This is a genomic window from Nocardioides sp. IC4_145 (genome assembly GCF_011250565.1).
In the GTDB taxonomy this organism is placed as follows: domain Bacteria; phylum Actinomycetota; class Actinomycetes; order Propionibacteriales; family Nocardioidaceae; genus Nocardioides.
Genome location: NZ_JAANMS010000001.1, coordinates 1 through 57,671 on the forward strand (window position 1 = coordinate 1; position 57,671 = coordinate 57,671).

A 57,671-nucleotide genomic window follows, 5' to 3' on the forward strand; every position below is an offset into this window, starting at 1 on the left:
ACCACCCCGGCCCCCACTACGCCGGCACCCACTACGCCGGCCCCGACCACGCCGCCGGCCACCGCCCCCGGCGTGCAGGCGTTCCCGCCGGCGTCGCCGATCCGCACGAAGCTCATCGGCATGAGCGCCCCCGCCAGCCTGTGGAGCCAGCGCATCTCCGAGGTCGGCAAGAACGGCGTGACCGCTCGCCGTGTCTTCGCGAACCTGACCTCCTCCGGTGGCGGCCAGATGAACCTCATCCGCACCGCGATCGCGGACGGGATGATGCCGGTCATCTCCTACAAGGTGCCGAACGTCCAGACGATGATCGACGGCGGGTACGACTCCTGGCTCGCCGAGCTGCGTCGCCAGCTCACGTCCCTGGACGCGGACGTGACCGCCACCTTCTGGCACGAGCCGCACGGTGACATGGACCCCGCCCAGTTCCGCGCCGCCAGCATGAAGTTCTTCGACGCGGTCGACGCGCCGAGCGTCGCGGTGGGTCCGATCCTCAACGGCTGGCTGCTCGACCGCCGCGTGGCCGACTTCGCGTCGTACACCGACGCCCGCCTGCTGGACAAGTGGGAGTTCGTCGCTGTCGACTCCTACCAGTCCGGCGAGCCGAGCGCCCCGGGCAGCTCGATGCCGGCCCGTGCGATCCCGCTCCTGGCGACGTGGATGGACTCCGTGGGCCACCCGGACAAGCCGCTCGGCCTCGGTGAGTACAACGGCTTCTCCGCCGCCGCGATGGCCGAGGCGGGCGAGACCATCCTCTCCACGCCCGAGATGTGGTTCGGGCTGGCGTGGAACTCGCAGGGTGACTCCTACGCGCCGCTGACCGGCGACCGGATCACCGCGTTCCAGCGGACGAAGGCGGACGCGCGCGCCCAGCGCTGATCCGTCCCGGACGACCGACGGCCACCCCGGGATCCGGGGTGGCCGTCGCCGTCGGTGGGGTCGGCACTCCCGGCTCGGCCGCCCGAGCGACCGTCCCGTCCACCCCATAGGCTGGGCGGGTGACCCAGGAACCCCGTCTCGTGCACATCGTCGACGAGGTGCCGGAGCTCGACGACGCCATCGACCTCACGCTGGTGATCGTGCTCGACGGGTTCCTCGACGCGGGGAACGCCGCAGCGCGCGCCGCCCAGCACCTCGTCGACCTCTCCGACGCGCCCGTGCCCGGCGGCAAGGTGGTGGCGACCTTCGACGTCGACTCCTTCCACGACTACCGCGCGCGACGCCCGGCGATCTCCTTCGTCCGCGACCACTACGAGGCGTACGACGCGCCGCGGCTGGTCGTCCGCCTGCTGCGCGACACCGGCGGGACGCCGTACCTGCTCCTCCACGGCCCGGAGCCCGACAACCGCTGGGAGGCGTTCGCGCGCTCGGTGCGCGAGGTCGTCGAGCGGCTCGGCGTGTCCCGCGTGGTCGCGATGGGCTCGGTGCCGATGGCGGTGCCGCACACCCGGCCGATCGCGATCACCCACCACGCCAACGACCACGCCGAGCCGGTCGGGCAGAGCCCGTGGCGCGGCGAGCTGCGGGTCCCGAGCAGCGCCCAGGCGCTGCTCGAGGTGCGGCTGGGGGAGTGGGGCCACGCCGCGCTCGGCTTCGTCGCGCACATCCCGCACTACCTGGCGCAGCTGGACTACCCGAAGGCGTCCGCCGTGCTGCTCGAGCAGCTCGAGCGCGGCGGCCGGCTGACCATCGACCTCTCGGGGCTGCGCGCCGAGGCGGAGGACCGCGAGGTCGAGATCGCCCGCTACCTCGCCGCCAACGAGGAGGTCGCCGAGGTCGTCGCCGCGCTGGAGCGGCAGTACGACGCGTTCGAGCGCTCCGAGGAGTCCGGCAGCAACCTGCTCGCCGAGGACCAGCCGCTGCCCAGCGGCGAGGAGCTCGGCCAGCAGTTCGAGCAGTTCCTCGCCGCGCTCGACGACGACCCGAAGACCGGGACCGAGCCGGGCGCGGAGCCCGGCACCGACGAGGACGGGGAGGGCTGAGTGCCGCGCGACGCCGCCGACCTGGTCGAGCTGCTCGACCTGGAGACGATCGACACCAACCTGTTCCGCGGGCACCAGCAGGTCTCCTCGCTGCCGCGGGTCTTCGGCGGACAGGTCGCCGCGCAGGCGGTGGTGGCCGCCGGCCGCACCGTCGACCCGGCGTACGTCCTGCACTCGCTGCACTCCTACTTCCTGCAGCCCGGTGACACCTCGGCGCCGATCATCTTCGACGTCGAGACGATCAGGGAGGGCCGCTCGTTCGCGACCCGCCGGGTGCTGGCGCGGCAGCACGGACGCCCCATCTACGCGCTGACCGCGGACTTCCAGCGGCCCGAGGAGGGCTGGGAGCACCAGCAGGTCGCGCCCGTCGTGCCGCCGCCCGAGCAGTGCCTCAACCCCAAGGAGCTGCTCGGCCACCCCGAGGACGACCCGGAGTGGGGCGTCATGGAGCTGCGGTACGCCGGCAGCTCGCTCGACGGCGGCCTCGAGCCGGACGAGGCGCGGCCCGGGCGCCAGCGGGTGTGGCTGCGTGCGAAGGGGACGCTGCCCGACGACCCGTTCGTGCACGTCGCGGCGTTCACGTTCTTCTCCGACATGACGCTCATGGGCGCGGCCCTCGCCCCGCACGGCATCCGCAGCGGGAGCCCCGAGGCGATGATCGCGTCGCTGGACCACTCGATCTGGTTCCACCGCCCCTTCCGCGTGGACGACTGGTGGCTCTACGACCAGGACTCGCCGTTCGCCGGCGGCGGCCGCGGGCTGGTGCACTCCCGGGTGCACACCGCGGACGGCACGCTCGTCGCCTCGGTCTCCCAGGAGGCGCTGCTGCGCAAGCCGCGGCCGCCCCGGCAGGAGGCGGGCGCGTGAGCTCACCCGTGGACAAGCCCGTCGAGGAGCTGGTGGCCCTGCTCGACCTCGAGGACATCGACGTCGACCTGTTCCGCGGCGCGCAGCCGCCGTCGGGGCGCGCACGCGTCTACGGCGGGCAGGTCGCGGCGCAGGCGCTGATCGCGGCGATCCGCACGGCCGGCGACGACTTCGCCGTCCACTCGCTGCACTCCTACTTCCTGCTGCCCGGCGACTACTCGGTCCCGATCGTGTACGACGTGGAGCGGATCCGGGACGGCCGGTCCTTCCTGACCCGCCGGGTCGTGGCCCGGCAGCACGGGCGCGCGATCTACTTCCAGACCGTCAACTTCCAGCGGCCCGAGGAGGGCTGGGAGCACCAGGACGCCATGCCCGAGGTCGGCCGCCCCGAGGACGGCGCCGACATGGCCGACCTGATGCGCCGCTCCGGCACCGCGGACGCCGACGCGCTGGCCGCGGAGTGGGGCGCGCTGGACATCCGCCACCTCGGCACGACGCGCCGCGGCCTGGCCCCGCACCCCGAGCACCCGGCCCGCGCACAGCTGTGGATGCGGGTCCGCGACCGGCTCGGCGACGACCCGGTCACCCATCTGGGGTTGTTCACCTACGCCAGCGACGTCAGCCTGCTCGGTGCCGCGCTGGCCGCGCACGACACCAGCCCGGCGCGGACGATGATGGCGTCGCTGGACCACACGATCTGGTTCCACCGTCCGTTCCGCGCCGACGAGTGGTGGCTCTACGACCAGTGGTCGCCCTCGGCGTCGGGTGGGCGCGGCCTGGCGCTCGGCCGGGTCTACACCGAGGACGGCACGCTGGTCGCCACGGTTGCCCAGGAGGGCCTGATCCGCCCGATGCGTTGAGGGGGCCTGGTTCTCGCTGCAGGGGTCCCCGGTCAACCGGTGACCCCCTCGCTCACCACGGGAGATCTTCCGTGGTGAGCGAGGGACTCGCCTGAGAAGTGCTGCTCAGAGGTCGGTCGTGCGGCCCGCCAGGTGCGGGGCGCCGGAGCGCGGGCTGCTCAGCGAGAAGGCGTAGCCGTCGTCGAGCGGCCGCGACCCGAAGGCGACCTTGCCGGGCAGCAGCACCGGCTTCTTGAACGCCACGTCGACGCGCACGGCGTCGGCGAGCCGGTTCTCCAGCGCTGCGGTGCAGCGGGCCAGGGTCCACATGCCGTGCGCGATCTGCCGCGGGAAGCCCAGCGCCTTCGCGGTCAGCGGGTAGAGGTGGATGGGGTTGTGGTCGCCGGAGACCGCCGCGTAGGTCCGGCCGAGGTCACCGGGCAGCGACCAGACCGTGCCGCCCGCGGGCGCGTCGGGGAACGTCGTCCCGGCCGGGGCCGACTCGTCACCCCTGCCGCGGCGCAGGTAGGCCGAGCTCTCCTCCCAGACCGTCTCGCCGTCGGCGGTCACGGTGGTGCGGAAGTCGAACACCCTGCCCTTGGCGTGGAGCCGGGCCGGCCCGACGGACACGCCCACCGCGAGCGACTCGCCGACCCGCACCGGGCGGTGCTGGGTGATGGAGTTCTCCAGGTGCACGGTGCCGATGGCCGGCGCCGGGAACGCCGGGTCGCTCATCAGCGCCATGTGCAGCGGGAACGCAAGCATGTGGGGGTACGGCAGCGGGACGGTGTCCTTGACCGGGAACCCGCACACCGCGGCGTACCGCTCGACGTGCGCGCGCTCGACGGTGACCGGCGGCCGGCTGAACGACAGGCCGGTGAACCCGTCGGCCGGCGCCTTGCGGACCCCCGGCAGCTGGCCGACGACGGGCAGCGACGGCAGGGCCGCCTTGAGCAGGGTGGTCAGGCCGCCGGCGTCCCCGGAGACCTCGCGGGTGGGGATGTCCTGCTGCTTCGACGAGCCGGCCATCAGGCGCCCAGCATCATCTGGCCGCAGACGCGGACGACGTTGCCGTTGACCGCGCTGGAGGCGGGGTTGGCGTACCACGCGATCGTCTCGGCGACGTCGACCGGCAGGCCGCCCTGGGACATCGCGTTGAGCCGCTGGCCCACCTCGCGGGTCGCGAACGGCACGGCCGCGGTCATCTGCGTGATGATGAAGCCGGGCGCGACGGCGTTGATCGTGATGCCGTTGTCGAGCTCGTCGGCGAGCGAGTCCACCAGGCCGATGACGCCGGCCTTGGAGGCGGCGTAGTTGGTCTGGCCGACGTTGCCCGCGATGCCGGCGATCGAGGCGACGCCGATGATCGAGCCGTGGGCGTTGACGACGCCCTGGTCGAGCAGCTCGCGGGTGATCCGCTCCGGGGCGGTGAGGTTGACGCCGATCACCGACTCCCAGCGGTCCTCGGCCATGTTGGCGAGCTTCTTGTCGCGGGTGATGCCGGCGTTGTGCACGACGACGTCGACGCCGCCGTGCTTCTCCTTGAGGTGGTGCGCGATCCGCTGGGGCGCGTCCTTGCCGGTGATGTCGAGGGTCAGCCAGTCGCCGTCGAGCTCCTTCATGAGCTGCTGAAGCGGGTCGGCGGCCTGCGGCACGTCGACGCCGACGACGGTCGCGCCGTCGCGGTGGAGCACGCGGGCGATCGACTCGCCGATGCCGCGGCTGGCGCCGGTCACGAGCGCGACCTTGCCGGCGAGCGGCTGCTGCCAGTCGGCGACCTCGCCGGCGACCGTCGCGCCCCGGGCGCCGATCCGGACGACCTGGCCGGAGACGTAGGCGGACTTGGGGGAGAGGAGGAAGGCGAGCGTGCTGGTGACCGCGGCCTCGGAGCCCTCGGCGACGTACACGAGCTGGACGGTGCCGCCGCGGCCGATCTCCTTGCCGAGGCTGCGGGTGAAGCCCTCGAGGGCGCGCTGGGCGACCCGCTCGGCGCCGCTGACCTGCTCCGGCGGCGTACCGAGCACGACGACCCGGGGGTTGGTCTCCAGGCTGCGCAGCAGCGGGGTGAAGAAGTCACGGAGCGCGACGAGGTCGGCGGAGGTCGTCAGGCCGGTGGCGTCGAAGACCAGGCCCTTGAACCGCTGGCCCTCCTCCGGCGCGTCGGTGACCTCGGTCGAGGCGATGCCGACCACGTCGAGGATGCCGGAGAGGGACTCCGCGAGCCGGCCGCGACCGCCGAGGCCGACGGTGCCGGTGACGAGCGGCGCCCCCGCCTCGTACCGCTCGAGCTTCGCAGGGTTCGGCAGGCCGAGGTTCTTGACCAGGAGCTTGCCGATGGAGGAGGAGGTGAAGTCGCGGTAACGGTCGCTCATGCTGCTCCATGTAACTAGAGGTGTAACTCGGAGTCCACATTTCGTGACGTGGCCCTCATGTCCTTCTGAACGCAGGACTTCGGGGCAAGGATAGGAACATGGAGACCACCACTCGCCGCGTCGCCGTCCTCGGCGGCAACCGCATCCCCTTCGCCCGGTCGAACGGTGCCTACTCGACCGCTTCGAACCAGGACATGCTCACCGCAGCGATCGACGGGCTCGTGGCCCGCTACGGCCTCGAGGGCGAGCGTGTCGGCGAGGTCGTCGCCGGTGCCGTCCTCAAGCACGCCCGCGACTTCAACCTCGCCCGGGAGTCCGTGCTCGGCTCCAAGCTCGCGCCGACGACGCCGGCCACCGACATCCAGGAGGCCTGCGGCACCGGCCTCCAGGCCGCCATCCAGGTCGCGAACAAGATCGCGCTCGGCCAGATCGACTCCGGCATCGCCGGCGGCACCGACACCACCTCCGACGCGCCGGTCGCGATCAGCGACAAGCTGCGCAAGAAGCTGATGAAGGTCAACGCCGCCAAGGACACCAAGGGCCGGCTGACCGCCCTCGGCCAGATCCGCCCCGGCGACATCGGCCTGGAGATCCCGAAGAACGGCGAGCCGCGCACCGGCCTGTCGATGGGCGACCACGCCGCGCTCACCGCGCTGGAGTGGCAGATCACCCGCGAGGACCAGGACGAGCTCGCCGCCGCCTCGCACCAGAACCTCGCCGCGGCGTACGACAAGGGCTGGAACGACGACCTCGTGACGCCGTTCCGCGGCCTCGAGCGCGACAACAACCTGCGTCCCGACTCCACCGTCGAGAAGCTCGCCAAGCTCAAGCCGGTCTTCGGCAAGGGCGAGTCCGCCACGATGACCGCCGCCAACTCCACCCCGCTCACCGACGGCGCCTCCGCGGTGCTGCTCGGCTCCGAGGAGTTCGCGAGCGAGCACGGCCTCGAGCCGCTCGCGTGGTTCGTCGACTCCGAGACCGCGGCCGTCGACTACGTCCACGGCGGCGAGGGCCTGCTGATGGCGCCGGCGTACGCCGTGCCGCGGATGCTGGCGCGCAACGGCCTGACGCTGCAGGACTTCGACTTCTACGAGATCCACGAGGCGTTCGCCTCGCAGGTGCTCTCGACGCTCAAGGCGTGGGAGGACCCGGTGTTCTGCAAGGAGCGCCTCGGCCTCGACGCCCCGCTCGGGTCGATCGACCGCGCGAAGCTGAACGTCAACGGCTCCTCGCTGGCGGCCGGCCACCCGTTCGCCGCCACCGGCGGCCGGATCATCGCCAACCTGGCCAAGCTGCTGGCGGAGAAGGGTTCGGGCCGCGGCCTGATCTCGATCTGCGCCGCCGGCGGCCAGGGCGTCGTCGCGATCCTGGAGCGCTGACCCGCAGCCTTACCCCTTGTACGGCTCCGGACGTCATGCGGGGCGAGCACCCGCCTGCTCGCTCCGCATGACGTCCTTCGCGCGTCAGGGGCGGCTCAGGCCGGGGGATGGGTGGCCAGCGCCAGCGCGGAGGTCACCAGGTAGTGCCGCACCTGGTCGGGGCTGATCTGCCCGACCGTCGGCACGCCGGGCGCGGCCTCGTCGACGAGGATGCCGAGGCGCGCCAGCTGGAGGGCGCCCAGCCCGCTGGCGTACAGCGTGTTGGCCAGCAGCGCCGGCTCGGCCACGTGGAAGTCCCCGGTCGCCACGCCGTGCTCCAGCGCGGTGCTCAGCTGCCGCAGGCACGAGGAGATGCCGCGACCCAGTCGGAAGAGCGCGCTCTCGCTGATCTCGTCGAGCAGCTCGGTGCCGGTGCGGCGCATCAGCGCCTGTGCGCAGTCGACGAACGCCGGGTGCGCCACGCCGTAGTCGACGAACGCCGTCACGATCGCCGCCAGCCGCTCCGGCGCCGCCTCGACACCCTCGGCAGCCGCCTCCAGCTCGCCGCGCAGCTCGTCGAGGTAGGAGACCAGCGTCAGCGCGAAGATCTCCTCCTTGCCGGAGAAGTGCCGGTAGACGATCGCCCGGTTGATCCCGACCGCCGTCGCGATGTCGTCGATCTGGGCGTCCCGCACGCCGCGCTCGTCGAAGAGCCGGCGCGTCGCCGCGATGATCTCCTGCTCCCGCGCCCGGCGCCGGGCCGCGGCGGCGGAGCGGCGCCCGTCGGGGCGCTTGCCGCTCGTCGTCCCCGGCTCCGCCTGGTCGGTCGTCATGCGGCCGATCGTAGCGATGGTGCAACTCCGAGTTGCACGTCTGTGACGGATCCGTGCGACGTCTCGTGCTGCTCAGCGTGCGCCGGAGGGCTCGCTGAGCAGCACGAGGCGGTCGGATCCGGGGGTCGTGTGCCTGTCGTCGCGGTCCAGTGCGTCCGGAGGCACACGACCCGCCTCGGGCCCGGGGGAGCGGTTGCGCCTGGAGCCGGGTGCGCTCAGGTGTCGACGAGCGAGGGGTCGACCTCCTGCCAACGGCCCATCGACTCGTCCCAGAAGACGAGGACGGCTGCGCCGTCCTCGGTGTTGGTGCCGCGGAAGAGGTGGCCCGGCGGGAGCGGGGTGTCCTCGATGTCGGCGTTGGCCTCGTAGCCCGAGACCTGCCAGAACTGCACGTTCCTCACGCGTCCTCCTCCTGTCGGGCCGGTGGCGCCGGGCGGGGGTATCCCGCCCGCCGTGCCGGGGACCGGCGTCCCCATGAGTTCACGTACCCCACGGGACATGGATGCCACGGGTCTGCGCCGCACCCTCGCCGCGGCAGCCCTCCTGCCGCTCGGCTTCGCTGTCGTGGCGTGCGGCGGCGACGGGGACGACGGGGACGGCGCCGACCGGCCCGCGACCGCGCCGAGCTCGTCGGCTCCGGTCGACGGCGGCGACACCACGAGCAGCCCAGCCCCGAGCACCTCCGCGCCGACGAGTGCACCGACGGACCAGGGCGGCGCGGACGACGTCACCGCAGCAGGACTGGCGGCGATCAGGACGGCCGAGCAGCGCGCGGGCGGGACCGCGTACGCGATCGACGACTCCGGCGACGCCGACGGCTGGGAGGTCGAGGTCGCGGTCGGCCGGCGCAGCGTGGAGGTCCAGGTCAGCCGGGACGGCCGCCAGGTTCGTGGCACCGACCAGGAGGACCTCGACGGCGACGACCGCCGCGCGCTCGGCCGCGCACGCACCGACCTGTCCCGCGCCATCACGGTCACGATCGACCAGCACGGCGGGGTCCTCGACGAGGCCGGGCTCGATGACGACGACGACCGCTACCACTGGTCGGTCACCCTCCGGAACGGCGACGAGTACGACGTGGACCTGACGGGCGGCACCGCCCGGCGATCGGACCGCGACGACGACTGAGCGCCTGCCTCACGCCTGGCCGGCCGGGCGTCCCGTGAGGAGGGCGCGGATTGCGTCGATGGTGTCGACCTCGTCGGGCCGCTTGTCGTCGCGGTAGCGGACGACCCGGGCGAAGCGGAGGGCCACGCCGCCGGGGTAGCGGGTGGAGCGCTGGGCGCCGTCGAGGGCGATCTCGACGACCTGCTCGGGGCGGACGTGGACCACGTGCTGCTCGCGGGAGGTCTCGAGCTCGAGGAAGCGCTCGGTCTGCCAGGCGAGCACCTCGTCGGTCATCCCCTTGAACGTCTTGCCGAGCATCACGAAGGAACCCGTGGCGGGGTCAAGCGCGCCGAGGTGGATGTTGGAGAGCTGGCCCTGCCGCCGCCCCGAGCCCCACTCCACGGCCAGCACGACCAGGTCGAGGGTGAGGACCGGCTTGACCTTGACCCAGGCGGCGCCGCGGCGGCCGGCGTCGTACGCCGCGGCGAGGTCCTTGACGACCACGCCCTCGTGACCGGCAGCGAGGACCTGCGCGACGAACGCGTCGGCCTCGGCGATGTCGGCGGTGACCAGCCGGGCGACGCGGTGCGCCTCGGGCACGAGCGACTCGAGCGCGGCGAGCCGGTCGGTGCCGGGGGAGTCGAGGAGGTCGCGGCCGTCGAGGTGCAGCAGGTCGAAGAAGTACGGCGTCACCGCGACGCGACCGTCCGACGCCTGGGCGGTGCGGGACGCGGTCTCCTGGAAGGGTCGCGGTCGCCCCTCGGCGTCCAGCGCGATCGCCTCTCCGTCCAGCACGAACCGCCGCGCCGGCAGCGCCCGCGCCACCTCGACCACCTCGGGCAGTCGCGCGGTGATGTCGTCGAGCGAGCGGGTGGCGACGAGCACGTCGTCGCCGTCGCGGTGGACCTGGATCCGGATGCCGTCGAGCTTGGTGTCGATCGCGACCTCCCCGCCCGGTCCGCCGACCTTGGTCATCGCCTCGGCGGTCGAGGTCGCCGACGAGGCGAGCATGGGCAGCACCGGTCGGCCGACCTGCAGACCGAAGCCGGCGAGCGCCTCCTCACCTCCGGTGAGCGCGGCGACGGCGACGGCCACCGTCGACCCGGCGAGCATCGCGGCGCGGCGCACCGCGGCGAGCGGCACGTCCCCGGCGGCGGCCACGCCCTCCTGCACGAGCGCGTCGAGCGCGCCCTGGCGGACCTCGCCGGTCACCAGCCCGCGCAGCCAGGTCTGCTCGTCGGCGGTGGCGCGGCCGAAGAGGTCCGTGACCGCAGCGGCCCGCGCGGCCTGCGAGCCCGGGCCGGCCAGGGCGGCGATCGCGTCGAACGCCTCGTGCACACCGACCACGGTCAGCGACGGCTCGGCCGCCGGCGGGGGCAGCGAGCCGAGCGAGCGCCACCCGAGCCCGGTGCGGCGCTGGCGCAGCGACCCGGCGACGTACGACACGACGGTCGCGACCTCGTCGGGATCGGGCGCGGCCTCGGGCGCGGACTCGAGGAGGCGCCGGAGCAGCTCGGCGACGGCGGCGACCTTGGCCTTGCGGGACCGGGTCGCGGCGACGGCCCGGGAGGTGGCGACGACGTCGGCGAGGAGCACGGAGCCATCCAAGCGCGGTGTGACCGGGATTTCACCCGGACGGTGGCGGGTCGGCGCGTATCCCTCCCGCCGGGCCGTCGTTTCCCAGGCAACCGAACACCGCACGGCCCCGGCCGAGCACGAACGTCAGGAAGTCCGTGACCCGCTCCCGCACGTCCCTCGCCGCCGTCGTCGGCCTGGCCGCGATCGCCGCCCCCACCCTCTCCGTCACCGGCCCGGCGGACGCCAGCCCGGCGGCAGCAGCGGCAGCGCCTGCGCCCGCCGCCCGCACCAGCGGCACCGTCGCCGGGCTGGTCGGCGACCTCCACACCCTGGCGTACGACGCCCGCCGCGCGGTCCCCGCGCTCGGCCCGTCCTCGGCCCAGCGGACGGCGGCCCGCTCGCTGGGCGCCTCGGTCGCGTGGAACCCGGCCGGCACCCCGCGCTCGGTGTGGAAGGACGGCGGCACGCTCACCGGCCCGCGCTCCGGCGACCCGGTCGACATCGCCCGTGACTGGTTGCGCTCGAGCACCCGGCTGCTCGGCATCGACGCCGCCGACGTCGACCGGCTGGGCGTCGTCCGCGACCACCGGCTGCCCGGGATCGACGCGACGGTGGTCAGCTTCGAGCAGACCTTCGGCGGCCTGGCGGCCGGCTACGGCGGCGTGCTGACCGTCGTGGTGGACAAGGCCGGCCGGGTGGTCAGCTACGCCGGCAACCCGATCCGCCCGAGCCGGCTGACCGGCTCCTTCGAGCTGTCCGCGACCGACGCGATCCGGTCGGCCCTCGACGCGGTCGCGCCCGCGGTCGACCTGGTGCTGAAGGCGCTGGGCCGCAAGCAGGCCGGCTACGACCTCTTCGACGGCGGGCCGCTGCTCGACGTCCTGCGGGTGCGCCGGATCGCCTTCCCGATGGCCGACGGCGCTCGCGCGGCGTACGCGGTCCTGGTCGTGAAGAGCGTCGACGAGGCCTACCTGCAGGTCGTCGACGGCGCGACCGGGGCGACGCTGCTGCGCAAGTCGCTGGTGCAGCACGCCGAGGGCACGATCTACGAGAACTACCCGGGCGCGCCGAAGGGCGGCAAGCCGGTCCGGAAGTCGTTCGGCCGGACGCCGCAGTCGCCGAAGGGCTGGATCGACCCGGTCGGCCTGCTCGGCACCGGCATCACCACGCTCGGCAACAACGCCGACACGGCCAACGCCTGGACCGTCCCGCTCGTCCCGGTGGACCAGGCGGTCCGGCCGATCTCGCCGACCGGGAGCTTCCACTACGACTTCCCCGACGCGTGGCGCAAGACCCAGGGCGCGACCGGCTCGTGGGTGCGGGACGCCAACGCCGCGGCGGTCAACCTCTTCTACCACCACAACCGGATCCACGACGAGCTCTACGAGTTCGGCTTCACCGAGACCGGCGGCAACTTCCAGCTCGACAACTTCGGCAAGGGTGGCCTGGGCGGCGACCTCATCGTCGGCGGCGCGCAGTCGGGGGCCACCGGCCTGACCGACCCGATCCTCGGGCTGGGCCGCAACAACGCCAACATGCTCACGCTGCCCGACGGCATCCCCGGCATCACCAACATGTACCTCTGGGAGCCGGTCGACGACGCCTTCGAGGGCCCGCACCGCGACGGCGACTTCGACGCCTCGATCATCCAGCACGAGTACGCCCACGGCCTGACCAACCGGTACGTCGGCGGCGGCGGCCTCGGCGCGCTCGGCGTCGTGCAGGGCGGCTCGATGGGCGAGGGCTGGAGCGACTGGTTCGCGATGAACCACCTCTTCCGCGAGGGCCTGTCGCGCACCGCCGTCACCGCGGCGTACGTCGGGGACGAGCACCGCGGCATCCGCAACTGGAACTACGACGAGCACCCGACGACCTTCGGCGACATCGGCTACGACACCTCCGGCCCCGAGGTCCACTCCGACGGCGAGATCTGGACCGCGACGCTGTGGGACCTGCGCAAGGCGATCCTGCGGACCGTCGGCGGCGACCACCGCCGGGCCGGCGACATCACCGAGCACATCGTCATGGACGCCATGCCGATCTCCGCGCCGGAGCCGTCGTTCCTCGACATGCGCGACGCGATCCTCAAGGCCGGCCAGCTGCGCTACGGCAAGCGGTACGACGACCTCATCTGGGCCGTCTTCGCCAAGCGCGGGATGGGCGCCTCCGCGAGGACCAAGGGTGAGGCGGACACCGACCCGAAGCCCGGCTTCGACGTGAAGAGGTCCTCGCAGAACGGCCGGCTGCGGCTGGAGGTCGTCAACGCCTCCGCCGGCGGCCCGGTGAAGGGCGTGCGCGTGCTGCTCGGCCTCTTCGAGGCGCGCACGACGCCGGTCGACACCACCGACAAGGCGGGCCGGGCGAGCGCGACGATGACGCCGGGGCGCTACACCCTGACCCTGCAGGCACCCGGCTTCGGCATCCAGCGGTTCCCGGTCACCATCCAGCGCGGCCGGACCCTGGACAAGACGATCCGGCTGCGGCCGAACCTCGTCTCGGGGCTCTCCGGAGCGAAGGTCGTGAAGGTCGGCAGCCAGAACCCCGCGCTGCCCGCGACGGCGATGTTCGACGACACCGAGGCCAGCGCCTGGCAGACCGGCGCGCAGGACGTCGCCTACAACCGGGGCGCAAAGGCGTCGGTCGTCGTCCGGATGAAGAAGAAGGCGACGGTCGAGACGGTCGCCGTCAGCGTCATGAAGCCGCCGACCCTGCCCCGGTTCGCCGCGGCCGACAAGGTCCGCGTGCAGACCTCGACCGACGGCAAGCGGTGGCGCACGGTCACCACGGCGCGGTACTCCTTCCGGCAGCCGCGCCCGACGGTCGGCGACCAGATGCTCAAGACCTACCGGCTCGAGCGGCCGGTGCGGGCGCGGTTCGTCCGGGTCACGCCGCTGTCGACCTTCGGCGACACCGCCGAGACCTCCTCGACCGCGATCGTCGGCGAGGTCCAGGTCTTCGGCCGGGCGCCCGGCATCCGACCCACCGAGCCCAAGCCGGACAAGCCGGTCCGCAGCCGCGGCTCGGTCGGCGTCGGCAACCCGCTGCAGGGCTCGCTGCTCGGGCTCGACCCGTACCGGCCCGGCGTCACCGAGCTGACCTGGGCGGCGTCCTGCCCGGCGCTCCCGCCGGCCAACGGCTCCGACGCGTGGTTCACCAAGCTGCCGAAGGGCTCCGCCGACGGCGAGCACACCATCACCTACTCCGGCTCGGTGCCGATCGGGGAGTGGCAGCTGTGGTGGTACGGCCCCGACTGCGCGCCGATCACCGGCGGCTTCCAGTACTTCGACGAGGCGGTCACGATCCCGCCGGGCGCGGCGTACGCCGGGTTCCTGCTGATCTACGGCGCCGGCGCGTCGTTCGACGTGGTCGTGCGCGAGCCGCGCTAGCCGCTACATCCCGGTGAAGTCGGCCTCGCGGCCCTCGGCGAACGCGCTGAGGGCCTCGAGGTTGGCCGGGCCGCCCATCAGCTCGGCGAAGGCGGCGTTCTCCCGCTCCCGCGCCGCGTCGATCCCGGCGCGCAGCGGGGCCGTCATCGCCTGCTTGACCGCCACCAGCGACGCGATCGGACGGGCGGCGAGCACCTCGGCGTGACGCCGCGCCTCGGGCAGCAGGTCCTCGGGCTCGCAGACCCGCCACACCAGCCCCATCTCCTTGGCCTCGGCAGCCGAGACCCACTCGGCCGAGAGCAGCACCCAGGCGGCGTCCTGGCGGCCGACCAGGCGGGGGAGGAGGTACGACGACGCGGCCTCCGGTGCGACGCCGAGCGAGGTGAACGGGCACTTCAGCCGCGCGGTGGAGCTCATGAACGCCAGGTCGGCGAAGCCGAGGATCGTCGCGCCGATGCCGAGCCCGACCCCGTTGACGGCCACGACGAGCGGCTTGGGGAAGTCCACGAGCGCGTCGACCAGCCCGGGGAAGCCGTGGCGGCCGCGCTCGAAGGTCGGGTCGGTGGCGATCCGGTGCATCTCGAGCAGGTCGGTCCCGGCGCTGAACCCGCGGCCGCTGCCGGTGAGGAGCACGACGGCTACGCCGGGGTCCTCGGCGGCTTCGAGCAGGGCGTCGGCGAGCGCGTCGTACAACGCCTCGTTGAACGCGTTGAGCGCCTCCGGCCGGTCGAGGGTCAGGGTGCGCACGCGGCGCTCGTCGGAGACCTGCAGCATGCGCGCACCCTAGCGATGGGCTGGAACACGTTCTCGTTGACCGCGGTGTCGGCGGCGCGGGTTAGCGTCGTGCCGTGACGTCGTCGACCCGGGTGTGGCGTCCCGACTGGCCGTGCGGCCTCGGGACGATGCGAGCGCACAAGCGCGGCGGCGGGGACCCGACGTACCGCATCGACGACGCCGGCCGGCACTGGCGCGGCATCCGCACGCCCGAGGGCCCGGCGACGCTCGTGCTGCACGTCGCGCCCCGCGATGGGGCGGTCCACGCCGAGGCGTGGGGACCGGGCGCTGCCTGGGTGCTCGAGGGCGTGCCCGACCTGCTCGGCGCCGGCGACGACTGGAGCGGGTTCGACCCCCTCGAGCACCCGGTGCTCGTCGACGCCCGGCGCCGCCACCCGCACGTGCGGGCCGGCCGCACCGGCCTGGTGATGGAGGCGCTGGTCCCCGCGATCCTCGAGCAGAAGGTGACCGGCCAGGAGGCGTTCGCCGGCTACCGGATGCTGGTGCGCCGCTACGGCGAGCGCGCGCCCGGCCCCGGACCGGCGATGGACCTGTGGGTCCAGCCGACGGCCGAGGACCTGCGCCGGGTGCCGTCGTGGGAGTGGCTGCGGATGCACGTCGACCACGCCCGCTCGCGCGCGGTCGTCACCGTCGCCCGGGTCGCCGACGCGATGGAGCGCCTCGCCGACCTGCCCGGCGACGAGGTCGAGCGACGGCTCTGCACGATCCCTGGCATCGGCCGGTGGACCGCCGCGGAGGTGCGCCAGCGGGCCCTCGGCGACCCGGACGCGGTGTCGTTCGGCGACTACCACGTCGCCAAGGACGTCGGCTGGGCGCTGACCGGCACGCCGTTCGACGACGCCGAGATGGAGGCCTACCTCGAGCCGTGGCGGCCGCACCGCGGACGGGTCGTCCGCCTGCTGTACGCCGCCGGGCACCGCCGGCCCCGCCACGGCGCGCGGATGGCGCCGCGCACGCACCTGCCGGCGCGCGTCACACGTACCTGATCGGGCCTCCGACCGTTGGGTCGGGCATGACCCGCCGGACACCCGCCCTCCTGCTGGCCCTCCTGCTGACGCTCGCGACGCTCGCCGGCCTGCCCGCGACGTCCCCGGCCGCCGCCCAGCCCCAGCTCCAGTCCCAGCTTCAGTCCCAGATCCAGGCCCGGGCCGAGCGGGTGACCGGCCCCTTCCGCGACGGACGGGGGATCACGGTGGTCTCGGCCGAGCAGGTCGGTGGCCGGCAGTGGCGACTGGTCGTGCGGACCGCGGCGCTGGCCCGGCCGGTCCGGGTCGCCGTGCTGCTCCCGCGCGGGTACGCCGCCTCCGACCGCCGCTACCCGGTGCTGCACCTGCTGCACGGCACGAGCGGCGGCGCGACCGACTGGATCGAGCAGGGCGGCGTGGTGGCCGCGACCCGGACGCTGCCGCTGGTGGTCGTGATGCCCGACGGCGGGTACGACGGCAACGGCGGCTCCTGGTGGACCGACTGGGTCGACCAGGACACGCCGCTGGGGACCGCCCGGTGGGAGACGTTCCACGTCGAGCAGCTCGTGCCGTGGATCGACGACAACCTGCGCACCGTCCGCGCGCGGCACGGCCGGGCGATCGCCGGGCTCTCTCAGGGCGGGTTCGGTGCGTTCAGCTACGCGGCGCGGCACCCCGACCGGTTCGTGTCCGCGGCGTCGTTCTCCGGCGCGCCGGACATCGCCCGCAACCCGCTGGCGCGCACCGCCGGTGCCGCCGTGGTGGGCGCGATCATGGGCGGCCTCAACGGGGTCCAGCCGTTTGCGGCCTTCGGCGACCCGGTGACGAACGCGGTCGTCTGGCAGGGCCACAACCCCGCCGACCTGGTCACCAACCTGCGCCACACCGACCTGCACCTGTGGACGGCCAACGGGCTGCCCGGCGAGCACGAGGAGCAGGTGCCGGACCCGGGCGCAGTCGCGATCGAGACGATCACCCACCTCTCGACGCTGTTCTTCGCCCAGGCCGCCGACGCCGCCGGCGTGCGCTACCGGCTGACGAACCAGGGCCCCGGCACGCACACCTGGCCGTACTGGTCGCGCTACCTGCGCGCCTACCTGCCGCGGATGCTGCGCGCCATGGCCGAGCGGCGATCGCGGCCCGCGACGGTGCAGCACCGCGCGATCGAGCGCACCTGGAGCCAGTGGGGCTGGCGGGTCGCCACGCGGCGTACCGCCGAGCACGCCTTCACCGCCCTGCGCGGCGCCGACCGCGGCGGCTTCACCCTCGTCGGCGGGGCGGCCGTCGTCCGCACGCCGCGGGTGCACCGCCCGCGCGCGGCGTACGCCGTCCGCTACCGCGGCGGGTCCGGCCCGGCGCGCGTGCGTGCGGACGCGCAGGGGCGGGTGGAGGTGCACGTCCGTCCCGACCGCAGCCGCACCGCTCGTAACTCCGAGGTACATGTGGCGTTACAGCCGATGTGACTGCCATCACGACCGCGCCGGGCCGGACGGGTGCCCGTCCGCGGGCCGGGCTCGCCTCGCGGGTCCGGGCCGGGGTGCGGACCACCGGGGCGATGACGCTCCTCGCCGCCTCGGCCACCAAGGGCGCGGTCACCGACATCGTCACCCGGCGCTTCTCCTGGGAGGAGTGCCTGCTGCAGGCGTGGTTCATGGTCCGGGTCTCGCTGCTGCCGACGATCCTGGTCGCGATCCCGTTCGGCGTGATCGTGTCCGTGCAGGTCGGTGGCGTGGCCCAGCAGATCGGCGCCGCGTCGTTCAGCGGCGCGGTCAACGGCATCGGCGTGCTGCGCCAGGGCGCACCGCTGGTGACCAGCCTGATGATCGCCGGCGCGGTGGGATCGGCGATGTGCTCGGACCTCGGCGCGCGCACCATCCGCGAGGAGGTCGACGCGCTGCGGGTGATGGGCATCGACCCGGTACGCCGCCTGGTCGCCCCGCGGCTGGTCGCCGCGGTCGGGGTCGCGCTGCTGCTCAACGTGGTGGTGGCCGTGACCGCGATCGGCACCGGCTACGCGCTCAACGTGGGCGGCGGCGACGTCAGCTCCGGCACCTACCTCGGCTCGTTCGTGTCCTTCGCGGCCCCGAGCGACCTGGTGCTGGCCGAGCTGAAGGCAGCCGTCTTCGGGTTCATTGCGACCGTCGTGGCCGCGCACAAGGGGCTCGGCGCGACCGGCGGTCCGCGGGGCGTGGCCGAGGCGGTCAACCAGGCCGTGGTGCTGAGCTTCATCCTGCTCGCGCTCGTCAACGTCGCCCTCACGCAGGCCTACGTCCTGCTCGTCCCGCAGCGGATCGCCTGACGTGGCCGGCTCCTCGCGCCGGTCCCGTCCCGGCACCGCCCTCCTGGCCACCGCCGGCGACGCCGCGACGTTCTCGCTGCGCGCGCTGGCCGCGACCGGCTCGACGCTGCGCCTCTACCGCACCGAGGTGCTGCGCCAGCTGGCCGACATCAGCTGGGGCTCCGGCGCGATCGTCGTCGGCGGCGGCACCATCGGCGTGATGGTCCTGCTGGCCTTCTCCGCCGGCACCTCGCTGGGCATCGAGGGCTTCGCGGGCCTGGAGCTGGTCGGGCTCGCGCCGCTGACCGGCTTCGTCTCGGCGTCGGTCAACACCCGTGAGCTCGCCCCGCTGGTCGCGGCCCTGGCGCTGGCCGCGCAGGTCGGCTGCCGGTTCACCGCCCAGATCGGCTCGATGCGCATCCACGAGGAGATCGACGCGCTCGAGGTGATGGCGGTCCACCCGATGCGCTACCTCGTCTCGACCCGCGTGATCGCTGCGATGACGGCGATCCTGCCGCTCTACCTGATCGGCCTGATCGGCTCGTGGATCGCCTCCGAGGTGGCGGTCACCGTCCTCTTCGGGCAGTCACCGGGCACCTACCAGCACTACTTCGACACCTTCATCTCCGCGCGTGACGTCGGCTTCTCGATCGTCAAGATCCTGGTCTTCGCGCTGCTCGTCTCGCTCATCCACTGCTGGTACGGCTTCCGCGCCGCCGGCGGCCCCCAGGGCGTCGGCGAGGCGACCGGCCGGGCGATCCGCGCGTCGATCGTGGTCGTCGTGCTGGTCGACATGCTGCTGACCCTCGTCTTCTGGGGCAACGACCCCGGCTTTCGGATCTCGGGCTGACGGAGGTGGCCATGGGACTCCTCGACGCGCTCCGCGGTCGCGAGCGCGACCCCTCCCACACCACCCTCGTCGTCCGCGGCGCGGTCGCGCTCGTCGTGGTGGCGCTCGCGGTCTCGGGGCTGGTCCTGGTGGGAAACGGCTCGTTCGCCGACCGCGTCGCCGCCACGATCGTCCTCGACGACGCGGGCGGCTCGTTGGTGCCCGGCGCGGACGTCAAGCACCGCGGCGTCGTGGTCGGCCGCGTCACTGCGCTCACCGGCCTCGCCGGCGGTGGCGACGACGAGCGGGTGGAGGTCGCCGTCGACCTCGACCCCGCCCTCGCCGGGGACGTCCCCGAGGAGGTCACCGCCCGCGTGCTGCCGGCCAGCGTCTTCGGCACCTCCTTCGTCGACCTGGTCGCGCCGCCGGGCGGCCCGCGCGGGCTCGCGGCCGGCGCCCGGATCTCCCAGGACCGCCGCGGCCAGACGCTGGAGATCCAGGCCGTCCTCGACGGCCTCGACCGGGTCGTCGGCGACCTCGGACCGGCCCGGCTCGCGACCGCGCTCGACGGCCTGGCCACCGCGCTGGACGGCAACGGCGAGCGGCTCGGGCGCACCATCGAGACGCTGCACCGCTACCTGCAGCGGCTCAACCCGAGCATGCCGCGGGTGCGTCGCAACCTGACCCTGCTGGCGACCAACCTCGAGTCGTTCGCGGCGTACGCCCCCGACCTGCTCGACGCCACCGACGACGCCCTCGTCGCGGCCCGCACCGTGGTGGAGCAGGAGGGCCGCTTCGGCGCCTTGGTGCGCAGCGGCGGCCGGTCCTTCGCACGGACCGCGGGCCTGCTGGAGGCCAACGAGCGCGGGCTGGTGGACATGATCGTGCGGACCGCGGTGGTCATCGACGCCTTGTACGACGGGCGCCGCGACCTGGTGGACGGCCTGGTGTCCACCCTCGACTTCGCCGACGTCTTCGGGGAGGCGCTTTCCCACGGGCGCTACCTGCAGATCGAGGGGGACCTGCAGCTGTTCGAGGAGCCGGCGTACGGACGCGGCGCCTGCCCGTCGTACGGCGCCCACCGCGGACGGGGGTGCTGACGTGGCCGGCGCACGCGGGACCCGGTCGGCAGCCGTCGGGCTGGCGATCTTCACGACGATCTCCCTGGTGCTGCTCGTCGGGCTGCACCGGATGATGACCAACGCGCCCGGCGACGGCGCTCGCACCTGGACCGCGCGGTTCGAGTCGGTCAGCGGGCTCCGGGCCGGCGACGACGTCCGGGTGGCCGGGGTCGAGGTCGGCCGGGTCGACGCGATCGAGGTGGTCGACGGCCAGCTCGCGCGGGTGCGCTTCTCGATGGACCCCGACCAGGAGGTGCACGAGGGCACCCGGGTCACGCTGCGCTACCAGAACCTGCTCGGCCAGCGGTACCTCGCGCTCAGCGCCCCCACCGACCCCGGCCGTCGCGGCGCGGAGCTGCCCGACGGCGCCGAGATCGCCCTCTCGCGGACCAGCCCCGGCTTCGACCTGACCGCGCTGCTCAACGGCTTCGAGCCACTCTTCTCGGTGCTCGAGCCGGCCGAGGTCAACGAGCTGGCGAGCTCCCTCGTGTCGGTGCTCCAGGGGGAGTCCGGGACGGTCGAGTCGCTGCTCCAGGGCACGGCCGAGGCCACGGCGTACCTCGCCGACCGCGACGAGGTCCTCGGTGAGGTCCTCGCCAACCTCACCCCGGTCCTGCAGAACCTCGACGAGCAGTCCGAGGACGTCGACGCCACCGTCGTCGCGCTGCGCGACCTGATGCAGGGGCTCGCGGCGGAGCGGCGCACCTTCGGCCGCTCGATCGACAACCTGGCCTCGCTGGTCGACAGCACCTCCGGCCTGCTGCGCGAGCTGCGCCCCGGCCTGAAGCGCGACGTCGCCGCGCTGCGGGACGTCAGCGGCCTGCTCGTCGAGGAGAGCCCGCGGGTCAGCCGGGCCGTCGAGCGGCTGCCCGACCTGCTCGGCGCCTTCGCGCGGACCATGTCGTACGGCGGCTTCCTCAACGTCTACCTCTGCAACCTCGGCGTCGACCTGGCCGACCAGACGGTCTGGGTCCCCTACCGCGGGGGCCCCTACTCAGGAGCGTGCCGGTGAAGCCCCTCTCCGAGCGCGACCCGGCGAAGGTCGGGCTCGTGACCCTCCTCGTCGTGGCGCTGCTGGGCGCCGGGGTGTCCGCCGCCGCGCGGATCTCGCCCGGAACGGAGCGGTACACCGCCGTGCTCGAGCACACCGGCGGTCTGCGCGTCGGCGAGGAGGTGCAGGTGGCCGGCGTCGGCGTCGGCGAGGTCACCGACATAACGCTGGGCGACGAGGTCGTCGAGGTCGACTTCACCCTCGACGACGGCGTCCGGCTCGGCGCCGGGACGAGCGCGGAGGTCAAGGTTGCGACGCTGCTCGGCACGCACTACCTGCTCGTCTCCCCGTCGGGCGAGGGCGAGCTGGCCGACGCCACCATCCCGGCCGACCGCACGCGCGTGCCGTTCAACCTCCAGGACGTCATCGACGAGGCGGTCCCGGAGATCGACGCCTTCGACACCGCCGCCATCGAGCGGTCGCTCGCGACCGTCGCCGACACGATGGAGGCCGCCGGCGGCGAGCTGGGCCCGGCCCTGGACGGCGTACGCCGCCTCTCCGCCGTCGTCGTGGAGCGCTCCGAGGACCTCGGGGAGCTGCTCGGCGCCACGCGCGACGTCACGCGCCGGCTCAGCGACAGCGGGGCGGACCTCGTGGCGCTCATGCGGCACGCCGACGCGATCCTCGACACGCTGCGCGTGCGCCGCGAGACCATCCACGTGCTGCTGCGCGACCTGGCCGAGCTCGGCGACCAGCTCGCCGGCGTCGTCGAGGACACCCGGGCCGACCTGGCGCCGACCCTGCGCGACCTCGTGACGGTCACCGACCTGCTCACCGAGCACGCGGGCGACCTGCGCAGGGCGGTGCGCACCCTCTCGCTGGCGTCGCGCTACTTCGCGAACGCGAGCGGCACCGGGCCGTGGCTCGACCAGTACGTCCCCGGCGCCACCCCGGACAACCTCGAGTGCATCCGGGAGCGGGCATGCGGATGACCCGGATGACCCGGACCCGACCTCGCCGCCGCGCGACGTCGGCACTGCTGCTCGCGACGGTGCTGGCCGGGCTGCTCGGCACCGCGGGCTGCGACCCGCTCGGCCCCTCGACGATCCGGCTCACCGCCGAGCTCGACGACGCCGCCGGCCTCTTCGTCGGCAACGACGTCGGCGTGCTGGGCGTGCCGGTCGGCGAGATCACCGCGATCGAGCCCAGCGGCGCGGTCGTCGAGGTCGAGATGGAGGTCGACGCCGACACCGACCTGCCGGCCGGCGCGGGCGCGGTCGTCGTGGCCCGCTCGGTCGCCACCGACCGGTACCTCGAGCTGACCCCCGCCTTCGCCGACGGACCGCGGATGGAGGACGGGGACCGCATCCCGCTGGCGCGCACCCGGACGCCCGTGGAGTTCGACGAGGTGCTGGCCTCGCTGGAGGGGTTCAGCACCGGCCTGGCCGGCAAGGACGGCGACGCCCGCGCGCTGCGCCGGCTGCTCGCCTCGAGCGCAGATGCGCTCGACGGCCGCGGCGCCGACGCGAACGCCACCGTCCGCGAGCTCGCGGACGCCGCGGGCGGCCTCTCCGAGCACCGTGAGGAGCTGGTCGGCGCCGTGGACGGCCTCGACGACCTCACCGCGCTGGTGGCCGCCAACGACGACGTCGTGGACCAGTTGCTCACCAGCGTCGCCGACGCCACCGACCTGCTCGCCGACGAGCGCAACGCCTTCGGCCGCTCGCTCACCTCGCTCAGCGGCGCGCTGGACACCCTCGCCGCGTTCGTCCGGGACAACCGCGGCGCCCTCCGCGGCTCGCTGCGCGGCCTCACCCGGGTCACCCGCAACCTGCTGGTCCACCAGGCCGACCTCGCCGAGGCGATCGAGGTCGGCCCGCTGACCTTCGCCAACATCGGCGACGCCATCAGCGACGACGGCCGGCTCAAGGTCCGGATGCCGCTGCGGCACCTCTCGCCGGCCCACGAGGTCACCGACGCCCTCTGCGACGACGTGCTGCCCGAGGGCGTCTGCGACGAGCTCGGCACCTCGCCGGAGATCGGCGACCTCCTGCTCGCGCTGCTGGGGCTCGAGCCGTGAGCCCGGCCGTGAGCTGGGGAGCGGCCGCGCGCCGCGGCGTACCGGCTGTGGTCGGGGGGCTCCTGGCTGCGCTGGTCCTCGGCGGCTGCGGGCTCGGCGACGCGGTCGACCGGGTGCGGCCGCCCGCCGTCGGCGCAGACGAGTGGCGGCTCTCCGCCGTCGTGGACGACGCGCTCAACCTCCCGGTCGGCGCGGCGGTCAAGTCGCGCGGCCTGGTGGTCGGCCAGGTGGTCGACGTCGAGCCGGACGACTACCGCGCCCGGGTCGAGATGGCCATCGACGACGAGGTCGAGCTGCCGGAGGGCAGCCGGTTCCGGCTGCGCTACACCACTGCGCTGGGCGAGATGTACGTCGACGTGGAGCCGGCCCCCGACGGGAAGCCGCTCGCCGACGGGGACGTCGTGCGCGGCCCGGCCGTCACCACCTCCGCCACCGTCGAGGACACCCTCGCCTCGGCGTCCCTGCTGGTCAACGGCGGCGGGCTCGGCCAGCTCCAAACGGTCGTCTCCGAGCTGAACACCGCGCTCGACGGCCGGGTCGGTGCGACCCGCGGCGTGCTGACCGAGACCGACCGGTTCTTCTCCGAGGCGCTGGCCAGCACCCGCCAGATCGACCGGGTGCTCGACAGCCTGGTCGGGGCCGCCCGCACGCTGGACCGGCGCGAGGCGACCATCGACGCCGCCCTGCGCGACCTGGCCCCCGCCGCCCGCACGCTGACGCGCAACACCGACGACCTGGCCCGGCTGCTGCGACGCAGCGACCGGCTCGCCGTCGTCGCCGACCGGCTCGTCCGGCGGACCCGGACCGACCTCGGCATCGTCGTCGACGAGCTCGGCCCGGTGCTCGAGGAGGTGCTGTCCGCGCGCGACCAGCTCGTCCCGGGCCTGGACACGCTCGCGGAGTTCGGCGAGCTCGCCGACGCCGCGTCGCCCACCGACTACCTCAACCTGCGCTTCCGCCTCGACGCCAGCGCCGCGCTGGTGCCCGGTGGGCTGAGCCCCGGCTCGGACGAGGGAGGCGACGGCCGGGGCGGCGGGAACGGCGGCGGGAGCGGCGGCGGCTCCGGTGGCGGGCTGCCCGGGCTCCCTGGCCTGCCCGGCCTGCCGGGTCTTCCCGAGCTGCCGGGACTGCCCGGCCTGGGCGGGCTGCTGGGCCTGGGCCAGAAGCAGGGTTCCGACCTCCCCTGGCTGCTCGGCCTGCGACCGGAGCCAGGACCCGGGGAGGCGCGCCGATGACCCGGCTGTTGCGGAACCGGCTCGTGCTGAGCCTGGTAGGGCTGGTGGCGGCGTTCGTCGGGTGCGCGACCTACCTCGTGACCGTCGTGCTCGACGTCCCGCTGACGGGTCGCGCGGACACGGTGACCGTCGAGATGCCGCGGACCGGCGGGCTGTTCGAGGGCTCCCCGGCGGCGTACCGCGGCGTCCGCGTCGGCACCGTGACCGACGTCGGGCTCGACCCGGCCGGGGGAGCGGTGGCGACCATCTCCCTGCGCCCCGGCGTCGAGGTGCCCCGCGACGCCCGGGCGGTGGTGCGGAGCCTGTCGCCGGTGGGCGAGCAGTTCCTCGACTTCCAGCCCGAGCGGGCCGGCGGGCCGTTCCTGGCCGACGGCGACGTCGTCCGCGCCACGGCCGCGGACGTGCCCGTCTCGATGGCCGCGGCCGCCGACGGGCTCGACAACCTGCTCGACAACGTCGACGGCCGTGACGTCCGCGTGCTGCTGCGCGAGCTCGCTGCGGCCACCAGCGGCACCGGCGACGACCTCGAGGACCTGCTGGTCTCGGTCGACGAGGTCGCCGGCGCGCTGGACGAGGCGTGGCCGCAGACCGACCGGTTGCTCGACAACGGGCAGCGGGTGGGCGAGCTGGTCGCGGCGCACCGCGGCGACCTGGAGACCTTCTCGAGCTCCGCACGGCGGTTCGCGTCGTGGCTGGAGGAGTTCGACCCCGAGTTCCGCAGGATCCTGCGGCGCGCGCCCGCCGACCTCGACACGCTCGGCGACCTCGCCGACGACCTCGGCGTGCACCTCCCGCCGGCGCTCCGGGAGCTCGTCGCGATCAGCGACCTGGCGGCCGACCGCGACCCGCACCTGCGCCAGCTGACCCGGAACCTCGGCTTCGGCACCAGCCGCTTCGCCTCCGCCTTCCGCGACGGCTGGCTCGGGGTCGACCTGCTCATCGCCGGGCAGGAGCAGTGCACCTACGGCACCCCGCACCGCCCGCCGATGTCGACCGATCGCAAGCCGATCAACCGCGAGGGCCGGTGCGCGATGGACGACGAGGTCTGGCGCGGGGCCGAGCACGCGCCCCCGCCGGTCGACCGCTTCCGGTAGGCACCGTTCTTAAATGGGGCCGGCCTGCCTACACTCCGCCGCGTGCCGATCCGCCAGGAGCTCCTCGACCTGCTCGCCCGCCGCGCCCTGACGGAGGACGCCGCCCGTCCCGAGGCGGTCGCCCGCCTCCACGCCCGGGGTGGCCGGACCGCGCGGGAGAACCTCGCCGACGTCGTGGACCCCGGCAGCCTCGTCGAGTACGGCCGGTTCGTCACCGCCGCGCAGGAGGACAGGCGCGACCTCGACGACCTGCTCGACCGCACCGTCGCCGACGGCATCGTCGGCGGCCTCGCGACCGTCGACGGCCGCCAGTGCGCGGTGCTGTCCTACGACTACCTCGTCCTGGCTGGCACCCAGGGCATGCGCGGCCACCGCAAGACCGACCGGCTGCTCGACGTGGTCGAGCGGCTCGCGCTGCCCACCGTCTTCTTCGCCGCCGGGGGAGGCGGGCGCCCCGGCGACACCGACATTCCGCTCGTCTCCGCGCTCGACGTGACCACCTTCGCCGCGTGGGCGCGGCTGTCCGGCCGGGTGCCGCGGATCGCCGTGGTCGACGACAACTGCTTCGCCGGCAACGCGGTCGTCGCCGGCTGCTCCGACCTCGTCGTCGCCACCCGCCGCGCCTCGCTCGGCATGGGCGGCCCCGCGATGATCGCCGGCGGCGGCCTCGGGGACGTCGCGGCCGAGGACGTCGGTCCGATCGACGTGATGACGGCCAACGGCGTCGTCGACGTGGTCGCCGAGGACGACGAGGCCGCGCTCGTCGCCCGCGAGCTGCTCGGCTACTTCCTCGGACCGGTCGACGAGTGGACCGCCCCCGACCCGACCCCGCTGCGCGACGCGGTCCCCGAGGGAGAGCGGACGGCGTACGACGTCGAGCCGGTGGTGGAGGGGATCTGCGACGTCGACAGCGTGACCGTGCTGCGGCCGTCGTTCGCGCCCGAGCTGCTCACCGCGCTCGGCCGGATCGAGGGGCGGACCGTCGGGGTGCTCGCCAACGACACCCGGCACACGGCCGGCGCCATCACCGCGGACGCGGGCGACAAGGCGGCGCGGTTCCTCCAGCTGTGCGACGCGCACGGCTTCCCGGTCGTCTCCCTCGTCGACACCCCCGGGATGATGGTCGGCCCCGACGCCGAGCGCACCGGGCTGGTGCGGCACACGTCGCGGCTGCTCGTCGCCGGGGCGCAGCTGCAGGTGCCGCTGGTCGGCGTCGTGCTGCGCCGCGCCTACGGCCTCGGCGCGCAGGCGATGCTCGGCGGCAGCACCCACGAGCCCCTGCTCACCGTCGCCTGGCCCGGCGCCCACCTCGGCGCGATGGGTCTCGAGGGCGCCGTGCGGCTCGCCATGCGCCGCGAGCTCGAGGCGATCGAGGACGAGGCCGAGCGCGAGCGGACCGTCCAGGAGCTCACCGCCTTCGCCCGCGAGCGGTCGTCCGCGCTCAACGTCGCGCGCCACTTCGAGATCGACGACGTCATCGACCCCGCCGAGACGCGGTCCGTCGTCGCCCGCGTCATCGACGCCGCCGCCCGCGACGGCCGGTTGCGCGGCAGCGGGCGCCCCGTCGACACCTGGTAGGCGACCGGCGCTGTCTCCCGGGGGATCCGGGGCGGCTGTTCCCCTAGGTATGCAGATGAACCTGCACTTCCCTCGCGGAACTCACGCGGGGGAGTGACGGCTCGCCTGCATGCCTTGATGAAACGACACCTCTCGCGAGACCCGCGCCTTCAGCGCCGCGGGCGGTCAGGCCGGACCCGCAGCGCGCCGAGCGTCTGGGCGAGCATCTGGTAGTGCCCGACGAGCATCAGCACCTCGATGCAGGTCGGCTCGTCGAGCTCGGCGCTCAGTTCCGCCCAGGTGGCGTCCGAGAGGTCGTGGGTGGCGTGCAGCTCGTCGGCGACCCGCAGCAGCAGCCGCTCGCGGCCCGACCAGCCGTCGGCGTCGGGACCCTCGGCGACCCGGTCGATCTCGGCGTCGCTCAGCCCGGCGCGCCGGCCGAGGCCGCGGTGCTGGGTGGCTTCGTACTCGCTGCCGGTCAGGTGCGCGACGCGGAGGATGACCAGCTCGGTCTGCCGGCGGGGGAGCCGGCCGCCGGGCATCATCCGCCCGGCGAAGTGCAGCCAGCCGCGGAACAGCCGGCGGTTGCGGCCCAGCGTCAGGAAGACCGCGGGCGGCTCGGTGCCCGACACCCGGCCGGCCAGGTGGGCGAAGGCCCAGGTCGCCAGGCCGACGTCGCGGCGGGAGCCGGGCGTGATCCGGGCGTTCATGCCGCCCGCTCCGGACGACGGGCCTGCTCGACGGCCGGCAGCGCCTTGTTCGCACCCCAGCTCATCGTCCGCATGAGCACGGAGTAGACGGGCGGGAGGTAGCGCTGGAGCAGGTGCACGAGCTGGATGTCGCGAGAGGTGTAGACCCAGTAGCGGTTGCGGCGTACCCCTTCCAGGATCGCCTCGGCCGCCTCCTCCGGCGTGGCGGCGCCGTGCCGGAAGCGCGCCTGCAGCTTGCGGAAGGTCGGGCTGGCCTTGTCGACGCCGGCGATGTGGATGGTCTCCGTCAGCGGGGTGTCCACGGCGCCTGGGCACACTAGGCTGACGCCGATGCCGTGGCGGCGCAGGTCGAAGCGGAGCACCTCGGAGACGCCCCGGATGCCGAACTTGCTGGCGCTGTACGCCGCGTGCCAGGGCATCCCGATGATGCCGGCGGCCGAGGACACGTTGACCAGGTGGCCGCCGCGGCCGGCGTCGATCATCGGCGGCACGAGCTCCTCGATGACGTGGATCGGCCCCATCAGATTCACCTCGACGAGCCGTCGCCAGTCCTCGTGCTCCAGCGAGCGGACCGTGCCCCACCGGGAGATGCCAGCGATGTTCATGACGACGTCCATCGAGCCGTGGGCGTCGGTGAGCCGCCGGGCGAGCCTGCGGACCGCCTCGTGGTCGGAGACGTCGACGGCCTCGACGTGGCCGACGCGGCCGCCGGCCGCACGGATCTCCGCGGCGACCTCGTCGAGCCGATCGGCGCCGAGGTCGGTCAGGTGGACGACCGCCCCCTGCTCGGCGGCCAGCACGGCGGTGGCGCGGCCGATGCCGCTGGCGGCGCCGGTGACCAGGACGTGCTTGCCGGACAGGGAACGGAGGCGCCGGGAGCGCCTGAGCAAGCGGGGGAGCAGGCGAGGGAGCATGGCGCGCAGCCTCCCACCGTCCGCCCCCGCGCGGCCAGTGTCGCGCCGCCGGTCGGACGTGGTAGCCAGGACCGGTGACCGCGAGCTCGCTCGACCCCCTCCGGACCGCCGACCGCGCCGGAGCGGACCGCTTCTTCGCCGAGACCCCCGCCGAGGCGCTCGTGGCCGCGGTGACGGCGACCGACGACGAGGCCCTGCTGGCCCTCATCGGCCGCGAGGAGGTCCGCGCCGCGGCGGTGCCCGGCATCCTCGGCCGCCTCGACGAGTACGCCGACCGCGACCGTCTCGCCGCGGTGTCGGGCACGGTCCGGTTCGACCTGCGCCGGCGCGGGAAGCTGCTGGAGCGCCACGCGATCGAGCTGGACGGCGGGTCGGTGCGCCCGGTGGCCGCCGAGCAGTCGGACGGCCGCTCCGCGGACGAGGCCGACGTGTTGCTCTCGACGAGCCTGCTGCGGTTCGTGCGGCTGGTGTCCGGCGAGCGCAACGCCGGGCTGGAGTACCTCTGCGGCGGCCTCGACGTCGAGGGTGACGCGATGCTGGCGCTGGCCGTGGGCGGCGTGTTCCGCGTGCCAGGGCACGACGAGGCCGCCGTCGACCCCACCACGCTCGACCCGGACGCCGTCGCCCGCGCGGTGGGGGAGGCGCCCGCCGACCATCTGCGACGCGTGATGGCCGGCGGATTCCGCCCCGTGGTGCTCGAGGAGGTGTTCCGCCGGCTGCCGTCATTCGTCGACGGGCGCAAGGCCGCGGGCCTGGACCTCGTCGTGGGCTTCCGGCTCGGCGGCGGCCCGGGGGAGCCCGACCGCTACGTCGTCACGCTCCGCGACGGGGTCGCCACCGTCTCCCGCGACGACGAGGGCACCCGCGACGCCACCATCGTCTGTGAGGCTGCCGACTTCCTGCGGCTGGCCACCGGGCACCTCGGCGCCGTCACCGGGGTGCTCAAGGGCCGGCTCGGGGTCAAGGGGGACAAGGCCAAGGCGCTCCAGCTCGCCTCGGTCATCCGCTTCCCCACGGGCTAGACCACCGGGCTGGCCGAGCCGGGAGGGCACAGTGGGCCGGTCTCACTGGGTGTTTTCCCCACCGACCGCCGCGCGCGGCACTCCGCCGCCTGCCGGCGCGAGCTGCGAACTAGCCCTCCGTCAGCGTTGTTACTCCGCTCGTTCCGCCTCGACCCGTCCGAGGATCCACGTCGCAACCGAGGCGGTGACTGCGCCGACTAAGCCGATGCCGACCAGCATCAGCACGACTGCTACAACGCGGCCTTCGCCGGTCACCGGGAACCGGTCGCCGTACCCCACCGTGGTGACAGTGGTGCAGGCCCACCAGAGCGCGTCACCGAACGTGGTGATGTTGGCGCTCGGATGGTCTTGCTCGGCATCGAGCACAGCAAGTGCTCCTAACCCCACGGCCATGCCCGCAGCGGCCGCCACGTACACAAGCACCCGGCCCGCGAGTGACGATGCCGCCGAGCGGTCGAGGATGCGAACTAGCGCGAGCAGGCGCAGCAGCCGAAGAGGGCGAAGCGCCGGGAGCGCCACCAAAGCGACGTCGTACCAGTGCCGGGTGGCGTACCGACGCCGCTGATCCGCAAGGAAGAGCCGTACAACGAGGTCGACGGCAAAAGCTACCCACACCGCCCACGAGACGGCGGTTAGTAGCGTTTCCAGGTCCGGGTTTAGGCGCGGGTCGAGCACCGGGCACGCGTAGGCCCCGAGAAAGGCGAGCGCCAACAGTATTAGAGGGATCTCCGCCCGCCGCTCCCACCGCTCGACCGTCACGGCGGCAGTTTGCCAGCGACGGCGCCGCCGTGAGTCGCGCCCGCTCCGATAGGCGCGGTGTCGCCGTCTTCCGATGGTGACTACCTGAATCCTTCCGCCGATGCTTGCCAGGTTTAGTGATCACGGACGGCCCTCAGGCCCATCGCCTCACCGTGTGCCGGCTACACCCGCGCCGTCGACGTATGCGATCAAGTCTCTGCGGCGCTACGTCTTTCCGCCGCCTGTCGGCGTGCGTCCGCAGCGGCCGCCCATGCCGAGGTGAACGAGACGAACGGTCACCGCCTCTCGCTCGCTGGAACACTGGCGAGATGCCACGCATCGGATTCCTCCATACCGCGCAGGTCCATGTTGCGACCTTCGAGGCACTCGTGCGCGATGCCGATGCCAGTTCGTCCTGCGTGCACCGGGTCGAGCCTGATCTTCTCGATCAGGTGCGCAGGAACGGCCCGACCCTGGACGTCGAGGACGCCACCCTGGCTGCCCTCCGCCAACTCGCCGATGACGACGTGGACATCGTCATCTGCACCTGCTCCACACTCGGGTCTGTCGCCGAAGCCCTGGGAGGGCGTCTGCCTGTGCCGGTCGTCCGCGTCGACCGGCCGATGGCACGGGCGGCTGTGCAGGCTGGTGCGTGCATAGGCGTGATCGTCGCGTTGGAGTCCACCCTCGAGCCGACCCGTGCACTGCTCGCTGACGAGGCGCGGCGCCAAGGCGAGTCTCCGACGATCATCGACGTCGAGGTACCGGACGCATGGGCGGCCTTCGAGGCCGGCGACGACGAGGACTACCTGCGACAGGTTGCGGATGCCGCTCGCTCCATCGCCGACAGCGTGGACGTCGTCGTCCTGGCCCAGGCGAGCATGATGGGCGCTACCACGACGCTCAGCGATCTCCATACGCCTGTGCTGGCGAGCCCTGTCCTCGCCGTGCAGCACGCCTTGAGCCCCTCGAGTCGATGATCGGGCGGACATCCGCCGTGCCGGTGTCGGCGCGTGCCTTTTCACCGATCCTGGTCAGTGGAACAAGCAGCCGCTGGTCCGCAAGGCGACGACGAGCGCCCGGAGTCACCGCGGGTTGTGGCAAGGGTGGATGTCTTGTGACTGTGCAACCAGCCAGGTTGATGGCAGTCAGCGAAGCGTCGAGTACGCGATCGGGAACACGCCTCATCACGGGTGCGGCATCAGCCCTCCTCGTGTGCCTCCACCGCGTGCGCAGGCGGTTTCAGGGCCGGGTCCTGCCGGCGATCAGGACGCCCACCACACCTATGGCGCAAGTGAAGGCATAGACCGCGAGGAACGGGTCGATGCCACCGCGCTCGGCAGCAGCGAAGGCCACCCCGGCTACCGACAGCGCTAGCGCGGCGCCCAGCGAGTCGGCCACCGAGAGCGCCGAGGAGTTCAGACCGCGGTCGCGGTCGGTCGACTCTGCCAGCATCGCGACCGATGTCCGGGGGTAGGCGAACCCCATCCCTGCACCCGCGAGGACGTACGCGGCGATCGGCAGCACCGCGGACAGCTCGCTTCCGGCGACCTGGAAAGCCACAGCGACGAACAGCGTGACGATGCCGACCAGGACCACCGTGGTGCCCGCATGCATCGCCCGCTCATGGGTGATGCGGGTTCCCAGCCGTGACTGCACCTGGCTGGAGAGGGCCCACACCAGACCGACAAGGGTGAGTGCGACGCCGGCCTGACCGACCGAAAGGTCCCACCGGTCCTGCAGGACGAAGACGATGTAGGCCTCCGCGCAGAAGAATCCGGCGCTCAGCAACCCCCGCGTCGCTACGACGGCCGGCAACCCCCGCCCGCCGGTCAGCGTGCCCGCGGGAAGCAGCCGGGCAAGGGCGAGGAAAACCAGCAGGAGGGCACCGACCGCGCCGCCCCAGGCCAGACCGCTGTCCGCTCCGAGCAGCGCAAGGGCGAGCACGGCGACCGCCGCGACGCATGCCCACCCCAGGCGGGACAACGGCGTGGTGGTGCCCTGCGGGTGCGGCTTCATCCGGCGCAGCGCTGGTGCGATCAGCATCAGCGCCACAAGCACCAGGAGGATCGTGCCGGTGAAGACCCAGCGCCAGCCGAAGGCGCTTGCCACCACGGCGGCGAGTCCGGGTCCGAAGAGAGCCGGCAGCACCCAAGCAGCCGCGAACGAGGCGAAGATCGCCGGCTGCAGGAGGCTCGGGTAGACCAGCCCGACGACGACGTACAGCGCCACGACGAGGGCGCCGCCGCCCAGCCCTTGGAGGACGCGGCCTGCGATCAGCACCTCCATGCTCGGTGCGGTCCCACACGTCAGCAGCCCCAGCGAGAACAGCACCATCGAGATCAGCAGAGGAGCCCGCGGACCGGCGCGGTCACTCCACATACCGGCTCCGACCATCCCCACGACCCCGCTCGCCAGAGGCGCGGCGAAAGCAAGCGCGTAGAGCCTGAAGCCATCGAGATCGCGGGCGACGCTCGGCATCACGGTCGTGACGGCCATGGCCTCGAAGGCCACGAACCCGATCAGCCCGAACATGCCTACAGTCGTCGCCAGGTAGGCCGGGGAAAGGATGCCGTCACGGCGTCCGTTGGTAGCGCTGCTCGACGTCGCACTGCTCACCCCCGGACGCTACGGCCCGAGCCGGGGCGTGACCACATGGGTCCCCTGGTCAGCGTCGACCGCTGCGTTGCCGTTCCCCTGCGCCGGTGGTGCTTGCTCCTGACGACCGCGCCGGGGTCGGGGGAGCAGGCGGCCTGGGTACGACATGCGGGGACGAAGCCGCCGGTCACGGCCCGTGCCACAGGAACACCCCGTCAGAGCAGCGGTCTTGGTAGGCCCGCCTCAGAGCAGGGGGCGCAAGGGCTGCAGCAGCGACTCGGTGAAGCGGCGGTGCAGGTCGCGCGCCTCCCACTCGCCGCGGGTCAGCTCGATCGAGTTGGACTCGTCGACGAGGTGGATCTCCTCGAGCGTCTTGGCGAGGGCGCCGTCGATGACCTCGACGTTGATCTCGTAGTTGCCCTGGAGGCTGAGCCGGTCGATGTTCGCGGTGCCGACGGTCGACCAGGTGCCGTCGACGGTCGCGGTCTTCGCGTGCACCATCGCGTCCTTGAACCGGAAGATCCGCACGCCGGCCTCGAGCAGCTGGGAGAAGTAACCGCGCGAGATCCAGTCGGCGACGATGTGGTTCGACTTCAGCGGCACGAGCAGCCGGACGTCGACCCCGCGCCGGGCGGCGTCCTTGAGCGCGTCGACGAACTGCTGGTCGGGCAGGAAGTAGGCCTGGGTGATCCAGATCTTGTGGCTGGCCCGGTTGATCGCCTCGAGGTACATCCCGCGGATGGGGAACATCCACATCCGCGGGCTGTTGCGCTGGAACCGGATCATCGGCTCCCACGTCGAGGCGGTCTCGAGCAGCAGCGGCCGCTCGCTGTGGCCGATGCGGCGGCGGCGCTGCTGGTTCCAGAAGTCGGCGAAGGCACGCTTGAGGTCCCAGACGCCCGGCCCGGTGACGCGGACGTGGGTGTCGCGCCACTCGGTCTCGTACGCCGCGCCGATGTTGTAGCCGCCCACGAAGCCCACCTCGTCGTCGACGACGAGCACCTTGCGGTGGTCGCGCCCGTAGCGGCTGAGGTCGAAGAAGCGCCACCCGGCGCCGTACACAGGGTAGCGCAGCACCTTCAGCGACGGCGGGAACCGCTTGAACCGCGGGGACACGACGAGGTTCGCGAAGCCGTCGTAGATGCAGTAGACGTCCACGCCGCGGGCGGCCGCGTCGACCAGGGCCCGCTTGAACCGCTCGCCGACCGCGTCGCCCTTCCAGATGTAGGTCTCGAAGAGGACCTGCTTCTTGGCGCCGGCGATGGCGGCGAGCATGTCCTCGTAGAGGTCCTTGCCGAAGGTGTACGTCGTGACGGTGCCCTCGCCGACGGGGACGGTGCGGGGCGGGGTGACCGGGAACGGCTTGGGCTTCTTGCCGCGGCGGCGGTAGGAGTCGACCAGCGACATCCCGATCGCCAGCGCCAGCTGGACGCCGAAGACCGTCAGCAACGTGCGGCGCAGGATCCGCAGCGCCCGCTCGAGGACGTGCTGGCGGCGGGCGGTCACGGGGGTCAATCTAGGGCACCGGCTCCCGCCGCCGACACGGCACTGTCGGCGGCGCGGCGTACGCTCGAACCATGCGTCCAGTGACCGATCTCGAGCGCCGCGTGGCCCCGTTCCAGGTGGTCTCGGACTACTCGCCCTCGGGTGACCAGCCGGCCGCGATCAAGGAGATCACGAAGCGGATCAAGGCCGGCGAGGAGGACGTCGTGCTGCTCGGTGCCACCGGCACCGGCAAGACCGCCACCGTCGCCTGGGTCGCCGAGCAGGTGCAGCGCCCGCTGCTCGTCATGCAGCCCAACAAGACCCTCGCCGCGCAGTTCGCCAACGAGCTGCGCCAGCTGTTCCCCGACAACGCGGTCGAGTACTTCGTCTCCTACTACGATTACTACCAGCCCGAGGCCTACGTCCCCCAGACCGACACCTACATCGAGAAGGACTCCTCGATCAACGAGGAGGTCGAGCGGCTGCGGCACTCCGCGACCAACAGCCTGCTCACCCGGCGCGACGTCATCGTGGTCAGCACGGTCTCCTGCATCTACGGTCTGGGCACGCCGCAGGAGTACGTCGACCGGATGATCCGGCTCAAGGTGGGCGAGGAGCACGACCGCGACTCGATCCTGCGGCGCCTGGTGGAGATCCAGTACACCCGCAACGACATGTCCTTCACCCGCGGCACCTTCCGGGTGCGCGGCGACACCCTCGAGATCTTCCCGGTCTACGAGGAGCACGCGGTCCGCATCGAGTTCTTCGGCGACGAGATCGAGCGGCTGATGACGCTGCACGCCGTCACCGGCGAGGTGCTCACCGAGGACGAGGAGCTCTACGTCTTCCCCGCGACCCACTACGTCGCCGGCCCGGAGCGGATGGAGCGGGCGATCAAGGGGATCGAGCTGGAGCTGGAGGACCAGCTGGCGAAGTTCGAGCGCGAGGGCAAGCTGCTGGAGGCCCAGCGGCTGCGGATGCGCACGACGTACGACATCGAGATGATGCGGCAGGTCGGCTCCTGCTCGGGGATCGAGAACTACTCGATGCACATCGACGGTCGCGCCCGCGGCTCGGCCCCGAACTGCCTGCTCGACTACTTCCCCGAGGACTTCCTGCTCGTCGTCGACGAGTCGCACGTGGCGGTGCCGCAGATCGGCGGCATGTACGAGGGCGACATGTCCCGCAAGCGCAACCTGGTCGACCACGGTTTCCGGCTGCCCAGCGCGATGGACAACCGGCCGCTGCGGTGGGAGGAGTTCCTCGACCGGATCGGCCAGACGATCTACCTCTCGGCCACGCCCGGCGACTACGAGCTGGACAAGGTCGGCGGCGACGTCGTCGAGCAGATCATCCGCCCGACCGGCCTGGTCGACCCCGAGGTCGTGGTCAAGCCGACCAAGGGCCAGATCGACGACCTCATCCACGAGATTCGGCTGCGGGTCGACCGCAACGAGCGGACCCTGGTCACCACGCTGACCAAGAAGATGTCGGAGGACCTCACCGACTACCTCCTCGACGCCGGCATCCGCACCCGCTACCTCCACTCCGAGGTCGACACGCTCAAGCGGATCGAGCTGCTGCGCGACCTCCGGCTGGGGGAGTACGACGTGCTCGTCGGCATCAACCTGCTGCGCGAGGGCCTCGACCTGCCCGAGGTGTCGCTGGTGTCGATCCTCGACGCCGACAAGGAGGGCTTCCTCCGCTCGGACAAGTCGCTGATCCAGACGATCGGCCGCGCGGCGCGCAACGTGTCGGGCCAGGTGCACATGTACGCCGACAAGATCACCCCGTCGATGGAGAACGCCATCGACGAGACCAACCGGCGCCGCGCCAAGCAGATCGCCTACAACACCAAGCACGGCATCAACCCGACCCCGCTGCGCAAGAAGATCGCCGACATCACCGAGATGCTCGCCCGCGAGGACGAGAGCACCCAGGCGCTCCTCGAGACCTGGGCCGGTACCGAGGCGAAGGGTCGCGCCGGCGGGGTCAAGGCCAAGCAGCCGGTGCCGACGCTCGGCAAGGACGCCGCCGGCAAGCACGCCAAGGACCTCGCCGGCATGCCGAGCTCCGACCTGGCCCAGCTCATCCAGGACCTCACCGACCAGATGCGCACCGCCGCCGCCGAGCTGCAGTTCGAGGTCGCCGCCCGCCTGCGCGACGAGATCTCGGAGCTGAAGAAGGAGCTGCGGCAGATGATGGAAGCCACGAAGTAGTGACAGAGCCCCGCCTGCGGACCTCGGTCCTGGTCTGGGGCGTCGGGCTGCTGGTCTACCTGCTGGCGGTCTTCCACCGCAGCTCCCTGGCGGTGGCCGGCCTGGTGGCCTCCGAGCGCTTCGACATCTCCGCCTCGCAGCTGGCGACGTTCACGATGCTGCAGCTGCTGGTGTACGCCGGCATGCAGGTGCCCGTCGGCCTGCTGGTGGACCGGTGGGGCTCGCGCAGCGTGCTGGTCGCGGCGCTGCTGGTGATGACGGCCGGACAGGTGGCGTTCGCGCTCGCCACGACGTACCCGTTCGGGCTGGCCGCCCGCGCCCTCGTCGGCGTCGGGGACGCGCTGACGTTCATCTGCGTGCTGCGGCTGGTGAGCAGCTGGTTCCCGCGGCGCCGGATCCCGCTGTTCAGCCAGCTCACCGGCACGCTGGGCCAGCTCGGCGCGGTGATCTCCGCGGTGCCGATGACCTGGGCCCTGCGCGACCTCGGCTGGACGACGGCGTACCTCGTGGCCGCGGCGCTCGGCCCGGTCCTGCTGGTCGCGCTCCTGCTGGTCCTCCGTGACACCCCGACGCGGAAGAACCTGCGGGGCGCGCCGATGCCCCTGGCCGCCGTGCGTCGCAGCCTGGCGGCGTCGTGGGCCGTGCCGGGCACGCGGCTCGGCTTCTGGATGCACTTCTCCACACCGTTCAGCAGCAACGTCCTCGGTCTGCTGTGGGGCTACCCGTTCTTCGTGCGCGGCGAGGGGCTGTCGCCGGCGGAGGCCAGCGGGCTGCTCACCGTGGTCGTGGTGTCCGCGATGACGATCGGCCCGGCCTTCGGGTGGCTCGTGGGCGCCCACCCGTGGCACCGATCGACGATGGTGCTGACGATGGTCGCGGCGATGGCGGCCGCTTGGGGTGTGGTCCTGGCGTGGCCGGGGGAGGCGCCGTTCGGGATCCTGGTGGCCCTGGCCGTGGTGGTCGGGATCGGGGGACCGGCGTCGATGATCGGCTTCGACGTCGGGCGCACCTCCAACCCGCCTGAGCGGCTCGCCAGCGCGACCGGCCTGATCAACCAGGGCGGTTTCATCGCCAGCCTGCTCCTCGTCGTGGTCGTCGGCCTCGTGCTCGACTGGCGCACCCCGGCCGGCTCGGACTACACGGCGGACGCGTTCCGGTGGGCGATGAGCACCCAGTTCCTGCTGTGGGCACTCGGCGGCTCGCAGGTCTGGCGCTTCCGCCGGTTGGCGCGCCGGACGACCACCCGGGCGGAGGTCAACGCCTCGCTCCGTGCCGGGATGTAGGAGGTCGACCCTAAGGGCATTAGGCTCGTGCCTATGAGCATCAGGAAGGGCTTGACCGCCGACCGGGTGGTCGCTGCGGCGGCCGACCTCGCCGACGAGGCGGGCCTGGCGGAGGTGACGCTGTCGGCGCTCGCGCGTCGGCTCGACGTCAAGCCGGCCAGCCTGTACTCCCACGTCGCCGGCTCCGACGACCTCCGCACCCGCGTCGCCCTGCTGGCGCTCGAGGACCTGGCGGTCCGGGCGGCCGAGGCGCTGGCCGGTCGTTCGGGTGGCGACGCGCTCCGCGCGCTCGGCGAGGTCCACCGGGCGTACGCCGCCGCCCACCCCGGTCGGTACGACGCCGCGCGGCTGCGCCTGGACGCCGCGACGGCTGCGGCGAGCGCCGGACCGCGTCTCGCCTCGATGGTGCGAGCCGCCCTGGCCGGCTACCAGCTCGGCGAGCCCGACGAGACCCACGCGGTCCGCCTGGTCGGCAGCGTGATCCACGGCTTCGTCGACCTCGAGCGGGCCGGCGGGTTCGACCACAGCGCACCGGCCGGCCAGGAGAGCTGGGACCGGATTCTCGACAGCCTCGACACCACGTTCGCCGGGTGGGGTGCGGCGTGAGGGCGGTCGACGAGCGGGAGGTGCGTGCATCCTTCGTCAACGCCAGCCGCGGCGAGGCCGAGCGGCTGCGCGTGCCGAGCGACCTCGCCGCCCGCTCCTGGGACGACCTCGACTTCCTCGGCTGGGTCGACGAGCGCTCGCCGCTGCACGCCTACCTGGTGCTGGCCGACGACGAGGACCGCCTGGTCGGGGTGCAGCTGCGCCGCGCGCCGGCCGGCGTGGGTCCCCGGCGGGCGCGGATGTGCTCGTTGTGCACGACCACCCACCCCGGGCAGGGCGCTGCGCTGATGGTGGCCCCGCGGGCAGGGCGGTCCGGTCGCGCCGGCAACACCGTCGGCGTCGACGTCTGCGCCGACGTCGCGTGCTCGGCGTACGTCCGCGGGCTGAAGTCGTTGCCGCCGCTCATGCGGGTGCCGGAGACGCTCACGGTCGAGGAGCGGGCGGCCCGGCTGCGGCGCAACCTGCTGACCTTCGTCGACCGGGTGCGCGCGCAGCGCTGAGGTCGGGTCAGCCACCGACCTCGGCGCGCCACGCCTGGAACCCGCCCCGCAGGTCGGTCGCGTTCGGCAGGCCCAGCCGCTGCAGGGTGGCGGCGGCCAGGCTCGAGCTGTAGCCCTCGTTGCAGACGACGACCACGCGGCGCTGCGGGTCGTCGGCGACCGGGAGCCGGTGCGGGCTCGAGGGGTCCAACCGCCACTCCAGGACGTTGCGGTCGACGACCAGCGCGCCCGGCAGGTCACCGTCGCGCCGGCGCTGCTCGACGGGCCGGGTGTCCACCACGAGCGCGCCGGCGGCAGCCGCTGCGGCGAGGTCGGCCGGCTCGACCCGGTCGAGCCCGGCCCGGCACTCCTGGAGGAGCCGGTGGATCGCGGAGTCGTCGACGTCGGCCACGGCTCGACAGTACGGTCCTCCGGTGGACGTCGAGCGGATGCAGGCGCACTGCCTGGCCAAGCCCGGTGCGTGGCCGGACGACCCGTGGGGCCACGAGCACCCGGTGGTCAAGGTCGGCCCCGAGGGACGGGCGAAGATCTTCGCGTTCCTCCGCGCCGACGGCGTCGGGGTCAAGGCCGGCAGCCGCGAGGTGGCCGACGAGTGGCTCGACCGGCACCCCGGCAGGGCACACGTGATGGCGTACATCGGACGCTCGGGCTGGAACGACCTGGCCTACGACATCCCCGACGACGAGCTGCTCGAGGCGGTCGACGAGTCCTACCGCCTGGTCGTCGAGACCCTGCCCCGCAAGCACCGCCCGGAGGGCTGGGACGGCTGACCGGCCGCGGGCTCCTCAGCGGACCGCGCCGACCACCAGCACGAGCGGCACCAGCAGGAGCACCACGGGCACCGGGTGCCGCCCGAGCGGGACCAGCACCCGCCCGATCGTCGAGCCCACGGGTCGCCAGGCCCGGGTGACGACGGCCGTCGCGACGAGGGCGACCACGGCCAGGGTGACGAGCCGGCCGGGCGGCAGGGCGCCCTCCCAGTGGCGGAGGTGGCCGGACCCGTCGCCGACCGCACGGAGGAGCACCAGTGCGACGGCGTACGCCGTGACGACCGCCGCCCCCAGCGCCCGGGCCAGCGGGCGGGAGGCCCACCGGACGAGCCGGTCGTGGTGGTGGCCGATCACGATGCCGTGGACGAGCACGAGCTGGTGGAGCAGGGGAGGGTGGACCTCCTCCAGCTGCGAGGGCAACCAGTCCGGCTCGAGGGCGAGACCGGCGACGTACGCCGCCCACGACAGCGGCAGCACGCACCACCACCCGCCCCGGCGGACGACGGCCAGCACGAGCGGCGCCAGCACGAGCAGCACGACGAAGAGGCCCAGGCCGGTGAGCACCCACGGGCCGATCCGCAGCACGAAGAGCTCGCGCACGACCTCCCACGGCGGCGGGTAGTCGAAGAGCCGCCGCGCCTGCGGGAACAGGTCGAACCGGCCGTCGGTGGACCGCGTCACCGCCGAACCGTCCACGCCCGGCACCACGGCGACGGCGTACGTCGCGAGCGTGGCCAGCACGACGACCGCCCAGAGCGAGAACGCCCGCCGCCAGCTGCGACCGCTGGCGGACAGCTCGCCGACCCGCGCGACCACCGCGCGGTGCCGCAGGCCGAGGAGCAGGCCGGCGACCAGCACGAAGCCCTCGATGCCGACCGTGGCCGCCACGACGGCGCTGACCGGCCCGTCCCGGTCCAGGGCGATCTCCAGGTGCAGGAGGACCGCGCCGACGAGCAGCACGCCGCGGACCAGGTCGAGACGCGGATCGCGGTCGTCGGCAGCCCCCGGCCGGGCGGGACCGGGGCGGGCCCGGGCGACGAGGGCGAGCCCGAGGAGCAGGGCGAGGAGGACGCCGGCGACCGCGAGCCCGGTCGCGCTCGGCGTCGGGTGCAGGGCCGGTGCGGTGTCGGCGTCGCTCGGGACGGCTGCCGGGTCCTGGGACGACGGCTCCGACCCGGGGGCGGTCGCGTTGGTGACCGGGGCGAGAGTGACCCCGGCGGCGTCCAGGTCGCGACGGAGCGCGGCGGCCAGCTCCTCGGACCGCGTCGCACGCCAGTCGACGACGCGGTCGCCGGCCTCCGCCTCCGCGCGCCGTTGCTCGAGCCAGGAGATGCCCCGCAGCAGGGGACGGTCGGCGGTGGCGGCGAGCACCTGTCGCCACCAGGACCGCTTGACGTCGAGCTCGGGGTCGCCCCGGTCGTCCGGGATCCACAGCGCGCCGGTCTCCACCAGCATCGGCTTGTCCTGGCCCGCGGCGAAGCGCTCGTAGAACGGGGTGCGCGGGGCGGCGCGGTCGTAGTTGAACCGCTCCTCGAGCTGGGCGACGAACGCGTCCGGCGCCGGCTCGACGTCGAGGCGGAAGCCGGGACTGCCCTCGGAGTCACCGGTCTCGCCGCCCCGGGTCGGGTCGAGCTCGTTGTCCTCGCGCCCGGTGTCGACGCCGAAGTGGTAGAGGGTCAGGCCGACCCAGTCGACCGCGGCCGAGCCGGGCCAGTAGGGCCCGTAGGGGTCGTCGCGTGCGTCGAGCCGGCCGTTCCCGTCGGTGTCCAACCGATCGGTGTCGTCGGCCCGGTCCGGGTCCACGTCGCCGTACGCCGCGCCGTACGGGTAGCCCGCGCCGTACACGGGGGACCACACCATCGCGGCCTGCGGGGTGCGGTCGTGGACCACGTCGGCGACCAGTCGAAAGGCGTCGACGTAGGCACTCGGCTGCTGGCCCCAGGGGTACCAGGAGCCGTTCATCTCGGGGGCGAACCGGAGCAGGAAGAAGCCGTCGAGCTCCTCGTGCAGCGCGACGAGCTCGTCGGCGAGGTCGGTGGCGTCCGCCTCGGTGAGGTCGGCCAGCGGGCCGGCCGGTTCCAGGTCGACGACGGCCACCGCGCCGAGCGCGGCGGCCTGCTCGACGAAGGTGCGCAGGAAGGACCGGGAGCCGTCGTCGAGGGGGTAGCGCACCCGCTGCGCGAGCAGCGACGGGTTCCGGCCCAGGCGGTCCGCGTAGGCGTCCGCGCTGTCGGCGGTCCAGTCGAGCGCGGGTCCGAACCAGGGCTCACCCGCGGGCGGCAGGGGCGGCGGATCGTCCGTCGTCGTCGCGGCTGCAGGGCCGGCGACCGCGAGCGCCAGCGCCAGCGTCCCGAGGAGAGCGGCGAGCCGCGCGCTCAGCCCGCCGAGCCGCGCCGGCACTCGAGCGTCCAGTGGTTTCGGCCCTCGACCCGTTCGTAGCGCAGGTCGTCGAGGGCCGCGGTCGCGAGCGCCAGGCCGCGCCCGGACTCGGCCAGCTCGTCCTCGGGTAGGGCGACGCCGCTCAGGTCGAGCGCGACCGGCAGTCCGTTGTCGGCCAGGGAGGCGACGACGTGCTCGTCGTCGGCGACGAGGGTGATGTCGAAGCGACGTCCCGACTCGGTGTCGTGCGCGTAGGCGTGCTCGACCACGTTGCCGAGCACCTCGATGACGGCCAGCTCGAAGCGGGTCCGGTCGCGCTGGTCCCAGGTGTCGGCCCGGGCCCAGAGCTGCGCGAGCATGGTGTGCACCACCTCGAGGACCTCCGGGACGGCCGGGGCGGAGAGCACGAGCCGCCCGTCAGTCATCGAACGCCGTCTCGACGTCGTCGCGGGCCCGCAGGACCCGGTCGAGGTTGGTGAGCTCGAAGACGGTCGTCACCGCGGGGACCGGCCGGGCGATCCGCAGGTCGCCGCCGGCCTGCCGCGCCGACTTCAGCCCGCCGATGAGCGCGCCGAGGCCGGAGGAGTCCAGGAACGTCGTCTCGGCCATGTCGACGACGATGCGGCTGGTCCCCGAGCCGACGAGATCGGCCAGGACCTCCTTGAGCTGTCGCGCCGCCACCATGTTCAGCCGACCGCGGGGGACGACGACGCCGATGCCGTCGTCGCGGGTGTGGACGTCGATCTCGATCATGCAGGCACTCCTGGTGAGGGACCGGCGCCGGGCCCGGCGTCGGCGGGGACGGCATCCGGTTCGAATCCGCGGTAGCGGACCGCCCGGATGATGACGGAGAAGATCAGCAGGTCGAAGGCGACCCAGACCAGGTTGAACCCGATGCCGAGCACCTCGCCCTGCCCGACGGCGAGCCGGACCAGCCCGATGACGGCGGCGCCCACCAGGAGCCCCATCGCCCACAGCTGGGGCTTGACGAGGTGCCAGTCGTGGCCGGACTTCTCGCGCCTGGTCTTCGGCGTCACCGCGAAGTCCAGGCTGCGCCCGAGGAAGACGTTGCCGAAGGCCGAGGTGAAGGACTTGATCCAGACCGGGAACAACGCCAGAGAGTACTGCTGGCCCCGCCACGTCGGCCGGCCGGCGGCGACGATGAAGAACAGCAGCTGGTTCACCACGAGGAACGGCACCAGCCGGACGAAGAAGTCGGTGCTCAGGGCCTGGACGGGCAGCACCCCGATCGTCAGGTAGACCACCGGTGCGGCGATGTAGACGAGCGCGGCGAAGCCCGAGAGGTAGCTCCACATCGTGGAGAAGTACATCAGCCGCTGCGCCAGGGTGAGCCCCTTCTGGACGAGTGGGTTCTCGCGGAACATCACCTGGACGGTGCCCTGCGCCCAGCGCAGCCGTTGGACGAGCATGGTCTGCAGGTCCTCGGGTGCGAGGCCGTGGGCGAGCACCTCGTCGTGGTACGCCGAGCGCCAGCCGAGGGTGTGCAGTCGCATGCAGGTCGCCATGTCCTCGGTGACCGAGATCGTCGCCAGCGGCATGATCGGCTGCGCCTCGCCGCCGCGACCGACGTCGACGGCGTTGACTAGGGCCTCGACCGTCTCCACGGCTCCGAGCGGGGACCACTCGCGGTGCGCCATCTGGTCCAGCGCGGACAGGTCCACGGTCGCGAGGCCGCCGTCGGGGCTCTCCGCGAGCTCCTCCAGCCCGGCGATGACGTCGAGGTCCGCCTGCAGGGTGCGGAGGTCCGCCTCGACGAGCGAGCGCCGGACGTCGGCCACCTGCTGCTGGAAGCGGAACGTCACGTCGAACAGCGCCTCGCCGCCGGCGAGGGCGCGACGAGCGTCGGCGATGTGCCCCTCGATGGTGTCGAGCGCGTCGCGCACCGCGTGGTCGTCCGGGGCCAGCCTGCGGCGCGCCTGCCGGATCACCGTGCGCGAGGTCCGCAGCGCGCGCCGGACGCCTTCCTCGACCTCGCCGACGTAGCGGGAGACACCGAGCTGCATCAGCGCCTCGCGGCGGATGACGGCGTTCGACCCGCAGAAGAACGCGGCGTTCCAGCCGTCCTTGCCCTGCTGGATGGGCCCGTAGAACAGCGGCGCCTGGCTGCCGAGGGGGTCCTCCTCGGGCACGTTGACGAACCACTGGGGCGTCTGCACGAGCGCCATGCGCTCGTCCTCGAAGTAGCCGAGGGTGCGGTCGAGGATCTCGGGCAGCGGGATCTGGTCGGCGTCGAGGATGAGCATGAACTCGCCGTCGGTCTGCAGCAGCGCGTTGTTGAGGTTGCCGGCCTTGGCGTGGCGGGGCATCCCGGCCCAGTCCGCGGAGCGGGTGAGCCAGCCGATGCCCTCGGCCTCCGCGGCCGCGCGCATCTCGGGGCGGTTGCCGTCGTCGAGGACCCAGGTGCGGTGCGGGTAGCGGATCGCCTTGGCCGCGCGTGCGGTCGTCATGACGAGCTCGATCGGCTCGTTGTAGGTCGCGATGAAGACGTCGACGGTGCGGCCCGGCGGAGGGCTCGGCGGGTCACCCCGCTCCTTGAGCCGCCACATGCCCAGCCCGAAGAGGAGCGAGTCGACGAGGCTGTAGGTCTCGGCGAGCACCAGCGGCACCGCGATCCACCAGGCCGACCAGTTCACCGAGAACATCCAGCGCCAGGTCACGTAGTTGAGGCCGAGCAGGGCGGTGACCAGCACCACCGTGCGGATCAGCAGCAGGCGCCGGCTCACCGCCCGTCCTCCGACCGGAACACGGCCACCGCGGTGATGTCGTCCAGCGCGGTCTGCGACCGCGCCAGCCGGCCGATCGCCGTCAGCAGCCCCGGGACGTCGGGGGCCGCGGCGACCATCGCGCCCAGGGGCTCCCACCACCGGTCGGGGTCGTCGAGCAGGTCCAGGACGCCGTCGCTGAACACGAGCAGTCGGCCACCCGGCTCCACCTCGGCGAGGTGCTCGGTCCAGTGATCCTCGGGCAGGACCCCGAGGGGGCGGTCCCGGCCGCCGAGCCGCTGGACGGCACCGTCGGCGTGGACGACGAGCGCCAGGCCCGAGCCGGCGTCGACGTACCGCAGCTCGCCGTCGTCGAGGTCGAGGGCGACCTCCATCAGGGTGGCGAAGGACTCCGCCGCCTCGAAGTCCGCGAGCAGCGAGCGGGCGACCTGGGTGACCACGATGCCGAGGTCGACCCCGGCGGCGACCGCGTCGTTCGTGCCACGCAGGGCGGCGCGGACGCCGGCGCCGAGCAGGGCCGCGCCGGTGCCCTTGCCCATCACGTCGCCGAGCGCGAGGTGCAGCGTCTGCCGGGTGACGACGTAGTCGTAGAAGTCGCCGCCGACCGCGAGTGCGGGCAGGCACATCCCCGCGACGTCCCAGCCGTCGACGCGGATGGGTGCCGCCGGGAGCAGGGAGGCCTGCACCCGTCCGGCCTGGGTCATCTCCGCAGAGGCGACGAGCTCGAGCTCCGCCCAGGCCGCGAGGTCCTGGAAGGTGACGAGGTCGTCCCCGGCGAGGGTCCGGGGCTCGGTGTCGTAGACGCAGAAGGTCCCGACCACGTTGCCGGCGTGGTCGCGGAGGGGGTGCCCGGCGTAGAACCGGACGCCGCCCTCGGAGACCACCGGCAGCTCGCGGAAGCGCTCGTGCAGCGTCGCGTCCTCCACGACGAGCGTCTCGCCCTCGTCGTGCGTGCGGTCGCAGAACGTCTGGTCGCGGGGGAGCTCGTCCAGCTCGATGCCGGCGGTGCTGGGGAACCACGCCCGCTCACCGTCCAGGACGGTCACGGTCGAGATCGGCACGCGCAGGGCCGTCCGCGCCAGCCGGGTGACGCGGTCCAGCCGGTCGTGCTGCCGGCCCTCGTCGAGGGCGAGGCTCTCGACGGCACGTTGACGCCGCTCCTCCGCGGAGCTCCCCATGGTGCTTCACCCTTCCGCGCCCGTCGTGCCAGGGCCCCCATGCCGTGCGCGCCGGGCCGATACCCCGCGCCGGTCGGGTCCCAAACGTCTCGGCGCGCGGGCTAGGGTCGCACGTGTGGAGCAGGCGGTCGGACAACGTGCCCTGGTGGTCGACGACGACCCCGACATCCGTGAGCTGGTCCAGGTCCTGCTCGAGGGGATGGGGCTGCAGGTGTCGGCGGCTGCCTCCGGAGCCGCGGCGCTCGACATGGCGCAGCGGGAGTCGCCGGACCTGATCACCCTCGACCTGACGCTGCCCGACATGGACGGCAGGGACGTCTGCCGGGAGATCCGAGCCTTCTCCGACGCCTACATCATCATGATCACCGGCCGGGACTCGGAGATCGACCGGCTGGTCGGGCTCGAGGTCGGCGCGGACGACTACCTCGCCAAGCCGTTCTCCCCGAAGGAGCTGCGAGCGCGGTCCGCGGCGCTGCTGCGTCGTCCGCGCGCCTCCACGACGGGGACCACGCCGGCCGAGGGCGCGCGCTCGGCCCCCGCCCCCGACGTGGACGCCGGTGGCGGCCTGGTGCTGGTACCGGTCGACCACGTCGCCCTGCTCGACGGTCAGCCCTTGCCCCTGACACCCGCTGAGCTCTCGCTCCTCACCGCGTTCGCCGCGCAGCCGGGCCGCACCTGGGACCGCGGCGACCTCGTCCGCGAGGTGTGGCAGGGCGAGTTCATCGAGTCCGACTTCCTCGTCGACGTCCACGTGGCGAACCTGCGGCGCAAGCTCCGCAAGGCCGGTGGCCGTCAGCGTGAGTGGATCCGCACCGTCGCCGGAGTCGGCTACACCTTCGCCCCCGCCGACTGAGCTCAGTCCTGGTCGGGCTGGGGGGCGGTGCGCCTGACGACGAGCCCGACGAGACGGGAGACGACGAGGGCGACGTAGAGGACGCCGGCGACCATCTCGACCATGACCAGCGAGCGGGCGTGCGGCTCGACGGGGACGACGTCGGAGAGGCCGACGCTGGTGAGGACCGAGAAGGAGAGGTAGAGCAGCTCGAACCAGCTGCGGTCCTCGGCGGAGGTGGTGCCGATGAAGGAGCCTTCGAAGACAACCTGCACGGCGGCATAGAGGTAGGCGAAGCCCCAGGCGACCACGGTGAACGCCGCTCCGGTGGCGTAGAGCTCGTCGGTGGTGACCCGGTCGTCGTGGAAGAGGTACCGGATCAGTGCGTAGGAGACGTAGAAGTAGAACGGCGCGTGCAGGCCGGCCGAGACCAGCACGATCCAGTCGATGTGTGGCCAGATCGCCTCCAGCACGGTGAACACGATCGCCGGGACGCCGAGGAAGGCCGCCGACCAGTTGAGCGCGGGGGTGCGGCGCACGGCCCAGACCGCGATCGTCACCACGCCGATCTGCACGACGCCGATGAACGCCCGGCCGACGGCGGAGTCCTGGAGGAACGGGTAGCCGAGGACGGCGACGAGCTGCATCCCGAGCAGCACCGCCGAGGGGTGCCGCCCGAAGATGCCGTGGACGCGCTGGTCGCGGGACGCGTCGCGTGGGTGGAAGGCCTGCCGGCTCACGGGAGCAGACCCCGGCCGCCCCGGTTGCGCAGGGCCTTGGCCTGGCGGCGCTCGAGCCGCTCGACCTCCGCGGCGATCATCTCCTGGCGGGTGACGAGGGTCCGCACGAGGTGGACACCGGTCGCGGCCATGACGATGAGCGGCCAGGGGAAGTACGGCTCGAAGCCGCCGTCGCCGAACGACGTGGCCACCCACACGGCCCAGCAGATGAGGGTCGGGCCGATGAAGGCGAGCACCGCCGAGCGCCGGTCGGACTCCCACCCGCGCACGGCCATCCGCTGCAAGTCGTCGGGGGTCGCGACGGCGAGGGCCGCCGCCTTGCCCCGCGAGGGCGTGGGCGTGTTGGGCACGAGGTCGTCGAGGAGCGGTCGCAGGTCCCCGAAGGTCCGGGCCGCGGAGAGGCCGGCGGCCCGTTCGTCGTGCTCCTCGCGGGTCAGCCGCCCGTCGGCGTACGCCTCGCCCAGCACGCGCAGCACGACGTCGCGGTCCGCGTCGCCGGCCCGCAGCCCGGCGTTCGCCTTCACGCGTGGGTCGTGGGTGAAGGACGCCCAGGTGGCGGCGGGATCGGAGCTGGGCACGTCAGCATCCTAGGCCGCCTGTCCGGTGGACGACCGTTGCCCGAAACGAGAACACGTTCTACGGTGGGCCCGCCGTCATCGATCTGGGGAGGTGGGGGGATGGCGTTCTCTGCTGTGTCCGTCATCCGCGGACCCGGTGAGCTGACCGCGATGGTCGTCGACGTCACCAAGCGCGTCTTCACGACGCCCTTCCAGTTCCGCGAGTTCATCGAGCAGGCCTGGTTCATCACCAGCGTGACGCTGATGCCCACGATCCTGGTCTCCGTGCCGTTCGGCGCGGTCATCTCGCTCCAGGTCGGCAACCTCACCGGCCAGCTCGGTGCCCAGTCCTTCGCCGGCGCCTCCGCGGTGCTGGCCGTGGTCCGCGAAGCCGCGCCCATCGCGGCGGCGCTGATCATCGCCGGGGCGGCGGGCTCCGCCATCTGCTCCGACCTCGGCGCCCGCAAGATCCGCGAGGAGATCGACGCGATGGAGGTGCTGGGCGTCGACCCGATCGCCCGGCTCGTGGTGCCCCGCGTGATGGCCACCGTCTTCGTCGCCGTGATGATCATCGGCCTGGTGATCTCCGCCGGCATCGGCGGCGGCTACTTCTTCACCGTCATCATCCAGGACGGCTCGGCCGGCGCGTTCCTGTCGTCGTTCACCGCGCTCGCGAGCCTGCCCGACCTCTACATCGCGATCGTCAAGGCGGCCGTCTTCGGCTACCTCGCGGCCATCGTCGGCGCCTACAAGGGCCTCAACGCCGGCGGCGGCCCCAGCGGCGTCGGCCACGCGGTCAACGAGACGGTGATCGTCGCGTTCATGCTGCTGTTCTTCCTCAACGCGATCATCACCGCGATCTACTTCCAAGTCGTCCCCCAGCACGGGCTCTGACGTGGCAGCGATCACCGACGTCGGCAGCGCCCTGCTCAAGGAGCGCCGCGCGCGCCTGGAGGAGTACGGCGACCAGCTGCTGTTCTACGTCAAGGCGCTGGCCTGGACGCCGCGGGCGATCCGCCGCTACCCGCGCGAGATCCTCAACACGCTGGCCGAGGTGTCCTTCGGCGTCGGCGGCCTGTCGGTCATCGCCGGCACGGTCGGCGTCATCGCCTTCCTGGCGTTCTTCGCCGGCACCGAGGTCGGCATCCAGGGCTACGCCTCGCTCAGCCAGCTCGGCGTCTCGAAGTTCACCGCCTTCATCTCCGCCTACTTCAACACCCGTGAGGTCGCGCCGCTGATCTCGGCGATCGCGCTGGCCGCGACCGTCGGCTGCGGCTACACGGCTCGGCTGGGCGCGATGCGGATCAGCGAGGAGATCGACGCCCTCGAGGTGATGGGCATCCCGTCGCTGCCGTTCCTGGTGACGACCCGGATGATCGCGGCGTTCATCGCGGTCATCCCGTTGTACGTCGTGGCGCTGAGCGCGTCGTACCTCTCGCCGCGGTTGATCACGACGATGGTCTACGGGCAGTCGGCCGGCACCTACGACCACTACTTCCTGCAGTTCCTGCCACCGATCGACATGCTGTGGTCGTTCTTCAAGCTGATCTTCCTGGCCGTGGCGATCATCCTGATCCACTGCTACTACGGCTACACCGCCTCGGGCGGGCCGGCCGGGGTGGGCACGGCCGTCGGCAGGGCGATCCGCACGAGCATCGTGACGACCGTCGTCGCCGACTTCTTCCTCAGCTTCGCGATCTGGGGCTCCACCACGACCGTGCGGATCACGGGGTAGTGGCGTGCTGGTCAACATCCACCACGACACCCCGGGCGAGCACCGACGCCTGCTGGTCGCCGGCGTGGCGTTCCTGACGGTGATCGCGCTGCTGCTGTGGCTGTCGGTGGCGATGTACAACAAGGAGTTCGAGCGCGCCACGCGGATGACGCTCCAGGCCGACCGGGCCGGCCTGCAGCTCGCGGTCAACGGCGACGTCCGCTACCACGGCGTGCTGGTGGGGCGGATCGACTCGATCGGCCAGGACGGTGAGCAGGCGGTCATCGACGTCGCGCTCCAGCCGGACGCCGCCCGCGACATCCCGCGCAACGTGCGGGTGGAGATCCTCCCGACGACGCTGTTCGGGCAGAAGTACATCTCCCTCATCGAGCCCGGTGAGCCGTCCGCGGAGCCGGTCGCCGACGGCGACGTGGTGCCGGCCGACCGGGTCGAGACCAACGTCGAGCTCAGCCGGATCCTCGCGAACCTCTTCCCGCTGCTGCGCTCGGTCAAGCCGGCCGAGCTCAGCAGCACGCTCTACGCGCTGGCCTCCGCGCTGGCCGGCCGCGGCGAGCACGTCGGCGCGCTGCTCGAGCGGCTCGACGGCTACACCGGCCGGCTGGCCGACCGGCTGCCGACGCTCGAGCAGGACCTCGAGCTCGTCGGCGACGTCGCCGGCACCTACGAGCGCGCCACGCCCGACGTGCTCCGGCTGCTGCGCAACGCGACGGTCTCGGCGCGCACGGTCGCCGACCAGGAGGCGCAGCTCTCCTCCTTCATCGGCGACGTCACCGGCATGGCCGAGACCACCACCCGCGTGCTGGCCGAGAACGAGGACGGCATCATCCGGCTCGGCGAGCTGTCCCGGCCGCTGCTGCGGCTGCTCGACACCTACGCGCCGCAGTACCCCTGCCTGCTCGAGGGCCTCGACATCTACACGGCGAAGCTCGCCGAGATCTTCAGGAACGACCGGGTCAACCAGGTGCTCGAGCTGGGCTCGGTGCAGAAGCCGGCGTACGACGTCAACGATCGCCCGGAGTACGCCGAGGTCGGCCACGGGCCGTGGTGCGCGGGCCTGCCGCGGCCGAGCGGCCCGAACAGCACGCCGCTCGCGGACGGCAGCGACCAGGACGAGATCGTCGGCTCGACGCTGCCGTTCCGGACCGTCGACCCGGCGTCGTACCGCAACCCGACCAAGGGGTACGCCGGCACCGTCCCCGAGCAGCGCCTGGTCAACGTCCTGCTGGCCTCTGAGGCGGGGCTGTCCTACCGCGACCTCGGCTCGCTCTCGGCGCTCCTCTACGGCCCGCAGGTGCGCGGGACGGTGGTGCAGCGGTGAGCACGCGCAACACCACGACGATCGTCGCGGCCGTCAAGCTCGGGATCTTCACCGTGATCTCGATCCTCGTCACCGGGCTGCTGGCGGTGATCATGGGCAACATCGGCTTCGGCGACAAGCGCACCGTCAACGCCGAGTTCACCAGCGCGAGCATGCTGCAGGAGGGCGACGACGTCCGGATCGCCGGCATCCCCGTCGGCGAGGTCAAGGAGATCGAGCTGCACGAGCGCAGCCGCGCGATGGTGACCTTCACCGTGGCCGCCGACGTGCCGCTGACGACCAACAGCCGCGCCGAGATCCGCTACCTCAACGTCGTCGGCGACCGCTACCTCGCTCTCGAGGAGGGCCCGCAGGGCGGCAAGCGGCTCGGGGACGACGCCACGATGCCGGTCAGCCGCACCGAGCCGGCGCTGGACCTGACCGCGCTCTACAACGGCTTCCAGCCGCTCTTCTCCGCGCTCGACCCGAAGGCCGTCAACGAGCTGTCGCAGAACATCATCGACGTGCTCCAGGGGGAGTCCGGCACCGTGCAGGGACTGCTCGCCCGGACCGCGTCGCTCACCAACACCCTGGCCGACCGCGACGAGCTGATCGGCGAGGTCATCACGAACCTCGACGAGCTGCTCGGCACCGTCGACCGCCGCCGCACCCAGCTCTCCGAGCTGGTGCTCGGGCTCGAGGAGTGGATGGGCAACCTGGCGGAGGACCGCGACGTCATCGGCGCCTCGGTGCAGAACCTCTCCGAGCTGACCGACACCGTCGCCGACCTGCTGACCCGCGCCCGGCCGCTGCTGGCCGAGGACGTGCGCGAGCTGCGCACGCTGGTGCGCACCCTGGCGAAGCAGGAGAACCTCGAGGTGCTGACCAAGCTGCTCGACCGGCTGCCCGAGGCGATGACCGACCAGACCCGGATCGGGACCTACGGCTCCTGGTACAACTACTACCTCTGCGACTTCGAGGGCAGCATCAAGCTGCCGAAGATCCTCGGCATCGACCTCGGCTGGCTCGAGGACGCGCTCAACGACCTGTCCTTCCACAGCACCGCTCCGAGGTGCCAGTGATGGGGGGCCGGTAGTGGGCGCGCGCGGACGGAGCGACCGCCAGGTCCTGCGCTTCGGCGTGGTGGCCCTGGTGGTGCTGCTCGTGGTGATGGCGGCGGCGTTCAACCTCCAGAAGTTCCCGGGCTTCCGGGGCGTCGGCTACCACGCCGAGCTGAGCGACGCGAGCGGCCTGCGGCCGGGCCACATGGTGCAGATCGCCGGCAAGCGGGTCGGCCGGGTCAACGGCATGTCGGTCGAGGACGGCGTGGTCGTCGTCGACTTCGAGCTCGACGCGGGCACCGAGCTCGGGCCGGAGAGCCGCGCGTCGGTGGAGGTGCTCAACCTGCTGGGGGAGAAGTACCTCGAGGTCGTGCCGAGCGACGAGGGCCAGCTCGAGGAGGGCGGCACCATCCCCGTCGAGCGCACCCAGTCGGCGTACGACATCGTCAACGTGCTCGGCGACCTCACCACCACTACCGAGGCCATCGACGACGAGCAGCTCGGCGAGGCGCTCGACGTCATCTCCGAGACCCTCGACGGGGCGGCGCCGGAGGTCCAGGAGAGCTTCACCGGCCTGTCCCGGCTCTCGCGCACCATCGCCAGCCGCGACGAGGACCTCGCCGGGCTGCTCGGCCGGGCGGAGTCGGTCACCGGCCTGCTGGCCGACCGGCGCGGGGACCTCGTGCAGCTGATAGCCAGCAGCAGCCAGGTCTTCGACGAGCTCGACCGGCGCGAGGAGGCCATCCACCGGCTCCTCGTCAACGCCCGCCAGCTCGCCGTGCAGCTGCGCGGCCTGGCGGAGGACAACGAGGACGAGATCGGCCCGGCGCTGCGCGACCTGCGCACGGTCACCACGATGCTGCGCGACCGCCGCGACCAGCTGAGCAAGACCGCCAAGGCCGTCGGGCCGTACGCCGACATCCTCGGCCACATCGTCGGCACCGGCCCGTGGTTCGACGCCTACCTGGTCAACCTGCTGGGCCTCGCCGGCGAGTTCGTCCCCGGACGGAGGAGCTGAGCGATGCCACGGATCACGATGAAGGCCGCCGGCGCCCTGGTCGCCGCGCTGCTGCTCGTCGGCACGGTGCTGGTGCTCGTCGACGGCGACAGCGGCCGCAAGAAGGTCACCGCGCACTTCGCCCGAGCCGTCAGCGTCTTCGTCGGCACCGAGGTGCGGATCCTCGGCGTGCCGGTCGGCGAGGTGACCGCGGTGGTGCCGGAGGGGGAGTCCGTGCGCGTCGAGATGGAGTACGACGACGCCTACGACGTGCCGGCGGACGCGCGGGCGGTCATCGTCACCCCGACGCTGGTGGCCGACCGGTTCATCCAGCTGACCCCCGACCACACGAGCGGCCCGGTGATGGCCGACGGCGCCGACATCCCGCTCGCGGAGACCGCGAGCCCGGTCGAGCTGGACCGGATCTACGAGAGCCTCTCGACCCTGGCGAACGCGCTGGGCCCCAACGGCGCCAACAAGGACGGCTCGCTCGACACGCTGCTGGCCTCGGGCGCCGAGGCGCTCGGCGGGCAGGGCCGCACGGCCAACCAGCTGATCCGCGACCTCTCGGCCGCGGCGACGACGTTCGGCGACAACAGCGGCGACCTGTTCGGCACCGTGCGGCAGCTGGACGCCTTCACCCGCACGCTGGCGCGCAACGACGGCCTGGTCGACGAGTTCATGGGTGACCTGGGCCGCGCGACCCAGCAGCTGTCGGGGGAGCGGCAGGAGCTCGGCGCCGCGCTCGAGGCGCTCGCGGGCGCCGTCGGCACCGTCGAGGCGTTCGTCAAGGACAACCGCTCGGCCCTCGTCGGCGAGGTCGAGGACCTCACCGACGTCCTCGACGTGCTGGTCGCCGAGAAGGAGTCGCTCACGCAGGCCATCGAGAAGGGACCGCTGGGGCTGGGCAACCTCGCGCTCGGCTTCGACACCAAGACCGGGTCGCAGAACGCCCGGATCCAGGTCGGCCCCAACGTCGAGGACCTCGACGGCTTCCTCTGCGCGGTCGTCACCAACGCCGGCGTCCCGGCGGCCAGGACGGTCTGCAGGCTCCTGGAGTCGCTGCTCGAGCCGCTCGGCCTCGCCCTGCCCACCGGTCCGGCCCGCTCGGCGGCACCCGACACCCGGGTCCCCGGCGAGGCCGTCCCGGCCAAGGACCTGCGCGAGCTGCTCGGAGGTGGTCCCCGATGAGTGCCACGACGAGGACGTCCAGGCGACCGCTGGCCGGGCTGGTCTCGCTGGCGCTGGCCGTCCCGCTGCTGGCGGCCTGCGACTTCGACGGCGCCTACGACCTGCCGCTGCCCGGCAGCCCGGTCAGCGGCGAGGAGACGTTCACGGTGACCGCCGAGTTCGACGACGTGCTCAACGTCGTGCCCCGCTCGCCGGTCATGGTGAGCGACGTCGTGGTCGGCGAGGTGGACGAGGTCGAGCGCGACGGGTGGAACGCCGTCGTACGCCTCAAGATCCGGCAGGACATCGAGCTGCCCGACAACGCGATCGCCGAGATCCGCCAGACCAGCCTGCTCGGCGAGAAGTACGTCGCGCTGGAGGAGCCCCCGGGCCGGGCGCGCGGTCGCCTCGAGGACGGCGACCGGCTCGAGCTCGCGGACACCGGCCGCAACCCGGAGGTCGAGGAGGTGCTCGGCGCGCTGTCGTTCCTGCTCAGCGGCGGTGGCGTCGGACAGATCAAGCAGATCAGCGACGAGGTCAACGACATGCTCTCCGGGCGCACCGACGACGTGAGATCGCTGTTCAACCAGCTCGAGCAGCTCGTCGGCGGGCTGGACGAGCAGAAGGACGACATCGTCTCGGCGATGGAGTCGCTCGACACGCTCGCCCGCACGCTCAACCGCGAGTCGCGCACGATCACCGACGCGATCGAGGCGACCGGGCCGGCGCTGGAGGTCCTCAACCAGCAGCACGACCAGCTGGTCGCGATGCTCGGTCAGCTCGACGAGCTCGGCGAGGTCGGCACCCGGGTCATCAACGGCACCAAGGAGAACCTCCTGGCCGACCTCGACCACCTCCGGCCGATCCTGCGCCGGCTCAACGAGACCGGCGACTCCTTGCCCCGCGGGCTCTCGCTGCTGATCAGCTTCCCGTTCCCCGAGCAGGCCAGCGAGATCGTCAAGGGCGACTACGCCAACGCGAAGTTCGCCCTGGACGTCTCCTTGGAGGGGATCACCCAGCTCATCGAGCAGCCCGGCGACGGGCCGACGATCCCGCTGCCCGACATCCCCGGGCTGCCCGACCTGCCCGACATCCCGCTCCCGGACATCCCCGGCCTGCCCACGCTGCCCGGCCTCGGCCGGGCCGGCAAGACGGGCTACACCCGGGACATGTCGGTCGGCACCGGCGGCGGCCTGCTCTCGGGAGGCCTGGGCTGATGGGAGGACGGCGATGACCCGCGGCGTCAAGGTCCGGCTGGTGCTCTTCGTGGCGCTGGCCGCGGTCGGCATCGTCTACGTGACCGGCACCTACCTGGGTCTGGTCGACCGGCTGCTCGGTCGCGGCCTGACCATCTCGGCGACGCTGCCGGACTCCGGCGGCCTGTTCGTCGGCAGCGAGGTGACCTACCGCGGCGTGAAGGTCGGCAAGGTCTCCGCGATGGACGTGACCCGCGAGGGCCTCGAGGCGGAGCTCTCCCTCGAGGACGGCACCGAGATCCCGCTCGACGCGGAGGTGGAGGTGCACAACCTCTCCGCGGTCGGCGAGCAGTACCTCGACATCGTCCCCGAGGACGGGGACGGGCCGTACGCCCAGGACGGTGCCGTGCTGGCCGGCGACGCCGACAGCCTGCCGGTGGGGGAGGACGAGCTGCTGATCGACCTCGACCAGCTCGTCTCCTCGGTGGACCAGGGCGACCTCTCGACCGTCATCGAGGAGCTCGGCCTGGCCTTCGAGGACACCGCCGGCCCGCTCGAGCGGATGGTCGACAGCGGTTCCCGCTTCGTGGAGGCGGCGCTGGCCAACGAGGAGTCGACGTTCCGCCTGCTCGACAACGGCCGCACCGTGCTGCGCACCCAGCAGGAGCACCGCGGCGACATCCGCGCGTTCGCCCGGTCGCTGGCCGACCTCACCGGCACCCTGCGCGGCAAGGACCCCGAGCTGCGCACCGTCCTCGAGGGCGGCGCGAGCGCAGTGCGCGAGGTGGAGAAGCTGATGGCCGGGCTCGAGCCGACCATGCCGGTCTTCATCGGCAACCTGGTGACCCTCAACCAGGTCGTCACCACGCGGCTGCCGGCCATCGAGCAGTTGCTCGTGACCTTCCCGAAGATCGTCGCCAACGGCTTCACCGGCACGCCCGGCGACGGCTACGGCCACATCAACCTCCAGCTGGCCCAGAGCCCCGGCCCCTGCCGCGAGGGCTTCATGCCGAGCGAGGACTGGCGGCCGTCCTCGGACCTCACCGACGCCCCGATCTACCCGGCCACCTGCCTGTCCGGCCCGCCGTACAACCAGCGTGGTCCGAAGTACGCGCCGCGCTTCGGCGGCAGCACCAACCGGGTCGCGCCGGGCGCTACCCTCGCCGACGAACCGGCCGTGCGGGTCGGGACGAAGGGTGGGCTGCGCGACGTGTTCGGCGAGGACTCGTGGCGCTGGATGCTCATCGGTCCGCAGGAGGGGATGTGAGTCGACTGCTGCCCGCCACCGCGTGGGGCCGGGTGACGGCCGTGCTCGCGGTGCTCGCCGTGGCGCTGACCGGCGCGATCGCCGTCACCGCGCTGCGGTCCGACGAGGGCCGCGAGGCGCTCGAGCGGGCCGTCGGCGTCGCCGGCGACGGCGGCGACGAGGAGCTGACCGCGGCGCACCGGGAGGTGTCCGAGGCGGCACGCGAGCTGACGTTGGCCTTCCTCGAGGTCGACCACCGCGACATGGAGCCGCTCACCGACGAGGTGCTGTCCTACGCCACCGGCGAGTTCGAGGAGCAGTACGCCGCCAACGTCGAGCAGCTCATCGACGCCGCCGAGCGCAACAAGTCGGTCAGCACCGGCACGGTCGTCGCCCTCGGCGTCGGCGACCTCGACGCCGACTCCGCGCT

54 protein-coding genes (1 of these 54 running past the window's edge) are annotated in these 57,671 nt (G+C 72.9%); 35 read left to right on the forward strand and 19 right to left on the reverse strand.

The window, feature by feature from the left end; all coding sequences use genetic code 11:
* From G6553_RS00005 to G6553_RS00020, 4 genes are all read left to right on the forward strand, one after another.
* A partial coding sequence (locus G6553_RS00005) for a hypothetical protein (RefSeq protein WP_207619165.1) occupies positions 1–876 on the forward strand: 876 nt, incomplete at its 5' end.
* Positions 877–995: 119 nt separating this feature from the next.
* Positions 996–1,979 (forward strand): PAC2 family protein, encoded by a 984-nt coding sequence (locus G6553_RS00010; RefSeq protein ID WP_166187957.1) that lies wholly within the window; start codon positions 996–998, stop codon positions 1,977–1,979.
* Positions 1,980–2,846, forward strand: coding sequence for an acyl-CoA thioesterase II (locus G6553_RS00015; protein WP_166187959.1), 867 nt, complete (start codon positions 1,980–1,982; stop codon positions 2,844–2,846). It abuts the gene before it with no gap.
* Positions 2,843–3,706 (forward strand): acyl-CoA thioesterase II, encoded by an 864-nt coding sequence (locus G6553_RS00020; RefSeq protein WP_347565405.1) that lies wholly within the window; start codon positions 2,843–2,845, stop codon positions 3,704–3,706. The genes G6553_RS00015 and G6553_RS00020 overlap by 4 nt, the downstream gene beginning before the upstream one ends.
* Positions 3,707–3,811: 105 nt before the next feature.
* Here the strand turns inward: G6553_RS00020 and G6553_RS00025 are convergent, their stop codons facing one another.
* Positions 3,812–4,714 (reverse strand): MaoC/PaaZ C-terminal domain-containing protein, encoded by a 903-nt coding sequence (locus G6553_RS00025; protein WP_166187962.1) that lies wholly within the window; start codon positions 4,712–4,714, stop codon positions 3,812–3,814.
* Positions 4,714–6,057, reverse strand: a complete 1,344-nt coding sequence (locus G6553_RS00030; protein WP_166187965.1) for a 3-oxoacyl-ACP reductase — start codon at positions 6,055–6,057, stop codon at positions 4,714–4,716. The genes G6553_RS00025 and G6553_RS00030 overlap by 1 nt, the downstream gene beginning before the upstream one ends.
* Positions 6,058–6,155: 98 nt before the next feature.
* Between G6553_RS00030 and G6553_RS00035 the strand changes: the two genes are divergently transcribed.
* A complete protein-coding gene (locus G6553_RS00035) occupies positions 6,156–7,436 on the forward strand; it encodes an acetyl-CoA C-acetyltransferase (RefSeq protein WP_166187967.1) in 1,281 nt (426 codons plus the stop codon).
* A 95-nt stretch (positions 7,437–7,531) separates the two neighbouring features.
* Here the strand turns inward: G6553_RS00035 and G6553_RS00040 are convergent, their stop codons facing one another.
* Together G6553_RS00040 and G6553_RS00045 are read right to left on the reverse strand one after the other, a co-directional pair.
* Complete coding sequence (locus tag G6553_RS00040) at positions 7,532–8,248, reverse strand: TetR/AcrR family transcriptional regulator (RefSeq protein WP_166187970.1); 717 nt, start codon at positions 8,246–8,248, stop codon at positions 7,532–7,534.
* A 215-nt stretch (positions 8,249–8,463) separates the two neighbouring features.
* Entirely contained in the window at positions 8,464–8,649 is a 186-nt protein-coding gene (locus G6553_RS00045; RefSeq protein ID WP_166187973.1) for a hypothetical protein, read from the reverse strand.
* A gap of 97 nt (positions 8,650–8,746) precedes the next feature.
* Between G6553_RS00045 and G6553_RS00050 the strand changes: the two genes are divergently transcribed.
* Complete coding sequence (locus tag G6553_RS00050) at positions 8,747–9,376, forward strand: PepSY domain-containing protein (RefSeq protein WP_166187975.1); 630 nt, start codon at positions 8,747–8,749, stop codon at positions 9,374–9,376.
* A 9-nt stretch (positions 9,377–9,385) separates the two neighbouring features.
* Here G6553_RS00050 and G6553_RS00055 read toward each other — a convergent pair whose 3' ends face one another.
* A complete protein-coding gene (locus G6553_RS00055; protein WP_166187978.1) occupies positions 9,386–10,951 on the reverse strand; it encodes an ATP-dependent DNA ligase in 1,566 nt (521 codons plus the stop codon).
* A 137-nt stretch (positions 10,952–11,088) separates the two neighbouring features.
* On the opposite strand from G6553_RS00055, the gene G6553_RS00060 reads away from it, so the two are divergent.
* Positions 11,089–14,319: a M36 family metallopeptidase gene (locus G6553_RS00060; protein ID WP_166187980.1), complete on the forward strand. Its 3,231-nt coding sequence runs from the start codon at positions 11,089–11,091 to the stop codon at positions 14,317–14,319.
* Positions 14,320–14,322: 3 nt separating this feature from the next.
* Here the strand turns inward: G6553_RS00060 and G6553_RS00065 are convergent, their stop codons facing one another.
* A complete protein-coding gene (locus G6553_RS00065) occupies positions 14,323–15,093 on the reverse strand; it encodes an enoyl-CoA hydratase-related protein (protein ID WP_166187983.1) in 771 nt (256 codons plus the stop codon).
* A gap of 74 nt (positions 15,094–15,167) precedes the next feature.
* Between G6553_RS00065 and G6553_RS00070 the strand changes: the two genes are divergently transcribed.
* From G6553_RS00070 to G6553_RS00120, 11 genes are all read left to right on the forward strand, one after another.
* A complete protein-coding gene (locus G6553_RS00070; RefSeq protein WP_347565406.1) occupies positions 15,168–16,100 on the forward strand; it encodes a DNA-3-methyladenine glycosylase 2 family protein in 933 nt (310 codons plus the stop codon).
* Between the two features lie 26 nt (positions 16,101–16,126).
* The gene (locus G6553_RS00075) at positions 16,127–17,542 is read left to right on the forward strand and encodes an alpha/beta hydrolase family protein (protein WP_166187986.1); all 1,416 of its coding nucleotides are present in this window, start codon (positions 16,127–16,129) and stop codon (positions 17,540–17,542) included.
* Positions 17,543–17,634: 92 nt separating this feature from the next.
* The gene (locus G6553_RS00080; RefSeq protein WP_166188419.1) at positions 17,635–18,378 is read left to right on the forward strand and encodes an ABC transporter permease; all 744 of its coding nucleotides are present in this window, start codon (positions 17,635–17,637) and stop codon (positions 18,376–18,378) included.
* 1 nt (position 18,379) lies between these two features.
* Entirely contained in the window at positions 18,380–19,207 is an 828-nt protein-coding gene (locus G6553_RS00085; RefSeq protein WP_166187989.1) for an ABC transporter permease, read from the forward strand.
* 11 nt (positions 19,208–19,218) lie between these two features.
* Positions 19,219–20,286 (forward strand): MCE family protein, encoded by a 1,068-nt coding sequence (locus G6553_RS00090; protein ID WP_166187991.1) that lies wholly within the window; start codon positions 19,219–19,221, stop codon positions 20,284–20,286.
* A gap of 1 nt (position 20,287) precedes the next feature.
* Positions 20,288–21,319 carry an MlaD family protein gene (locus G6553_RS00095; protein ID WP_166187994.1) on the forward strand — a complete coding sequence of 344 codons (1,032 nt, stop codon included), beginning with the start codon at positions 20,288–20,290 and terminating at the stop codon, positions 21,317–21,319.
* Positions 21,316–22,290, forward strand: coding sequence for an MCE family protein (locus G6553_RS00100; protein WP_166187997.1), 975 nt, complete (start codon positions 21,316–21,318; stop codon positions 22,288–22,290). The genes G6553_RS00095 and G6553_RS00100 overlap by 4 nt, the downstream gene beginning before the upstream one ends.
* A gap of 5 nt (positions 22,291–22,295) precedes the next feature.
* The gene (locus G6553_RS00105) at positions 22,296–23,378 is read left to right on the forward strand and encodes an MCE family protein (RefSeq protein WP_166188000.1); all 1,083 of its coding nucleotides are present in this window, start codon (positions 22,296–22,298) and stop codon (positions 23,376–23,378) included.
* On the forward strand, positions 23,375–24,613 hold the full coding sequence (locus G6553_RS00110; RefSeq protein WP_166188002.1) for an MCE family protein: 1,239 nt from the start codon (positions 23,375–23,377) through the stop codon (positions 24,611–24,613). The genes G6553_RS00105 and G6553_RS00110 overlap by 4 nt, the downstream gene beginning before the upstream one ends.
* Positions 24,610–25,707, forward strand: coding sequence for an MlaD family protein (locus tag G6553_RS00115; protein WP_166188005.1), 1,098 nt, complete (start codon positions 24,610–24,612; stop codon positions 25,705–25,707). The genes G6553_RS00110 and G6553_RS00115 overlap by 4 nt, the downstream gene beginning before the upstream one ends.
* Before the next feature lie 42 nt (positions 25,708–25,749).
* Entirely contained in the window at positions 25,750–27,285 is a 1,536-nt protein-coding gene (locus tag G6553_RS00120) for a carboxyl transferase domain-containing protein (RefSeq protein ID WP_347565407.1), read from the forward strand.
* A 149-nt stretch (positions 27,286–27,434) separates the two neighbouring features.
* Here the strand turns inward: G6553_RS00120 and G6553_RS00125 are convergent, their stop codons facing one another.
* A complete protein-coding gene (locus G6553_RS00125; protein WP_166188007.1) occupies positions 27,435–27,974 on the reverse strand; it encodes a carboxymuconolactone decarboxylase family protein in 540 nt (179 codons plus the stop codon).
* Entirely contained in the window at positions 27,971–28,888 is a 918-nt protein-coding gene (locus tag G6553_RS00130) for an SDR family oxidoreductase (RefSeq protein WP_166188010.1), read from the reverse strand. Before G6553_RS00130 ends, G6553_RS00125 begins: the two co-directional genes overlap by 4 nt.
* A 74-nt stretch (positions 28,889–28,962) precedes the next feature.
* Here G6553_RS00130 and G6553_RS00135 point away from each other — a divergent pair, with 74 nt between their 5' ends.
* Positions 28,963–29,910 carry an SCP2 sterol-binding domain-containing protein gene (locus tag G6553_RS00135; protein WP_166188013.1) on the forward strand — a complete coding sequence of 316 codons (948 nt, stop codon included), beginning with the start codon at positions 28,963–28,965 and terminating at the stop codon, positions 29,908–29,910.
* A gap of 129 nt (positions 29,911–30,039) precedes the next feature.
* Here G6553_RS00135 and G6553_RS00140 read toward each other — a convergent pair whose 3' ends face one another.
* Complete coding sequence (locus tag G6553_RS00140) at positions 30,040–30,669, reverse strand: potassium channel family protein (protein WP_166188016.1); 630 nt, start codon at positions 30,667–30,669, stop codon at positions 30,040–30,042.
* Positions 30,670–30,977: 308 nt separating this feature from the next.
* On the opposite strand from G6553_RS00140, the gene G6553_RS00145 reads away from it, so the two are divergent.
* Entirely contained in the window at positions 30,978–31,628 is a 651-nt protein-coding gene (locus G6553_RS00145) for an aspartate/glutamate racemase family protein (protein ID WP_166188019.1), read from the forward strand.
* Between the two features lie 262 nt (positions 31,629–31,890).
* On the opposite strand, the gene G6553_RS00150 is transcribed toward G6553_RS00145, so the two are convergent.
* Both G6553_RS00150 and G6553_RS00155 read right to left on the reverse strand, forming a co-directional pair.
* Positions 31,891–33,267, reverse strand: coding sequence for an MFS transporter (locus G6553_RS00150; RefSeq protein ID WP_166188021.1), 1,377 nt, complete (start codon positions 33,265–33,267; stop codon positions 31,891–31,893).
* A 222-nt stretch (positions 33,268–33,489) separates the two neighbouring features.
* Positions 33,490–34,752, reverse strand: coding sequence for a phospholipase D-like domain-containing protein (locus G6553_RS00155; protein WP_347565408.1), 1,263 nt, complete (start codon positions 34,750–34,752; stop codon positions 33,490–33,492).
* 71 nt (positions 34,753–34,823) lie between these two features.
* Between G6553_RS00155 and uvrB the strand changes: the two genes are divergently transcribed.
* From uvrB to G6553_RS00175, 4 genes are read left to right on the forward strand one after another with little or no spacing between them, the layout of a single operon-like run.
* Complete coding sequence (uvrB, locus tag G6553_RS00160) at positions 34,824–36,950, forward strand: excinuclease ABC subunit UvrB (protein WP_166188024.1); 2,127 nt, start codon at positions 34,824–34,826, stop codon at positions 36,948–36,950.
* Positions 36,950–38,233 carry an MFS transporter gene (locus tag G6553_RS00165; RefSeq protein ID WP_347565409.1) on the forward strand — a complete coding sequence of 428 codons (1,284 nt, stop codon included), beginning with the start codon at positions 36,950–36,952 and terminating at the stop codon, positions 38,231–38,233. The genes uvrB and G6553_RS00165 overlap by 1 nt, the downstream gene beginning before the upstream one ends.
* A 33-nt stretch (positions 38,234–38,266) precedes the next feature.
* Positions 38,267–38,839: a TetR-like C-terminal domain-containing protein gene (locus tag G6553_RS00170; protein WP_166188027.1), complete on the forward strand. Its 573-nt coding sequence runs from the start codon at positions 38,267–38,269 to the stop codon at positions 38,837–38,839.
* A gap of 20 nt (positions 38,840–38,859) precedes the next feature.
* On the forward strand, positions 38,860–39,339 hold the full coding sequence (locus G6553_RS00175; protein WP_347565410.1) for an FBP domain-containing protein: 480 nt from the start codon (positions 38,860–38,862) through the stop codon (positions 39,337–39,339).
* A gap of 7 nt (positions 39,340–39,346) precedes the next feature.
* On the opposite strand, the gene G6553_RS00180 is transcribed toward G6553_RS00175, so the two are convergent.
* Positions 39,347–39,730: a rhodanese-like domain-containing protein gene (locus tag G6553_RS00180; RefSeq protein WP_166188032.1), complete on the reverse strand. Its 384-nt coding sequence runs from the start codon at positions 39,728–39,730 to the stop codon at positions 39,347–39,349.
* A gap of 22 nt (positions 39,731–39,752) precedes the next feature.
* On the opposite strand from G6553_RS00180, the gene G6553_RS00185 reads away from it, so the two are divergent.
* The gene (locus G6553_RS00185; protein WP_166188035.1) at positions 39,753–40,109 is read left to right on the forward strand and encodes an MmcQ/YjbR family DNA-binding protein; all 357 of its coding nucleotides are present in this window, start codon (positions 39,753–39,755) and stop codon (positions 40,107–40,109) included.
* Positions 40,110–40,124: 15 nt separating this feature from the next.
* Here G6553_RS00185 and opgC read toward each other — a convergent pair whose 3' ends face one another.
* Genes opgC through G6553_RS00210 form a run of 5 tightly spaced genes read right to left on the reverse strand, consistent with a single transcriptional unit; the run spans position 40,125 to position 46,410 of the window.
* Positions 40,125–42,509, reverse strand: a complete 2,385-nt coding sequence (gene opgC / locus G6553_RS21930; RefSeq protein ID WP_166188037.1) for an OpgC domain-containing protein — start codon at positions 42,507–42,509, stop codon at positions 40,125–40,127.
* Entirely contained in the window at positions 42,485–42,913 is a 429-nt protein-coding gene (locus tag G6553_RS00195) for an ATP-binding protein (RefSeq protein ID WP_166188040.1), read from the reverse strand. Before G6553_RS00195 ends, opgC begins: the two co-directional genes overlap by 25 nt.
* Entirely contained in the window at positions 42,906–43,241 is a 336-nt protein-coding gene (locus tag G6553_RS00200; protein WP_166188043.1) for an STAS domain-containing protein, read from the reverse strand. The genes G6553_RS00195 and G6553_RS00200 overlap by 8 nt, the downstream gene beginning before the upstream one ends.
* Positions 43,238–45,232, reverse strand: a complete 1,995-nt coding sequence (locus G6553_RS00205; protein ID WP_347565411.1) for a glycosyltransferase family 2 protein — start codon at positions 45,230–45,232, stop codon at positions 43,238–43,240. The genes G6553_RS00200 and G6553_RS00205 overlap by 4 nt, the downstream gene beginning before the upstream one ends.
* Entirely contained in the window at positions 45,229–46,410 is a 1,182-nt protein-coding gene (locus G6553_RS00210) for a SpoIIE family protein phosphatase (RefSeq protein WP_166188046.1), read from the reverse strand. Before G6553_RS00210 ends, G6553_RS00205 begins: the two co-directional genes overlap by 4 nt.
* A gap of 115 nt (positions 46,411–46,525) precedes the next feature.
* Here G6553_RS00210 and G6553_RS00215 point away from each other — a divergent pair, with 115 nt between their 5' ends.
* On the forward strand, positions 46,526–47,263 hold the full coding sequence (locus tag G6553_RS00215; RefSeq protein ID WP_166188049.1) for a response regulator transcription factor: 738 nt from the start codon (positions 46,526–46,528) through the stop codon (positions 47,261–47,263).
* A gap of 2 nt (positions 47,264–47,265) precedes the next feature.
* On the opposite strand, the gene G6553_RS00220 is transcribed toward G6553_RS00215, so the two are convergent.
* Both G6553_RS00220 and G6553_RS00225 read right to left on the reverse strand, forming a co-directional pair.
* Complete coding sequence (locus G6553_RS00220) at positions 47,266–47,982, reverse strand: potassium channel family protein (protein WP_347565412.1); 717 nt, start codon at positions 47,980–47,982, stop codon at positions 47,266–47,268.
* Positions 47,979–48,560, reverse strand: coding sequence for a DUF1707 domain-containing protein (locus tag G6553_RS00225; protein WP_207619168.1), 582 nt, complete (start codon positions 48,558–48,560; stop codon positions 47,979–47,981). Before G6553_RS00225 ends, G6553_RS00220 begins: the two co-directional genes overlap by 4 nt.
* Positions 48,561–48,659: 99 nt before the next feature.
* Between G6553_RS00225 and G6553_RS00230 the strand changes: the two genes are divergently transcribed.
* The 9 genes in view from G6553_RS00230 to G6553_RS00270 are tightly spaced (at most 13 nt apart) and all read left to right on the forward strand, a layout consistent with a single transcriptional unit that may run on beyond the window.
* A complete protein-coding gene (locus tag G6553_RS00230) occupies positions 48,660–49,433 on the forward strand; it encodes an ABC transporter permease (RefSeq protein WP_166188052.1) in 774 nt (257 codons plus the stop codon).
* A 1-nt stretch (position 49,434) separates the two neighbouring features.
* On the forward strand, positions 49,435–50,274 hold the full coding sequence (locus tag G6553_RS00235) for an ABC transporter permease (protein WP_347565413.1): 840 nt from the start codon (positions 49,435–49,437) through the stop codon (positions 50,272–50,274).
* Between the two features lie 4 nt (positions 50,275–50,278).
* Complete coding sequence (locus G6553_RS00240; protein WP_166188056.1) at positions 50,279–51,592, forward strand: MCE family protein; 1,314 nt, start codon at positions 50,279–50,281, stop codon at positions 51,590–51,592.
* On the forward strand, positions 51,589–52,653 hold the full coding sequence (locus G6553_RS00245; protein ID WP_166188059.1) for an MCE family protein: 1,065 nt from the start codon (positions 51,589–51,591) through the stop codon (positions 52,651–52,653). Before G6553_RS00240 ends, G6553_RS00245 begins: the two co-directional genes overlap by 4 nt.
* Before the next feature lie 13 nt (positions 52,654–52,666).
* Positions 52,667–53,650 carry an MCE family protein gene (locus G6553_RS00250; RefSeq protein WP_347565414.1) on the forward strand — a complete coding sequence of 328 codons (984 nt, stop codon included), beginning with the start codon at positions 52,667–52,669 and terminating at the stop codon, positions 53,648–53,650.
* Between the two features lie 3 nt (positions 53,651–53,653).
* A complete protein-coding gene (locus G6553_RS00255; RefSeq protein WP_166188062.1) occupies positions 53,654–54,820 on the forward strand; it encodes an MCE family protein in 1,167 nt (388 codons plus the stop codon).
* Positions 54,817–56,016: an MCE family protein gene (locus tag G6553_RS00260; protein ID WP_166188065.1), complete on the forward strand. Its 1,200-nt coding sequence runs from the start codon at positions 54,817–54,819 to the stop codon at positions 56,014–56,016. The genes G6553_RS00255 and G6553_RS00260 overlap by 4 nt, the downstream gene beginning before the upstream one ends.
* A gap of 13 nt (positions 56,017–56,029) precedes the next feature.
* The gene (locus G6553_RS00265) at positions 56,030–57,262 is read left to right on the forward strand and encodes an MlaD family protein (protein ID WP_166188068.1); all 1,233 of its coding nucleotides are present in this window, start codon (positions 56,030–56,032) and stop codon (positions 57,260–57,262) included.
* Positions 57,259–57,671, forward strand: partial view of a hypothetical protein gene (locus G6553_RS00270; RefSeq protein ID WP_166188071.1) — the 5' portion only. 139 nt of this gene lie beyond the right edge of the window; the window shows 413 of its 552 coding nt (coding positions 1–413); the start codon lies at positions 57,259–57,261; its stop codon lies off the right edge, out of view. Before G6553_RS00265 ends, G6553_RS00270 begins: the two co-directional genes overlap by 4 nt.

Excerpts from the sequence above, each read along its gene's own strand:
- G6553_RS00210 (WP_166188046.1), bottom strand. The coding sequence starts at position 46,410 with ATGGGGAGCTCCGCGGAGGAGCGGCGTCAACGTGCCGTCGAGAGCCTC.
- G6553_RS00105 (WP_166188000.1), top strand. The coding sequence starts at position 22,296 with ATGACCCGGACCCGACCTCGCCGCCGCGCGACGTCGGCACTGCTGCTC.
- G6553_RS00025 (WP_166187962.1), bottom strand. The coding sequence starts at position 4,714 with ATGGCCGGCTCGTCGAAGCAGCAGGACATCCCCACCCGCGAGGTCTCC.
- G6553_RS00145 (WP_166188019.1), top strand. The coding sequence starts at position 30,978 with ATGCCACGCATCGGATTCCTCCATACCGCGCAGGTCCATGTTGCGACC.
- G6553_RS00260 (WP_166188065.1), top strand. The coding sequence starts at position 54,817 with ATGAGTGCCACGACGAGGACGTCCAGGCGACCGCTGGCCGGGCTGGTC.
- G6553_RS00035 (WP_166187967.1), top strand. The coding sequence starts at position 6,156 with ATGGAGACCACCACTCGCCGCGTCGCCGTCCTCGGCGGCAACCGCATC.
- G6553_RS00230 (WP_166188052.1), top strand. The coding sequence starts at position 48,660 with ATGGCGTTCTCTGCTGTGTCCGTCATCCGCGGACCCGGTGAGCTGACC.
- G6553_RS00065 (WP_166187983.1), bottom strand. The coding sequence starts at position 15,093 with ATGCTGCAGGTCTCCGACGAGCGCCGCGTGCGCACCCTGACCCTCGAC.
- G6553_RS00170 (WP_166188027.1), top strand. The coding sequence starts at position 38,267 with ATGAGCATCAGGAAGGGCTTGACCGCCGACCGGGTGGTCGCTGCGGCG.
- G6553_RS00130 (WP_166188010.1), bottom strand. The coding sequence starts at position 28,888 with ATGCTCCCTCGCCTGCTCCCCCGCTTGCTCAGGCGCTCCCGGCGCCTC.
- G6553_RS00255 (WP_166188062.1), top strand. The coding sequence starts at position 53,654 with ATGCCACGGATCACGATGAAGGCCGCCGGCGCCCTGGTCGCCGCGCTG.
- G6553_RS00195 (WP_166188040.1), bottom strand. The coding sequence starts at position 42,913 with ATGACTGACGGGCGGCTCGTGCTCTCCGCCCCGGCCGTCCCGGAGGTC.
- G6553_RS00075 (WP_166187986.1), top strand. The coding sequence starts at position 16,127 with ATGACCCGCCGGACACCCGCCCTCCTGCTGGCCCTCCTGCTGACGCTC.
- uvrB (WP_166188024.1), top strand. The coding sequence starts at position 34,824 with ATGCGTCCAGTGACCGATCTCGAGCGCCGCGTGGCCCCGTTCCAGGTG.
- G6553_RS00125 (WP_166188007.1), bottom strand. The coding sequence starts at position 27,974 with ATGAACGCCCGGATCACGCCCGGCTCCCGCCGCGACGTCGGCCTGGCG.
- G6553_RS00050 (WP_166187975.1), top strand. The coding sequence starts at position 8,747 with ATGGATGCCACGGGTCTGCGCCGCACCCTCGCCGCGGCAGCCCTCCTG.
- G6553_RS00265 (WP_166188068.1), top strand. The coding sequence starts at position 56,030 with ATGACCCGCGGCGTCAAGGTCCGGCTGGTGCTCTTCGTGGCGCTGGCC.
- G6553_RS00040 (WP_166187970.1), bottom strand. The coding sequence starts at position 8,248 with ATGACGACCGACCAGGCGGAGCCGGGGACGACGAGCGGCAAGCGCCCC.
- G6553_RS00030 (WP_166187965.1), bottom strand. The coding sequence starts at position 6,057 with ATGAGCGACCGTTACCGCGACTTCACCTCCTCCTCCATCGGCAAGCTC.
- G6553_RS00115 (WP_166188005.1), top strand. The coding sequence starts at position 24,610 with ATGACCCGGCTGTTGCGGAACCGGCTCGTGCTGAGCCTGGTAGGGCTG.
- G6553_RS00080 (WP_166188419.1), top strand. The coding sequence starts at position 17,635 with ATGACGCTCCTCGCCGCCTCGGCCACCAAGGGCGCGGTCACCGACATC.
- G6553_RS00200 (WP_166188043.1), bottom strand. The coding sequence starts at position 43,241 with ATGATCGAGATCGACGTCCACACCCGCGACGACGGCATCGGCGTCGTC.
- G6553_RS00090 (WP_166187991.1), top strand. The coding sequence starts at position 19,219 with ATGGGACTCCTCGACGCGCTCCGCGGTCGCGAGCGCGACCCCTCCCAC.